General features: G+C 48.1%; 53 protein-coding genes (1 of these 53 only partly in view). 37 read left to right on the top strand and 16 right to left on the bottom strand.

Annotated elements, in window-relative coordinates:
• The 7 genes from gyrB to dnaA form a co-directional block, all read right to left on the bottom strand.
• Positions 1-1,874: the 5' portion of a DNA topoisomerase (ATP-hydrolyzing) subunit B gene (gyrB, locus tag Q7Q81_RS04975; RefSeq protein ID WP_304274084.1), read on the bottom strand. 67 nt of this gene lie to the left of the window's left edge; the window shows 1,874 of its 1,941 coding nt (coding positions 1-1,874); its start codon is at positions 1,872-1,874; the stop codon falls past the left edge of the window.
• Positions 1,875-1,876: 2 nt separating this feature from the next.
• A complete protein-coding gene (remB, locus tag Q7Q81_RS04970) occupies positions 1,877-2,137 on the bottom strand; it encodes an extracellular matrix regulator RemB (RefSeq protein WP_293391107.1) in 261 nt (86 codons plus the stop codon).
• The gene (locus Q7Q81_RS04965) at positions 2,121-2,900 is read right to left on the bottom strand and encodes a DUF721 domain-containing protein (protein WP_304274082.1); all 780 of its coding nucleotides are present in this window, start codon (positions 2,898-2,900) and stop codon (positions 2,121-2,123) included. Before Q7Q81_RS04965 ends, remB begins: the two co-directional genes overlap by 17 nt.
• A 2-nt stretch (positions 2,901-2,902) precedes the next feature.
• The gene (gene recF, locus Q7Q81_RS04960) at positions 2,903-4,021 is read right to left on the bottom strand and encodes a DNA replication/repair protein RecF (RefSeq protein WP_304274079.1); all 1,119 of its coding nucleotides are present in this window, start codon (positions 4,019-4,021) and stop codon (positions 2,903-2,905) included.
• Entirely contained in the window at positions 4,021-4,245 is a 225-nt protein-coding gene (locus tag Q7Q81_RS04955) for an RNA-binding S4 domain-containing protein (protein WP_009145463.1), read from the bottom strand. Before Q7Q81_RS04955 ends, recF begins: the two co-directional genes overlap by 1 nt.
• A gap of 11 nt (positions 4,246-4,256) precedes the next feature.
• The gene (gene dnaN, locus Q7Q81_RS04950; RefSeq protein WP_304274077.1) at positions 4,257-5,366 is read right to left on the bottom strand and encodes a DNA polymerase III subunit beta; all 1,110 of its coding nucleotides are present in this window, start codon (positions 5,364-5,366) and stop codon (positions 4,257-4,259) included.
• A gap of 261 nt (positions 5,367-5,627) precedes the next feature.
• Positions 5,628-7,007, bottom strand: coding sequence for a chromosomal replication initiator protein DnaA (gene dnaA / locus Q7Q81_RS04945; RefSeq protein WP_009145465.1), 1,380 nt, complete (start codon positions 7,005-7,007; stop codon positions 5,628-5,630).
• A 355-nt stretch (positions 7,008-7,362) separates the two neighbouring features.
• Here dnaA and rpmH point away from each other — a divergent pair, with 355 nt between their 5' ends.
• The 9 genes from rpmH (at position 7,363) to Q7Q81_RS04900 (ending at position 15,565) form a co-directional block, all read left to right on the top strand.
• Positions 7,363-7,497 (top strand): 50S ribosomal protein L34, encoded by a 135-nt coding sequence (rpmH, locus tag Q7Q81_RS04940; RefSeq protein WP_021718820.1) that lies wholly within the window; start codon positions 7,363-7,365, stop codon positions 7,495-7,497.
• Positions 7,498-7,556: 59 nt separating this feature from the next.
• Positions 7,557-7,913 (top strand): ribonuclease P protein component, encoded by a 357-nt coding sequence (rnpA, locus tag Q7Q81_RS04935; protein ID WP_040565072.1) that lies wholly within the window; start codon positions 7,557-7,559, stop codon positions 7,911-7,913.
• A 15-nt stretch (positions 7,914-7,928) separates the two neighbouring features.
• Positions 7,929-8,138, top strand: a complete 210-nt coding sequence (gene yidD / locus Q7Q81_RS04930; protein ID WP_044484312.1) for a membrane protein insertion efficiency factor YidD — start codon at positions 7,929-7,931, stop codon at positions 8,136-8,138.
• 45 nt (positions 8,139-8,183) lie between these two features.
• Positions 8,184-8,828 carry a YidC/Oxa1 family membrane protein insertase gene (locus Q7Q81_RS04925; protein WP_009145469.1) on the top strand — a complete coding sequence of 215 codons (645 nt, stop codon included), beginning with the start codon at positions 8,184-8,186 and terminating at the stop codon, positions 8,826-8,828.
• 28 nt (positions 8,829-8,856) lie between these two features.
• The gene (gene jag / locus Q7Q81_RS04920) at positions 8,857-9,780 is read left to right on the top strand and encodes an RNA-binding cell elongation regulator Jag/EloR (protein WP_246869426.1); all 924 of its coding nucleotides are present in this window, start codon (positions 8,857-8,859) and stop codon (positions 9,778-9,780) included.
• Between the two features lie 107 nt (positions 9,781-9,887).
• Complete coding sequence (gene mnmE, locus Q7Q81_RS04915; protein WP_304274075.1) at positions 9,888-11,267, top strand: tRNA uridine-5-carboxymethylaminomethyl(34) synthesis GTPase MnmE; 1,380 nt, start codon at positions 9,888-9,890, stop codon at positions 11,265-11,267.
• Positions 11,268-12,075: 808 nt separating this feature from the next.
• Positions 12,076-13,959, top strand: coding sequence for a tRNA uridine-5-carboxymethylaminomethyl(34) synthesis enzyme MnmG (gene mnmG, locus Q7Q81_RS04910; RefSeq protein ID WP_304274074.1), 1,884 nt, complete (start codon positions 12,076-12,078; stop codon positions 13,957-13,959).
• Positions 13,956-14,675: a 16S rRNA (guanine(527)-N(7))-methyltransferase RsmG gene (gene rsmG, locus Q7Q81_RS04905; RefSeq protein ID WP_304274071.1), complete on the top strand. Its 720-nt coding sequence runs from the start codon at positions 13,956-13,958 to the stop codon at positions 14,673-14,675. Before mnmG ends, rsmG begins: the two co-directional genes overlap by 4 nt.
• Before the next feature lie 11 nt (positions 14,676-14,686).
• Positions 14,687-15,565 (top strand): ParB/RepB/Spo0J family partition protein, encoded by an 879-nt coding sequence (locus Q7Q81_RS04900; protein WP_304274068.1) that lies wholly within the window; start codon positions 14,687-14,689, stop codon positions 15,563-15,565.
• A 126-nt stretch (positions 15,566-15,691) separates the two neighbouring features.
• On the opposite strand, the gene Q7Q81_RS04895 is transcribed toward Q7Q81_RS04900, so the two are convergent.
• Together Q7Q81_RS04895 and Q7Q81_RS04890 are read right to left on the bottom strand one after the other, a co-directional pair.
• A complete protein-coding gene (locus Q7Q81_RS04895) occupies positions 15,692-16,945 on the bottom strand; it encodes a hypothetical protein (RefSeq protein ID WP_304274066.1) in 1,254 nt (417 codons plus the stop codon).
• Between the two features lie 253 nt (positions 16,946-17,198).
• Positions 17,199-19,829: an autotransporter outer membrane beta-barrel domain-containing protein gene (locus Q7Q81_RS04890; RefSeq protein WP_304274063.1), complete on the bottom strand. Its 2,631-nt coding sequence runs from the start codon at positions 19,827-19,829 to the stop codon at positions 17,199-17,201.
• 288 nt (positions 19,830-20,117) lie between these two features.
• Between Q7Q81_RS04890 and Q7Q81_RS04885 the strand changes: the two genes are divergently transcribed.
• The 6 genes from Q7Q81_RS04885 to Q7Q81_RS04860 all read left to right on the top strand — a co-directional run bounded on the left by Q7Q81_RS04885 (position 20,118) and on the right by Q7Q81_RS04860 (position 25,660).
• The gene (locus Q7Q81_RS04885; RefSeq protein ID WP_293823753.1) at positions 20,118-20,672 is read left to right on the top strand and encodes a hypothetical protein; all 555 of its coding nucleotides are present in this window, start codon (positions 20,118-20,120) and stop codon (positions 20,670-20,672) included.
• A gap of 24 nt (positions 20,673-20,696) precedes the next feature.
• A complete protein-coding gene (locus Q7Q81_RS04880) occupies positions 20,697-21,215 on the top strand; it encodes a hypothetical protein (protein WP_304274060.1) in 519 nt (172 codons plus the stop codon).
• 414 nt (positions 21,216-21,629) lie between these two features.
• Positions 21,630-21,917, top strand: coding sequence for an Asp-tRNA(Asn)/Glu-tRNA(Gln) amidotransferase subunit GatC (gene gatC / locus Q7Q81_RS04875; RefSeq protein WP_009145481.1), 288 nt, complete (start codon positions 21,630-21,632; stop codon positions 21,915-21,917).
• A 16-nt stretch (positions 21,918-21,933) separates the two neighbouring features.
• Positions 21,934-23,403, top strand: coding sequence for an Asp-tRNA(Asn)/Glu-tRNA(Gln) amidotransferase subunit GatA (gatA, locus tag Q7Q81_RS04870; RefSeq protein WP_293808582.1), 1,470 nt, complete (start codon positions 21,934-21,936; stop codon positions 23,401-23,403).
• Positions 23,403-24,845 carry an Asp-tRNA(Asn)/Glu-tRNA(Gln) amidotransferase subunit GatB gene (gene gatB / locus Q7Q81_RS04865; protein WP_009145483.1) on the top strand — a complete coding sequence of 481 codons (1,443 nt, stop codon included), beginning with the start codon at positions 23,403-23,405 and terminating at the stop codon, positions 24,843-24,845. Before gatA ends, gatB begins: the two co-directional genes overlap by 1 nt.
• 305 nt (positions 24,846-25,150) lie before the next feature.
• Entirely contained in the window at positions 25,151-25,660 is a 510-nt protein-coding gene (locus Q7Q81_RS04860; RefSeq protein WP_304274055.1) for a flavin reductase family protein, read from the top strand.
• A gap of 67 nt (positions 25,661-25,727) precedes the next feature.
• On the opposite strand, the gene Q7Q81_RS04855 is transcribed toward Q7Q81_RS04860, so the two are convergent.
• The 3 genes from Q7Q81_RS04855 to Q7Q81_RS04845 form a co-directional block, all read right to left on the bottom strand.
• Positions 25,728-26,399, bottom strand: a complete 672-nt coding sequence (locus Q7Q81_RS04855; protein ID WP_304274053.1) for a TetR/AcrR family transcriptional regulator — start codon at positions 26,397-26,399, stop codon at positions 25,728-25,730.
• Positions 26,400-26,931: 532 nt separating this feature from the next.
• Complete coding sequence (locus Q7Q81_RS04850) at positions 26,932-27,807, bottom strand: phosphoribosylaminoimidazolesuccinocarboxamide synthase (RefSeq protein WP_021721218.1); 876 nt, start codon at positions 27,805-27,807, stop codon at positions 26,932-26,934.
• A 154-nt stretch (positions 27,808-27,961) separates the two neighbouring features.
• Entirely contained in the window at positions 27,962-28,798 is an 837-nt protein-coding gene (locus Q7Q81_RS04845) for a PHP domain-containing protein (protein WP_304274051.1), read from the bottom strand.
• 339 nt (positions 28,799-29,137) lie between these two features.
• Between Q7Q81_RS04845 and sstT the strand changes: the two genes are divergently transcribed.
• Positions 29,138-30,394 carry a serine/threonine transporter SstT gene (gene sstT, locus Q7Q81_RS04840; protein ID WP_304274049.1) on the top strand — a complete coding sequence of 419 codons (1,257 nt, stop codon included), beginning with the start codon at positions 29,138-29,140 and terminating at the stop codon, positions 30,392-30,394.
• 84 nt (positions 30,395-30,478) lie between these two features.
• On the opposite strand, the gene Q7Q81_RS04835 is transcribed toward sstT, so the two are convergent.
• Positions 30,479-30,928, bottom strand: a complete 450-nt coding sequence (locus Q7Q81_RS04835; RefSeq protein ID WP_009145490.1) for an Hsp20/alpha crystallin family protein — start codon at positions 30,926-30,928, stop codon at positions 30,479-30,481.
• A 1,179-nt stretch (positions 30,929-32,107) separates the two neighbouring features.
• On the opposite strand from Q7Q81_RS04835, the gene Q7Q81_RS04830 reads away from it, so the two are divergent.
• From Q7Q81_RS04830 to Q7Q81_RS04780, 11 genes are all read left to right on the top strand, one after another.
• On the top strand, positions 32,108-33,499 hold the full coding sequence (locus Q7Q81_RS04830) for an S-layer homology domain-containing protein (protein ID WP_304274047.1): 1,392 nt from the start codon (positions 32,108-32,110) through the stop codon (positions 33,497-33,499).
• A gap of 452 nt (positions 33,500-33,951) precedes the next feature.
• Positions 33,952-35,085 (top strand): hypothetical protein, encoded by a 1,134-nt coding sequence (locus tag Q7Q81_RS04825; RefSeq protein ID WP_304274046.1) that lies wholly within the window; start codon positions 33,952-33,954, stop codon positions 35,083-35,085.
• Positions 35,086-35,150: 65 nt separating this feature from the next.
• Positions 35,151-36,257: a nucleoside hydrolase gene (locus Q7Q81_RS04820; RefSeq protein ID WP_293850828.1), complete on the top strand. Its 1,107-nt coding sequence runs from the start codon at positions 35,151-35,153 to the stop codon at positions 36,255-36,257.
• Positions 36,258-36,394: 137 nt separating this feature from the next.
• The gene (locus Q7Q81_RS04815) at positions 36,395-37,534 is read left to right on the top strand and encodes a hypothetical protein (protein WP_304274044.1); all 1,140 of its coding nucleotides are present in this window, start codon (positions 36,395-36,397) and stop codon (positions 37,532-37,534) included.
• Between the two features lie 63 nt (positions 37,535-37,597).
• Positions 37,598-38,071, top strand: coding sequence for a hypothetical protein (locus tag Q7Q81_RS04810; protein ID WP_304095075.1), 474 nt, complete (start codon positions 37,598-37,600; stop codon positions 38,069-38,071).
• Between the two features lie 11 nt (positions 38,072-38,082).
• On the top strand, positions 38,083-38,832 hold the full coding sequence (locus Q7Q81_RS04805) for a hypothetical protein (protein ID WP_304274042.1): 750 nt from the start codon (positions 38,083-38,085) through the stop codon (positions 38,830-38,832).
• Positions 38,833-38,974: 142 nt separating this feature from the next.
• On the top strand, positions 38,975-39,721 hold the full coding sequence (locus Q7Q81_RS04800) for a hypothetical protein (protein ID WP_304274040.1): 747 nt from the start codon (positions 38,975-38,977) through the stop codon (positions 39,719-39,721).
• Between the two features lie 355 nt (positions 39,722-40,076).
• A complete protein-coding gene (locus Q7Q81_RS04795) occupies positions 40,077-40,886 on the top strand; it encodes a hypothetical protein (protein ID WP_304274038.1) in 810 nt (269 codons plus the stop codon).
• Between the two features lie 252 nt (positions 40,887-41,138).
• Positions 41,139-41,786: a DUF6935 domain-containing protein gene (locus tag Q7Q81_RS04790; RefSeq protein WP_304274036.1), complete on the top strand. Its 648-nt coding sequence runs from the start codon at positions 41,139-41,141 to the stop codon at positions 41,784-41,786.
• Between the two features lie 220 nt (positions 41,787-42,006).
• Positions 42,007-43,623 (top strand): bifunctional metallophosphatase/5'-nucleotidase, encoded by a 1,617-nt coding sequence (locus Q7Q81_RS04785; protein WP_304274034.1) that lies wholly within the window; start codon positions 42,007-42,009, stop codon positions 43,621-43,623.
• A 34-nt stretch (positions 43,624-43,657) separates the two neighbouring features.
• Entirely contained in the window at positions 43,658-44,719 is a 1,062-nt protein-coding gene (locus tag Q7Q81_RS04780) for a hypothetical protein (RefSeq protein ID WP_304274032.1), read from the top strand.
• Between the two features lie 243 nt (positions 44,720-44,962).
• Here the strand turns inward: Q7Q81_RS04780 and Q7Q81_RS04775 are convergent, their stop codons facing one another.
• Complete coding sequence (locus Q7Q81_RS04775; protein WP_304274030.1) at positions 44,963-46,780, bottom strand: response regulator transcription factor; 1,818 nt, start codon at positions 46,778-46,780, stop codon at positions 44,963-44,965.
• 29 nt (positions 46,781-46,809) lie between these two features.
• A complete protein-coding gene (locus tag Q7Q81_RS04770; RefSeq protein WP_304274028.1) occupies positions 46,810-48,189 on the bottom strand; it encodes an ABC transporter substrate-binding protein in 1,380 nt (459 codons plus the stop codon).
• Positions 48,190-48,555: 366 nt separating this feature from the next.
• On the opposite strand from Q7Q81_RS04770, the gene Q7Q81_RS04765 reads away from it, so the two are divergent.
• The 4 genes from Q7Q81_RS04765 (at position 48,556) to Q7Q81_RS04750 (ending at position 52,667) form a co-directional block, all read left to right on the top strand.
• Positions 48,556-50,070: an SPFH domain-containing protein gene (locus Q7Q81_RS04765; protein WP_299824726.1), complete on the top strand. Its 1,515-nt coding sequence runs from the start codon at positions 48,556-48,558 to the stop codon at positions 50,068-50,070.
• Between the two features lie 333 nt (positions 50,071-50,403).
• Positions 50,404-51,507 (top strand): hypothetical protein, encoded by a 1,104-nt coding sequence (locus Q7Q81_RS04760; RefSeq protein WP_304274026.1) that lies wholly within the window; start codon positions 50,404-50,406, stop codon positions 51,505-51,507.
• Positions 51,508-51,519: 12 nt separating this feature from the next.
• Complete coding sequence (locus Q7Q81_RS04755) at positions 51,520-52,299, top strand: TPM domain-containing protein (RefSeq protein ID WP_304274024.1); 780 nt, start codon at positions 51,520-51,522, stop codon at positions 52,297-52,299.
• Positions 52,300-52,370: 71 nt separating this feature from the next.
• Positions 52,371-52,667, top strand: a complete 297-nt coding sequence (locus Q7Q81_RS04750; RefSeq protein ID WP_304274022.1) for a hypothetical protein — start codon at positions 52,371-52,373, stop codon at positions 52,665-52,667.
• Positions 52,668-52,806: 139 nt separating this feature from the next.
• Here Q7Q81_RS04750 and Q7Q81_RS04745 read toward each other — a convergent pair whose 3' ends face one another.
• Positions 52,807-53,718 carry a metal ABC transporter substrate-binding protein gene (locus Q7Q81_RS04745; protein ID WP_304274020.1) on the bottom strand — a complete coding sequence of 304 codons (912 nt, stop codon included), beginning with the start codon at positions 53,716-53,718 and terminating at the stop codon, positions 52,807-52,809.
• Between the two features lie 191 nt (positions 53,719-53,909).
• Here Q7Q81_RS04745 and Q7Q81_RS04740 point away from each other — a divergent pair, with 191 nt between their 5' ends.
• From Q7Q81_RS04740 to rpsR, 6 genes are all read left to right on the top strand, one after another.
• A complete protein-coding gene (locus tag Q7Q81_RS04740) occupies positions 53,910-54,575 on the top strand; it encodes a metal ABC transporter ATP-binding protein (protein WP_304274017.1) in 666 nt (221 codons plus the stop codon).
• Positions 54,575-55,372, top strand: coding sequence for a metal ABC transporter permease (locus Q7Q81_RS04735; RefSeq protein WP_304274015.1), 798 nt, complete (start codon positions 54,575-54,577; stop codon positions 55,370-55,372). The genes Q7Q81_RS04740 and Q7Q81_RS04735 overlap by 1 nt, the downstream gene beginning before the upstream one ends.
• 15 nt (positions 55,373-55,387) lie before the next feature.
• Complete coding sequence (locus Q7Q81_RS04730; protein ID WP_304099628.1) at positions 55,388-55,828, top strand: Fur family transcriptional regulator; 441 nt, start codon at positions 55,388-55,390, stop codon at positions 55,826-55,828.
• A 132-nt stretch (positions 55,829-55,960) separates the two neighbouring features.
• Positions 55,961-56,245, top strand: coding sequence for a 30S ribosomal protein S6 (gene rpsF, locus Q7Q81_RS04725; protein ID WP_009145514.1), 285 nt, complete (start codon positions 55,961-55,963; stop codon positions 56,243-56,245).
• A 3-nt stretch (positions 56,246-56,248) separates the two neighbouring features.
• The gene (locus Q7Q81_RS04720; protein WP_009145515.1) at positions 56,249-56,677 is read left to right on the top strand and encodes a single-stranded DNA-binding protein; all 429 of its coding nucleotides are present in this window, start codon (positions 56,249-56,251) and stop codon (positions 56,675-56,677) included.
• Between the two features lie 18 nt (positions 56,678-56,695).
• Positions 56,696-56,926 (top strand): 30S ribosomal protein S18, encoded by a 231-nt coding sequence (rpsR, locus tag Q7Q81_RS04715; RefSeq protein ID WP_009145516.1) that lies wholly within the window; start codon positions 56,696-56,698, stop codon positions 56,924-56,926.
• Positions 56,927-57,054 lie beyond the last annotated feature (128 nt).

Here is a 57,054-nt window from a genome sequence, read left to right as displayed (position 1 = left end):
TCGCCCATCAGAATGGAGAAAATGCGGTCTGCTTCCGCAGCATCCTCTAGATGAACCTGCAGAATAGTACGTGCAGCAGGATCCATAGTTGTTTCCCACAGCTGGCCGGGGTTCATCTCGCCTAAGCCTTTGTAACGCTGTACATACGGGTTAGTATCGCGGCCAACCTCGTCGAGGATTTGCTGCAATTCTTCATCGCTGTAAGCGTAGTAATGCTGCTTCTGGTTTTTACGGATTAAATACAGCGGCGGCTGTGCAATAAACACATGGCCTTCCTTAATCAAGGGCTGCATATAACGGTAGAAGAAGGTCAACAGCAGCGTACGGATATGCGCACCGTCGACGTCGGCATCTGTCATAATAATAATCTTGCCATAACGTGCCTTGTCCAAATTGAAGTCATCGCCGATACCGCAGCCAAAGGCAGTAATCATATTGCGGATTTCTTCACTGCTCAGCACCTTATCAAGACGTGCCTTTTCAACATTAAGGATTTTACCGCGCAACGGCAAAATAGCCTGGAAATCACTGTTACGTCCCTGTTTGGCACTGCCGCCTGCGGAGTTACCTTCGACCAGATAAATCTCGGTATCCTCAACGTTACGGCTCTTGCAGTCAGCCAGCTTGCCGGGAAGTCCGCCAAGATCCATAGCGTTCTTACGGCGTGTCAGCTCACGTGCCTTGCGTGCTGCCAGACGGGCGCGTGCAGCAATAATAGCCTTTTCCACCAGCTTTTTGGCAACCTGCGGATTTTCCTCCATAAACTCGGCCAAAGTATCACCGACCAAGTTATCAACGATAGGCATAACCTCGCTGTTGCCCAGCTTAATCTTCGTCTGGCTTTCAAACTGCGGGTTCTGCACCTTCAGGCTCAGAACTGCAGTTAAACCCTCACGTACATCATCACCGCTCAACGCATCCTCGTTTTCTTTGAGCATATTGGTTTTACGCGCATAAGCATTAATTGTGCGGGTCAACGCCTTACGGAAGCCGCTGAGATGAGTACCGCCTTCCTCGGTGTTGATGTTGTTGACATAGGTAAAAATATTCTCGCTGTAGGTATCGCAATATTGCATTGCAACCTCAACGATAACAGCGTTCTTTTCACCCTCCAGATAAATCGGCTTCGGATTAATTTTATCCTTATCCTTATCCATAAATTCAACGTATTCGATAATACCGCCGGCGAAATGGAAGGTTTCACTCTTATCCTCCGCACGCTCATCGGTCAGGGAAATAGTAATGCCCTTATTCAAAAAGGCCAGCTCTCGAATACGCAGACGCAGAGTATCATAGCTGTATTCCGTTTCCGTAAAAATGGTAGCATCCGGTTTGAAATGTACTGTGGTACCGGTAGTTTCACAATCGCCCTTTTCATAGAGCTTTTTCGAGGTTTTGCCCTTAGCAAACTCAATGCCGTAGCATTTGCCGCCGCGGCGCACCTCAACCTCCATGTGCTCACTCAAAGCGTTAACGCAGGTAACACCGACACCATGCAGACCGCCGGAAACCTTATAGCCGCCGTCACCGAACTTACCGCCTGCATGCAATACTGTCATGATAACCTCAACAGCAGGCTTCTTTTCCTTTTTCATCATATCCACGGGAATGCCACGGCCGTTATCGATAACCGTAATGCTGTTATCCTTATGGATAATTACCTTGATATCACTGCAGTAGCCGGCCAAAGCCTCGTCAATACTGTTGTCCACAACCTCATACACCAGATGGTGCAGACCGCGGGATGACGTACTGCCGATATACATAGCAGGTCTTTTGCGTACAGCCTCCAGGCCCTCTAAAACGTGAATCTGTTCCGCGTTATAGTTACCCTTGACCGCTGTAGCTTCTTCAATATCAATATCCTGGGTCATATTTACCTCCGTTTTAAAATTTCTAAATTAGTATAGGCAGCGCCGTCCAGAAAACCTGTTTCAGCGCGTTTTTTCAAAGTCACCGAAGAAATCGAGGACAAATACATCGTATCATTGGTCAGAACGCAGCTGTAATAGCCTTCGCCGCCGGAAGCATCGACAACCTTATAGCGGGAGCCGTACTTCTTGACGAAATCGTCATAAACCACTGACTGAGGGTGATTCAAATTAAAAATAGCGATTATTTCACTGTTTTTTACCATGTAATCTACTCCCAAATGCAGATACACCCTGATCCCTCCTTAAATAAGTCAAAGCATTTTCATACAGTGCAAGGGTAATATCCTCAGGCTGCTTTTCCAGCAGAAACATTACCGCCAGCAAACTTTCCTTCTTATCGGCAAAGCCGCAGCGCACCAGTTCAAAATAGTAGCTTTGTAAGTTTTCCTTTACAGCCGTAAATAATATTTTATCACATTTATAGTAGGCCAGACAATCTTCATACTTCAGCCAGGGCTGAATCCGCAGCAGCTCCGCCAGCTTGCTGCGCAGCTCCTCGCGCTGCTCGCGCTCGCAGACGCTGCACATATCCAGGCCCTTGCGCATTTGGGCACCGCATACGGGGCATTTGGTATATTCCGCAGGCGGGGCAGGCGGCTCGGCCTGCTTTTCCTTTTGCTGCTGCTTTCTGAAAAAGCTGCCGGTATGAAAATAAACCTTTTTGATCAGCACGCGTCCCAGCAAAAAGGAGTTGATTTTTTGCAGAAACAGCTGCTGCATCATATACAGCTCGTTGGCCAGCATGCTGTTGGCCGTGCGCACATAAAGCTCGCTGCCGCTGATTTTTTCGATAGCACAGCTGCGCGCCAGATTTTCGCCAACAATCTCCGTCCATCTGCTTTCCAGATAATGCTGCAGATAGGCCAGCTTGATTTCCGGCGAAATATAAGCCTTTTTATAGGTACGGCGCGGATCAAACAAACGACGGATAACCTCCTCCGCAGCCTCTAAATTCTCAGCATACATAATCAGGCCTCGCTTATACTGCCACCGGAAATTTTAAAGTAAGCATTGCCGGCGAGCTCCGGTATCAGCTCGCGGTCATTTACTGTAATAAAGGTCTGCACTCTGCCGTCAATAAACAGCAGCAGCTGAGCGCGGCGGCTGTTATCAAGCTCACTCATGACATCATCCAAAAGCAGGACGGGGAATTCGCCCAACTCATTTTTGACATACTGCAGCTGCGACAGCTTCAGTGCCAGAGCACCGCTGCGCTGCTGCCCCTGTGAGCCGAAAGCCCGCAAGGAAAGACCGTTGAGCAATAGCTGCAAATCATCGCGGTGGGGCCCGATACCCGTATTGCCGCGCAGGATATCAAGGCGCTGACGCTCCGACAGCTGCTCACGGTAAAAATCCTCCGCGGCAGACTGCGGATAGAGCAAAGTACTGTTGTTGGCCTTCTGCTCGTAACGCACCTGCAGCATTTCGCTGCCCTTAGTAATGGATGAATAAATCTCTCCGGCAATAGCCTGCAGCTTGCCCAACGCTGCCAAACGTCTGCGTACAATAGCTGCCGCCAGACGGATGAACTCCTCGTTCCAGGGCTGCAATACCTCAGGACTGCCGCCGTTATCGCGCAGCTCCTTCAAAAGGCGGTTGCGCTGCTGCAGAACACGGTTATACTTCAGCAGCAAATCGTAGTAGACAGGATCAGTCTGGGCAATCTGCATATCAAAGAAGCGGCGCCGCAATGCAGGCTCGCCCTTGACCAGCTGCAGGTCCTCCGGCGAAAACATCACCGCATTCAGGGCACCGTAATGCTCCTTGGGACGCACGCGCGCACCGTCGAGCAATATTTCCTTCTGCCAGCGCTCATGCTGACGGTACTTTTTGATTTTTACCTCATGGCTGCCGCTGAAGCTGGCGTATTCCACGCCTACGGCCATAGCGTCGGCACCCATTTTCAGCATTTCCTCTTCGGCGGAGGTACGGTGCGACATACCGAAGGCACTGTAAAAAATAGCCTCCAGCAGATTAGTTTTTCCTTGGGCGTTCTGCCCGTAAAAAACATTAATCATAGATGAAAGCTGCAGGCTGCAGCTTTCATAGTTGCGGAAATTAACCGCATAAAGACTGTTGATCTTCATTAAGCTTCTTTGGCAACGGTCAGCTCTATCTGGTCATCAATATTTACTACATCGCCGGGATGTACTTTTTTACGTTTTTCCGTTACCAGCTGGCCGTTCAGGCGGACAACGCCATCTTCAACCATCAGAAATGCCTGGCCTCCGGTATCTGCAACACCGGAAAACTTCAGCAGCTTATCCATAGTAATAAATTCTGTTGTGATTTCTACAGTTTCTTTTTGCATAATGCCGCTCCTTAGAAAACAACACGTACCGGTGTCACGATGTAGGTGTAATCCGGTTCATCGGCACAGGTAACGCATACCGGGCTGAGAGAGGTATTCATGGACAAAACAGCTTCCTCTGCTTCCAGGTTCTTCAGGATATCCAGAATATATTTTGCGTTAAAGGCAACATTCAGCGGGTCACCGACAGTCTGGCAGGAAACAACCTCCAGGCCGGTACCGACATCCGGGCTGCTGCTGGTAATAGTAATTTCATCGGCAGCTACGCTCATTTTGATGATACTGTAATCACCGTCTGTAGAAAAGAGAGCTACACGCTCAACAGCGCCGGCAAGCTCTTTGATGTTTACCTTGCTGGTCAGAGCGAATTTCGGCGGAATAACACGGCGATAATCAGGGAATTGACCTTCAATCAGACGGGAAACAATAACTATATTATCGATAACAACCATAATCTGATTATTGAGCAGGGAAATAAGTACCTGCTGCTGTACTTCACCTGTAAGGTTACGGGAAATTTCGCCCAGAACCTTGGACGGAATAATCATGCTGAGCTCTTCATTTCCCTCATAGGGCAGAGATTTGATAGCCAGACGATGGGTATTGGTGCCGACGAAGGTAATTTTGCCGTCTTTAGCTTCTACCAGAATACCGGTGAACAGAGGTCTTGCTTCATCGGTAGAGCAGGAGAAGATAGTCTTTTTAATCAGCTCTTTAATCATGCTGTCATCAAGAGCAATGGTTCTGTCTGCATCAAAGGTGGGAAATTTAGGATAATCATCTTCATTCATTAAGAAGAGCTGATATTCGGATTTTCCGGAGCTTACCTTGATAGAGTGCTTTTCTTCATTTTTGCTGATGGTCAGGCTTTCAGCAGGTAATTTACGGATAAGGTCGGCAAAATGCTTTGCAGAAACAACTATTTCCCCCGGTTCGCTAATTTCTGCATCAATGGTGCAGGAAATAGCCATGTTTAAATCCATAGCCTGTATTTCCAGCTTATTATCTGTTGCAATAACATGGATACCGGAAAAGATAGGTGTGCTTGGCTTGGAAATAATTGCTCTTTGAACTGTCTGAATTGCTTTATTTAAGCTGTTGGTATTACAGGAAATTATCATTTGTTCACAGTCCTCCTTGGTTTTTTAATACTGTTATAATATATAAAAAGTAGTCGACGTAGTAGTAGGGCCTGTTAGTTGTGGGGAAAAGTGCTTTGAGCTTAGCTGTGATGTATTATTTCCCATGTATATAAGGTTGTTGATAACCGGGAAATAATATACACACAATCTACAGGCTGAAATTTTATCAACTTATGCCTAAAAGTTATACACAGCTTGAGGGTGAGTTATCAACAGTTTTTGTGGATAACTTTTTAACTGTTATTGCCGCAGGATTTCGATGATTTCCTGCAGCTCGTTTTGGAAGGCGAGGTTACTGTTTTTGAAGTTACTTATTTTTTCGTAAGCATGGATAACGGTCGTGTGGTCACGTCCTCCGAAGAGCTCGCCGATACGCGGATAGGATAAATCTGCCAGCTCACGGCAAAGATACATAGCTACCTGACGCGGGAAGGCAATGTTCTGGGTACGCTTTTTGTTGAACAGCTCGTCCTGCTTAACATTGTAGTGATCGGCGACAACCTTGATGATGCCTTCGTATGTGATGGTTCTTGTTTTGATATCGTTGCCCATGTCGGAAAGAACCTTTTGTGCGGTTTCTACGGTAATGGGCATGTGCATGAGGGAGGTGTATGCTACTATTTTATTGTAGGCGCCCTCAATTTCACGGATGTTGGTGGCGATGTTGGTGGCCAGCAGGGTGATGACCTCGGTCGGCAGGACTATATTGTCCGATGCGGCCTTGGTACGCAGGATAGCCATACGTGTTTCCAGGTCCGGAGTTTGGATATCTGCTGTGAGGCCCTGATCAAAACGGGAACGCAGGCGGTCCTCTAAGGTTTCGATTTCGCGCGGAGGACGGTCACTGGAGATGATGATCTGTTTATCGGCATCCTTCAGTGCATTAAATGTATGGAAGAATTCTACCTGCGTCTGCTCCTTGCCCTTCAGAAACTGGATATCGTCGATAATCAGGCAGTCAATATTGCGGTATTTCTGGCGGAAGGCCTCAGTAGTTTTGTTCTGGATGGAATTGATGATTTCATTGGTGAATTTTTCACTGGAGGTGTAGAGTACCTTCATGCTGGGGTTGTTTTGCTTAATGCGGTTGCCGATAGCGTGCATTAAGTGTGTTTTGCCCAGACCAACGCCGCCGTACAGGAAAAGCGGGTTGTAGGCGTGTGCCGGGTCATTGGCTACTGCCTGCGCTGCCGCATGGGCGAAGCGGTTGGAGTTGCCGATAACGAAGGTTTCAAAAACGTATTTGGGGTTCAGGTTGCTTTCATCGGGCTGCTGCACAGAGGTGTTTTCATTAAACAGCTGCTGTTGTTCGCGCTTGGCAGGTACAGCCGGCATTTCTTCAGCTGCTTCCGATCCGCTGCTGCCGTTGTCCATGGTTTCGATGATGAGCTTAATATTTTTGCTCATAATGCCGGCCAGGACACCCTCGATAACCTGAGCGTAGTTTTCCTCCAGCATTGTTTTAAAGAAGTCGTTTTTGACAGCTACTTTATAGTAGGTATCTGTCACCTCTAACGGCATAATCGGCTTAATCCAGACATTAAAGACTTTTTCATTAAAGGATTCCTTTAATTTGTCCTTACATCTGACCCAGATTTCCGCTAAATCATAGGAATTCATATAGATACATCCTTTCTCGCTGATTTTAGAAAAATAAAAACGACAGCCTGCATTGCCCGCGGAAGGGCGGTGTAAGCGCCGGTTTAAGTGAAGCTAGATATACACATATATTTTATCAGACTGTGGATAACTTCGCAAATTTTCAAGAAAAATTTCTGAGATGGCAGAAAAATGGCTGTTTTTACTTGACGAAGTTTTTATTTTCCCATATAATAAGTTAGTAATACCTTGCGTGGTGCAGTACGTGCTGATGAAGGCGCATTGTTACTGCGTTGGTAGAGCAAATAACAGCTATCAATATTCACATAAATTAGAAATTGATAAAATTTTGCGGTGGATAAGGAGGGAATACTGAATGAAGCGTACTTTTCAACCTAACAATCTCAGAAGAAAAAGAACTCATGGTTTCAGAGAAAGAATGAAAACTTTGGGCGGTCGTCAAGTTCTCAAAAGAAGACGTGCTAGAGGCAGAAAGAAATTGTCTGCATAACATTATAAAATAGGCCGCGCAAGTGGCCTATTTTTTCCATGCGGGCAGGTGTGCATTTGATGCAAAAGAAAAAGTTTACTTTAAAAAAATTAAATCGACTTAAATCGAAGAAAAGCTTTCAGATTGTCTATGTAAAGGGACGCACTGTTGTCGATGCTATGTCGGTTTTTTATATTCTCCCGGATCAGGGCGAAGATATAAAAATCGGTCTGGCGGTAGGCAAGAAATTGGGCTGTGCTGTGGTGCGCAACCGTGTCAAGCGTCTGATGCGTGAAGTATTCCGCATGCATAAGGCAGAACTCAAAAAGGGTTACCATATAGTCTGGGTAGCTCGAAAGAAGCTGACAAAGGCTGATTACAAGACTTTTGAGCGTGTATTTTTAAGACTGGCAAAAAGAGCAGCTCTGCTGCAGTAATAAGGATAGAAGGCTATGAGCAGGTTACTGATTTTGTGTATAAGATTCTACCAGATTTTTATATCACCGCTGAAACCGCCGACCTGCAGGTTTTATCCTACATGTTCAGCGTATGCTATTGAAGCGATTCAGAAGAAGGGTCCTGTGAAGGGAACGTGGCTGGCGATTAAGCGTATCGCAAAATGTCATCCTTTTCATCCGGGCGGTTATGACCCTGTGCCATAAGCATACTATTAAGCTATAACACTTTGTTTTTTAAGGAGTGATATCTTGGATTTTCTCGCTAATATCGTACAACAGGTGTTAACTGTGCTCTACAATTTTACTGAGAGCGTCGGTATACCGAACCTTGGCCTGGCTATTGTGTTAATGACCATTATTATTAAGCTGATTATGTATCCGCTGACTCAAAAGCAGATTCAGTCAACTAAGGCTATGATGGAAATTCAGCCGAAAATGAAGGCTTTACAGGAAAAATATAAGGATGATAAACAGCGCCTGAATATGGAGCTGGCTAATTTATATAAGAGCGAAGGCGTTAATCCGCTGGCAGGCTGTCTGCCGCTGCTCATCCAGATGCCGATTATGATTGGTATTTTCTACGGTATCCGTGACTACAACTATGCAGCACATCCGGAAATCGTTACCAGCTTTTTGTGGCTGGCTGATATTTCCAAGGCAGACCCGACCTATGTTCTGCCGGTGCTTTCCGCATTAACTACTTTTATTCAGACCAAGCAGACTATGCCGGCAAACGGCGGCGGTGCACAGAACAAGATGATGATGTACTTCATGCCTCTGTTCATCGGTTATATCAGCTTGACCTTCCCGGCAGGTCTGGTACTGTACTGGGTTGTTATGAATATTATGCAGATTGCACAGCAGTCTATTATGAACAGAGCTGCTGCTAAATAAGCGTGTAAGCGTATAGGAGTTGGTAAAGATGGCTTTTGTTGAGAAGACCGGTAAGAGCGTGGACGAAGCTGTTGCAGCAGCTTTGGCAGAACTGAATGTTACTGCCGACCAGGCTGTTGTTGAAGTATTAGAGGAAGCAAAAAAGGGCTTTTTAGGCTTTGGCCGTAAGGATGCCCGTGTACGCGTAAGCGTTAAACCTGCAGAAGCAGAGGCAGAAAAAACTGCCGAAGCTGCACCCGCTGCTGAAAAAACCGTCAGCGAGGCTGCTGCCGACGCTGTAGCTGCAGTAAAGGTGGCTGCAACCGTAGCTGCCGGTGCTTTGGCCAAAAAGGCTGATGCTGTGAAGGCCGATGCAGCTGTAGCTGCCGAGGATTTCAAGAAGAAGGCTGCAGATGCTAAGGATGATGCAGTTGATGATGCTATCGCAGCGCTGAATGCTTTAAAGAGCGAGCGTCGCGAACGTCAGAACCGCGAACCGCGTAAATACAATGTAAGTGATGAGGCAGTTGCTGCTGCTAAGGAATTTTTGCAGAAAATCTTTAATGCTATGCATATTGAGGTTGCTATGGAAAAATTCATCAACAAAAATGACGGCAGCGTTACCTTCCGCCTGCATGGTGATGATATGGGTATTTTAATCGGCAAGCATGGACAGACCTTAGACAGCTTGCAATACCTGACCAATCTTGTTGCTAACAAGAATAGCAACGAGCGTGTGCGTGTAATCATTGACGTTGAGGATTACCGCGACCGCCGTATCGAAACTCTTAACCGTCTGGCAGCACGTCTGGCAGATAAGGTTAAACGTACTGGTGAGCGCGTAGCCCTGGAGCCTATGAATCCGCACGAACGCAAGATTATCCATATGGCATTACAGGGTGACCGTCGTGTTACTACCCTGAGCGAGGGCGATGAGCCTTATCGTCATGTGGTTATTGAGCTGAAAAAATAAAATAAAAAGCAAGGCTGTCGCGTTAAGTTAATCAGAGGCTTATTTGCGGCAGCCTTTTTTCCGTACTGAGCTTTTTTATGCAGTACAGATAAAAGAAGGAGGGTCATATGGCTGAGGATACGATTAGTGCTGTTACTACGGCTCTTGGAGAAGGTGCTGTAGGTATTGTGCGTATTAGCGGACCAAAGGCGTTGGCGGTGGGTGAGACCTTGTTTAAGGCGGCCTCCGGCAAGGCGCTTGGTGCATATCCTGTGAATACGCTTGCTTATGGCCATGTTTATGATACGGACGGCAGCCTTGTAGATGAGGTGCTGGCGGTGTATATGCGTGCTCCCCGTTCCTATACGGCGGAGGATGTGGTGGAAATCCAGTGCCACGGCGGTGTACAGCCGCTGAAGAAGATTTTGCAGCTGACTTTTGTAGCCGGTGCGCGTCCGGCGGAGGCCGGCGAGTTTACGAAGCGTGCGTTTTTAAACGGCAGGATTGATCTGACGCAGGCTGAGGCGGTTATGGATATTATCCGTTCGCGCAGTGAGGCGAGCCTGAAGCTGGCTGCGCGTCAGCAGCAGGGACAGCTGGCAGGTGAGCTGCGCACTTTGCGTAAGCAGCTTGTGGATATTGTTGTTAATCTGGAGGCTGTGATTGATTATCCGGAGGAGGATATCGAGGATGTTACCTATGGCAGGGTGCAGGAGAGTTTGAGCACTGTCTGCAGCGGGATTGAGCATTTGCTGGCGCATGCATATACGGGCAAGATTTTGCGCGAGGGCCTGCGTACAGCTATTGTTGGCCGTCCGAACGTGGGCAAGTCGAGCTTGCTGAACGCTTTGCTGCGGGAGGAGCGTGCTATTGTTTCGCAGTATGCCGGTACGACGCGTGACGTTATTGAGGAGCAGCTGCTGCTTGACGGTGTGCCGTTGGTGCTGGCTGATACGGCGGGTATTCGTGCTACCGATGATTTTGTGGAGAAAATCGGTGTGGAGAAGAGCCGTCAGCTGTTGGCGGATTCGGAGCTGGTTATCTGTGTGATTGACGGCAGCGAGGGTCTGACGGATGAGGATGAGGCGATTTTAGAGGCTGCGGCCGGCAAGCCCTGTGTGGTGATTGTGAATAAGAGCGATTTGCCGCAGCAGGTTGATTTGGCGCAGCTGCGAGAGCGCTTTGGCGCTGATAAGGTGATGACGCTTTCTGCCAAGACTCTGGTTGGTATTGAGGCGTTTACTGCTTGGCTGAAGAGCTATGTTTACGGCAGCAAGGGTACGCTGGAGGATGGTGCTTATATTCAGAATGCGCGTCAGGAGCGTTTGCTGCGTGAGGCGCTGGCTGGTCTGCAGGATGCAGAGGCTGCGGCGCAGGATTATTTGCCGTATGATTGTATTGTGATTGATGTGCGCTCGGCGATTGACCTGTTAGGGGAGATTACGGGTGATACGGTGCAGGATGAGATTATCAATGAGATTTTTGAGCGGTTCTGTATCGGTAAGTAGGGGGAAGCGACGCAACCCTTCCGTCTGCTCGCTGAAGCTCGCAGCCACCTTCCCTTTCAGGGAAGATATAATATTATTGCGAAGTTTTAACTTTGGTTATTACTATGAACTTTTATATGCTCCCTGCGTCGCAAAGCGACATTAGCACGACTAGCAGTTTCTCGCGGCGCATAGCTTGCGACAAACTGAGTCTTAGCGTCAAGGGAGCTGGCATCGCCGTAGGCGATGACTGAGGGTTGTGTAAGCGATATATTAATTGCTTGTTAGAGCTTTAAGCTAATTGTGTTCTGCTAACCCTCTTGCCTGCCCCTCGGGGAAGGTGCCGAGCGTAGCGAGGCGGAAGGGGGTTGTGCGCCGCAATTAAATATCGTTCCAGTCAGCAGCAATTTTCCCGTGCCATAGGGCACAACGCAAATTTCGTGTGGAACCAGGACGAAGTGCCGCAAAACTTGCGCTATGCAAAGAATTTATGCTAAAGTAGTTGGCTTAGCGCTCAAACAGTTGCGACACTTCTATGGTACCAGACACTCATTTGCTAAAATTGCTATTCCTTACACGATATATTAATTGCTTGTTAGAGCTTTAAGCTAATTGTGTTCTATGAACTCTCTTGCCTGCCCCTTGCACTCTTCGAGTATAACACGACCAGCATTTTTCATTACATGAAAAATGGGTCTTAGTATAGCGAAGGTGCCGAGTGAAGCGAGGCGGAAGGGGGGCGTATGGCGACGCAATTAACGTATCGCTCTGCAATGAAAAATTTTGTTGTGCGTTCACTAATACATATATTTTTAAGAGGTCTATTAAGATGAGTTATATTACAGATACATTTGATGTAATTGTCGTTGGCGCCGGCCACGCAGGTGTGGAGGCGGCGCTGGCTGCTGCCCGCCTGGGCGGCAAGACGCTGCTGGCGACGCTGTCGCTGGATAATGTGGCGCTGATGCCGTGCAATCCGTCTATCGGCGGTCCAGCAAAAGGCCATCTTGTGCGTGAGCTTGATGCTTTGGGCGGTCAGATGGGTATAAGTGCGGATTTGGCATGTATCCAGATGCGTCTTTTGAATACCGGTAAGGGCTATGCCGTACATGCTCTGCGCGGTCAGGAGGATAAGCCTTTTTATCACACGCTGATGAAAAAGATTGTTGAGGATCAGGAGAACCTGGAGCTGAAGCAGCTGATGATTGATAAGCTGCTGGTGGAAAACGGTGCGGTTGTTGGCGTAGAGGCTGAAACCGGCGAGATTTTCGAGGCGAAGTGCGTTATCCTGGCTACCGGTACTTATCTGCGCGGCCGTATTGTTTACGGTCAGGTTAATTATGAATGCGGTCCTAACGGTCTGCGCAGTGCGCAGAAGCTGTCTGCTTCGCTGCTGGAGAACGGCGTGGAGCTGATGCGCTTCAAGACCGGTACCCCGGCGCGCATTGATGCCCGCAGCTTGGATTACAGCAAGATGGAGCCGCAGTACGGTGATGAGGAGGTGCGCAACTTTTCCTTTATCAGCGATATCAAAACACGTGAGCAGGTTCCCTGCTATCTGACTTATACGAATGAGGCTACGCATAAAATTATCCGCGATAATCTGCATTTATCCGGTATGTATAACGGCATGATCGAGGGTGTCGGCCCGCGCTACTGCCCGTCTATCGAATCTAAGATTGTGCGCTTTGCCAATAAGGAGCGTCATCAGCTGTTTATCGAGCCTGAGGGACGCAGTACCAATGAAATGTATGTACAGGGCATGAGCTCTTCACTGCCGGCGCACATTCAGCTGCAATTTATGCAGACTATTCCCGGACTGGAGCACTGCAAGATGATGCGTGCGGGCTATGCCATAGATTACGATTGCCTTGATCCGCTGCAGCTGCGTCCGTCGCTGGAGCATAAGGCTATCAGCGGCTTGTTCAGTGCCGGTCAGTCCAACGGTACTAGCGGCTACGAGGAGGCTGCTGCCCAAGGTCTGATGGCAGGTATTAACGCAATGATGAAGATTAACGGACGCGAGCCGCTGGTGCTGCGCCGTGATGAGGCTTATATCGGTGTGCTGATTGATGACCTTGTGACCAAGGGTACCTCCGAGCCTTACAGAATGATGACCTCGCGTGCGGAATATCGCTTGCTGCTGCGTCAGGATAATGCGGATTTGCGCCTGACGGAAAAGGGCAGAGCTATCGGTCTGGTTGATGATAAGCGCTACGGCATTTTCACCGAAAAGCGCAGTGCGCTGGAGCGCACCGTGAGCGAGCTTGGCAAGCAGAATATTTCTCCCAATGCGGAAAACAATGCCAAGCTAGAGGCTATGGGGACGGCGCCGCTGCGCAGCGGCAGCAGTCTTTTGGATTTGCTGCGCCGCAAGGAGGTTACCTACAGCAAGCTGCAGCAGGCATTTGACTTGCCGGAGCTGGCACCGCAGGTGGCGGAGCAGGCCGAGATTTTCGCCAAGTATGAGGGCTATATTACGAAACAGCGTCAGGAGGTTGAGCGCTTTATGAAGCTGGAAAACAAGCGCCTGCCTGATGATATAGATTATCGTGCGATTAAGGAGCTTTCCAGCGAGGCCGCTGAAAAGCTGGACAAGGTACGTCCGGCGAATATCGGTCAGGCATCGCGTATCAGCGGTGTATCACCGGCTGATATCAGCGTGCTGATGATTGCGTTGGAGCTGAAGCGCCGAAAGGAGCAGGAAGAATGACCTTTGCAGAAATTTTAGCCGAAAAGGGTGTGGAGGCCGGTTTGAGCTTTACGCCGCTGCAGCTGGAGCAGTTCAGCCGTTATTACGAGCTGCTGGTGGAAACCAATAAAGTGATGAACCTTACCGCTATTACCGAGCCTGAGGAGGTTGCCGTAAAGCATATGGTAGACAGCCTGCTGGCCTACGAGGCGGAGATGGGCGGCAAAACTTTGGCAGACGTGGGCACGGGCGCCGGCTTTCCCGGTGTGCCGCTGAAAATCTATTGCCCCGAGCTGAAGGTAACTCTGATTGATTCCCTGGGCAAGCGCCTGCGCTTTTTGCAGCAGGTGATTGAGGAGCTGGGGCTGAAGGGCATCCGCTGCGAGCACTTGCGTGCAGAGGATGCGGGCCGTGATAAAAAGCACCGCGAAAAATATGACTATGTAACGGCGCGCGCTGTGGCACGTTTGAGCGTGCTGAGCGAATATTGCTTGCCGCTGGCTAAGAAGGGCGGTCAGTTTATCGCTCTGAAGGGCAGCAAGTTTGCAGAGGAAATTACCGAGGGCGAGGCTGCGGTAAAAATTCTCGGCGGCAAAATTCTCAGTGCGGAGCCTGTAAAATTACCCGGTCTGGATGATGGACGTGCTATAATAAAGATAGCTAAAATCAAAAGCACACCGGCGCAATATCCGCGTAAGGCAGGTACGCCGGAAAAACAGCCCTTAGGCGCTAAATAGGGGGAAAGCATATGTTAGTAGATGATGGATTTTCGGTATTGGATACAGATTGCGGTATTATCGGCGAGCGTAAGGCCGTTAATGAGGTGAAGGTAGTCAAGGTTCCCATCGGGCAGATTTTCCCCAACCCTTATCAGCCGCGCAAAAGCTTTGACGAAGCAGCCTTAGAGGAGCTGTCTGCTTCCATCGCCCAATACGGCGTGCTGCAGCCTCTTTTGGTATCGCCGGCGGAGGACGGCCGTTATCTGCTGATTGCCGGCGAGCGCCGTCTGCGTGCTTCCCGTATGGCGAAGCTGACGGAGGTACCGGTTATTATCAGCGATTATACTACGCAGCAGATTGCGGAAATTGCGCTGATTGAAAACCTGCAGCGTGAGGACCTGCATTTTCTGGAGGAGGCTGAAGGCTACGAACAGCTGATGGAGCAGTTCCATCTGACGCAGGAGGCTATGGCTGCGCGCGTAGGCAAGAAGCAGTCTACTATCGCCAACAAGCTGCGTTTGCTGCGCCTGTCGCCTGCTGTACGCAAGGTGCTGGTGGATGCCGGTCTGAGCGAGCGTCATGCGCGCGCACTGCTGAAGCTGGAGGATGATGCCAAACGTCTGGAGGTGCTGGAGGTTGTTGTTGCCAAGAATTACAGCGTGCGCCAGACCGAGGAATATATCAACAAGCTGCTGGAGGACAACCAGCAGGAAAAACGCCGCCGTATGGTGATTGTCAACGATGTCCGCATTTACCTGAACAGTATTAAGCAGGTTGTCAACGCTATTAAGGACGTCGGCATTCCGGTTAATATGGAGCAGACGGTGGAAGGCGATGAGGTTATCGTCAGTGTCCGCATCAAAAACCAGAAGAAGCCGAAGGGCGGCAATAGCAAGCCCCTGTTCTAAAAGTAATAAAGCAGGAAGCATCCTGCAGCAACGATAAAAGCAGAGAGCTGTGTTTCACGTGAAACACAGCTCTCTGCTTTTTTGTACAAGGAGATGGCTTATTATGCTCCGGCTATAGCCGGATTTTTACCAGAATTTAAGCATCTGGAAAAGACTCTTTTTGAAGCCCTTTTCCGGCGGAATTACCTCATGCAGGAATTTGGGCTTAACATAGCGCACAATCATCGGCGGCGTGCGCAGCGTTGTTTCGGCAAAGCGCGGCAGCTTGCTGTTGGCGGGCAGCTGCAGGCTGCGTACCTTGTCCTTGCTGTTGACGAAGCGGGCGCTGGCAGCGCCGGTCTGGCCGTTAACTACGATAACGAAGCGCTCGCCGGCGCTGTTGTCGGTATAGTCAACATAATAAATCGGCAGCATGATGTCAGCCGAATGCTTGCGGATATTGCGTGACCATTTTTCAATCTTAACATTCTTTAAGCCGTAATTTTCGCAGAGCCTGTTGCAAAGCTGCTCGTTGATCATGCGGTCAAGATATTTTTCTACCGGGAAAAGATTGCTGCGGGTGGTGATATGCACGTCACCCTCCAGAAATACGGGGTCAAATGGGGCGAATTCATCAAAGTTCCAGGGAGCAACCATATCGACGGCGTTTTCGTCAAAGACATAGGTTTGCGGATATACCCAGTTCAAAACCTCCTGATAAATTTCGCAGTCGCCCTTATTACTGGAGATTTGTGCCTTGACGCGCAGGTCTGCCAGCGTATAGGGCGTATAGAAAGCCGTAAATTTTTCTTTAATAGCTTTTTCCGCACCTTTAAAGGACATCGGCTCGCGCTTCATCAGCAGTTGCGCTCTGCCGAAGGCCTGCTCCTTAGTGAGCTTGAAGGGCAGGGCGATGGAGGGGTAGCTGCGGGAGCCTGCGCCGATGAGCTGGTCCTTGTTGTAACCGCCGGCCTTCAGCTCCTCCTGCGTCAGACGGTGACCGCAGTATTCGCAGGTAAAAATAGTCTGCGTGGATTCACCGGTAACATCGGCACCGCAGAGCGGGCAGGGTAGCTTGATGGTGTGGCTTTCTTCGTAAACCTTGGTGCTGAGGGCGCTGAAAACGCCCAGCTTATCTTCGATGCTTTGGGTGTTGTTTTTGAGCATCTCCGGCAAGGGCTCCATAAAGTATACGTGGCCCAGCTTCACCAGACCATTGACAACTTCTACAGGCTTATGGCGGTATTTGATTTCGCTATCAAGGATTTTTTCGCTGTTCGGCCAAGGCTCCTTGTTGCCGCAGAAGGAGCAGATGAAGCTGGTGCTGGCAGCGTCGGAATACATGGTGCCGCCACATTTTTCGCATTGTATAGCACAACATTCGTCGTTTTCTTTAAACATAGGAACATCTCCCTTCCTTATCTTGCCTTCATTATAGCGCAAAAAGAGTGTCAGCGCCCCACCCGAAAGGGGAATTTTGGGTAGGTTGGGGTTGGTTTTATTTTAAAAGATGATAAAATATCGTAGCAATAGCAAAATTCAGCTGAATTTTAGAGATAAACACAAAAATTGCGCGGCTTTTTACGACCGCACAATTTTTTGTCTGCTTATTTACAGCATAGGATAAGATTGTAAGTTGAAGAAATTTAACCTATCAGAAGGTCCAGCGCATACCTACGTTCCATTGCCAAGGTGTCTTGTAGTCGCCGCCGAAGGCTTTGGAAACATCTGCATACAGATAACTGTTATCATTGGTTTTGAGGTTGAAGCCGATGCCTGCCTCGTACCAGGTGTCGCCCAAATCGTTGCTGTAGGTGGTGGATACACCGTTGTAGCTCAGGCGGGTGTCAGCACTGCCGCCGAAGTCATGCAGTACAGAAGCTTTGGCGTATACATTACCGTTGTCGCCAAGTCTGCTGCCAAGCTCGAAGCCTAAGCGGCCGATGGTGCTGCTTTGGCTGTCCTGACTGATAGCAATGCCGTTGGCGGTAGTGTAATCCTTACCGGCAATACGCAGCCAGGAAAGCTGTGCCTGCGGAGTGAAGTAGGCCTTGTCACCCATAGCGATTTCTCTGCCGTATTCCGCACTGATGCTGCTGCCCCAGGTTTTGTACTGACCGTGAGTGAAGCCAATCGGTGCAGAGATATCGTAATCATTGCTCAGGCGGCCTTCCTTCAGCACGATGTCTGCATAATGGCCTTTGTCGCCCAGCCAGGTGCCGTACAGAGTAAGTGCCAAGCTACGGTTTTTCGCTGTTGCATCGCCGTAGGTGGTTTTACCGCTGTTGCGGCTGATAGCAGCGCCGTAATGCCAATCGCCGCCAGCCTTATCATAACCCATCTGGAAGAAATTATTCTGGTTTTTGGTATTGGCATGTTTAAATTCACCGCGGTTCAAGCGTACCCAGAAGCCTTGGTCACCATCGCCCTGACGCAAATCGGCTAAACGCTTGCTGAGAGTAGCGTCCTCCTGTCTCCAGGACAGTGCTGCAGCGTTTTGCATATGGCTGATAGCATCCACAGTAGTGCTTTGTGCGATCTTGACATTGGCGATTGCGTTGCCGTCAATATGGTTGATGGTATCTGCCTGCATTTGGCCGATGAGCAGACCTTCGTTTACCTGAACGTCAAATTTTGCCGCACTGTCATCGTGAATCTTCAGGCTGTTTCTAACAAGGCCTTCTAAGCCAGCTGCGTCCTTCACGTTATCAGCATTGATGCCTGCATAGGAGGTATGTACTGCGGCAGCGTCGGTGTCAGCGTTGTTTACGCGGAAGAAGCCTGTATTGAGGTTTGCGTCAGCCTCCAGTGTCAGCTCACCGCCGGTGCCCTGCAGGTGCATAACGTCAATGTTCTGCGCCTCTTCATTGGTCATAGTGATGCTGCCGTCATTCAGGGTGAGCTTTTCCAGATAGCTGTAGCCGTTGCCGAATTGGCCCATGGCATGCCATGTAGCTTTGTTGGCGAGGATGAGGTTAATGCTACCGGCAGAATCCTCTTTGTCTACATAAGGACCGCTTTGGTCGAGATTGCCGGTGATGCTGGAAGCGTCAGTGTTCAGGTTAAGGTTAACGATGGCGGTGTTGGCTGCACGTACGTCACCAACGATTACAACATCGTTAGTTGTACCTTGGTTGATGTTGACAATAGTGTCGGTATGCCAAGTCGGATCCGGATCCTCGCCGTAAGCGTTGATAGCGTTGAACAAGCCATTGTTAGCGTTGTTGGCGCCGGTTATGCTGCCGCCGGCCATGTTAAGAACGGAGCCATCTTCGACAAATAGTACATCAACAGTACCTTCGGCACTATTGTTTTCAGCTCTGATATTCGTAATGCCCAGGTTGACTTCGGAATGGTACCCTGCACGAACACCAACGGTCATAACCGCACCATCGCCGCTGCTTTCAGCGTGAATAGTGCTGTTGTCACCGAGAGTAATGGTGGAGCTGTGGATAGCATTAAGACCATAGCTGTAGCTTGATTCATTAGGATTCGGAGAAATGCCTTTTACGTTAATATGCGTTTCTCCGGCGTTGATTTCGGAGTTGCCTGCTGCAAAGATGCCGTTAGTACGAGCTAAATCCTCAGCTATAGCTTCGGTAGCGATTGTCAGCTTGCCAAAGTTCATCTTGGCCTGGTCTAGGGCTTCAATGCCTGCTGCCCAGGCATAATAGCCATTTTTAGAAACAGCCTTGATATTTGTAGCGCCGGTTACGGTCAGAGTATGCTCACTGTCTTCATCCTCAGGATCGCGGCCCATGAAAATACCATCAACAATACTTTCCGGCTTGCCGTCGGCAGTAATGTCGATATTGAGGTTTTCTATCTTGATATCGGCAGCATAAGTTTCAATGCCGGAAATATAGATTCTGTTTATATCATAATTAGAGCCTGTAGACTGACCTGTGATATTCACATCTCGGGCAGTGAGCCTGGCGGGAGTATCGTAGTTAGAGGTTGTTGCATAAATACCGCTGGTAGCACCATCTTTAATATCAAGCTGCAGATTTAGCGGCGTAGTAAATTTTAAATGTGTTCCTTCGTCCCAAACCTCAACAGCAGGGTAGGCGTTAGTCCATTTTACTACGTCACCCTCAGCGAAGGTATAAGTTGATTCCATACCGACAGTAGTGCGGATGCCATGAGCTGCATAAGCGTCATTAGCACCGGTGATTTGGTCAGTATATTCCTGTGCAGAAGTTATGGATGGTTGTGCCACCCCGATGTACAGCGCAAGCATTACAGCTGTTGTCAGGGTTTTGGAGATTAATTTTTTGCGTTGCATAAACAAGACCACCTTTCTTTAAATCGGCCAATATAAAGAAAACTTTAAGAATATTACAATAATTAATCAGCCGATTCTTTTCTACATCTGCATTATATATCAGAAAGCAGGAAAAAGCCCCACTCCAAATGGCAAATTCGGGTAGGATGAAGTGAAAAATTTGCTGATTTTGTGAAAAAATTTGAAGTCAGCTTCTCTTCCTACCCGAAATCAGCCTTTCGGGTAGGGACAAAGCTGCGCTGATACGCTATGCTATCATCAGAAGAATAGCAAAAGGCGGTGAGCAGCATGCGCAAACAAAAAAGCAACAAGCTGAGAATTATTCATCTGCTGTTATTGGCAGCGCTTCTGCTGCTGACAGCAAAGCTGATTTATGCCCAGGTGCGGGGAGGCGATAGCATGGGACGTATAGAATGGACGGGTATGCAATTATACAGAAACGGCTCGAATTATGATTATAGCTATAATTATGCGCTGCGTTTGGATGCTAAAAGCGGGCAGATGCTTTATGACTGCAGCTTTAAGGCTCCGGCAAATCTAAATGACGAAATCTGGCGCTGTGAGCTGGAGAGCGTGCCCGTGACGCGCGAGGAGCTTGCGCCTCTTGATGCGCTTATCCAAGGACTGCCGCTGGCACCGCCCAAGGAACCTGAGCCGGTAGATGATGATTTGCTTGTCTGTGATGAAACCATGGAGATTTTTGATGTGTGTATCGCCAACTATAAAGATAGAAGCGTCAAGAAGCTGACGGCGCCTTTGAGCGGGGAGCAAAGAGAGGAGCTGCAAAAGCAGTTTCTGCAGCTTTACCTGAAGGCTAAGGACAGAGCTCCGCTTCGCAATTAAGGTTTAACAAAGGCGGTGAACGGTATGCACAGTAAATTATGGAAAATCACCAAAATGCTGCTGGCGATGCTTGTACTGCTGACAGTTAATATAGGTTGTGCGCCGGTACAAGGAGAAGATAAGATGAGACACGTAGAATGGTCTGCCTTTTATATGAACCGGAACCATCAGTTCCGCACCCTGTGCTACAGGTTTGAGGTTAATTATGATCCCTTTAAGGAAGGGCAGGGTACCTTCAGCTGCTTTTTTGTCGATAAAAAGGGCGGGAATTGCCTGCTGTCGTCGGCAGAGGTGACAAGTGAGGATTTGGCAGAGCTAGATGCTTTTATCCAAAAACTGCCGCTTACGGAGCAGAAGCAAAAGCAGGCTGAGAAGCTGTTTGCGCATGATGCGACGACAACAGAGTTTTATATTGCTCTTGGCAGCTATAAAAATAAAAACAGACGCAAGGTAAAGCCGCAGCTAAGCAGTATGCAGCAGGATGAGGCAATGGATATTTTAAAAAGGCTGTATACTAAGGTTAGCAAGCGAGAAGGGAAATAGCGCCAGATGTTTTGAGTTTAGAGAACCGCCGTGAGGCGGTTCTTTTTATGTTTGTGTGTATGGATGCTATACGAAGAGAAAGGCTCTCCTTGGGGGAGAGCTGTCGCCAGTAGGGCGACTGAGAGGGGTTGTGCTTATGCATATATTTTATTTTGTTGAACCCCTCTCCGTCATCGCTGCGCGATGCCACCCGCCCCAGGGCGCCTTCTCTTGCCCTACGGGCAATTCACCTTGTCTCCCCGAGGAGAGGCTTTATTGTTTTGCTGTCTAATATTTTAAAAGCCGCTTTTTCCTAAAAATATCCCCGCAATCGCTGACGAAGCGCCTTACTCAGTGTACTTTGCTCAGTAAATGTGTTATAATAAAACAGGTTATTTGTAAAAATAAAACGAGTTTTTATAGGATGGTGAAAAAATGAAAGTTTCTGCTGAAGACGTAAAGCATATCGCACAGCTTTCCCGTTTGACTGTTCCTGCTTCTGAAATGGAAGTATTCACCGAACAGTTCAACCAGATTCTTAACTATGCCGACATTCTTGAAAAAATTGATACCGCTGGTATCGAACCTACCCCGTATGTACTGCCGGTAAGCAATGTACTGCGTGAGGACGTTGTCAAAGAAGGCGTATCCCACGAGGAAGCATTGAAGAACGCTCCTGCTGTTCACAATGACGGCTTTAAGGTACCGCGCGTAATCGAATAAGAAGGAGGCAAACGCTGTGGATTTGTATAAACTTACTGCGCACGAGCTGCATGAAAAGCTCGTCAACAAAGAAGTAAGCTCCGTCGAATTAACTAACGCTGTTATTGCGCGTGTCGACGCAGTTGAAGACCAGGTTAACGCTTACGTAACCCTGGATAAAGAAAACGCTCTGGCACAGGCTGCCAAGGTTGATGCCAAGATTGCCGCAGGCGAGAAAATCGCTCCGCTGGCAGGTATCCCTGGCGCAATCAAAGATAATATTTCTACCAAAGGCCTGCGCACTACCTGTTCCTCCAAAATGCTGGAGAACTTCATTCCCGTATATGACGCACATGTTATCAAAAACCTGCGCGCTGACGAAACCATTTTCTTGGGCAAAACCAACCTGGATGAATTTGCTATGGGCTCCACCACCAAGACCTCTCATTTTGGTGTAACCCACAACCCCTGGAACCTGGACCGTGTTCCCGGCGGCTCCTCCGGCGGCAGCGCTGCTGCTATCGCTGCAGGCGAAGCTATCTGGACTCTGGGCTCCGATACCGGCGGATCTATCCGTCAGCCGGCATCCTTCAACGGCTGCGTTGGTATTAAGCCGACCTACGGCCGTGTATCCCGTTACGGCTGCGTAGCATTCGCATCCTCTCTGGACCAGATCGGACCTATCACTAAAGACGTAACCGACGCTGCTCTGGTACTCAACACTATCTGCGGTAAGGACGAGATGGACTCCACCTCTCTTGACGTAGAGGTTCCCGACTTCACCAAAGCACTGGTAAATGACGTTAAAGGCCTGCGCATCGGTCTGCCGAAGGAATACTTCGGTGAAGGCGTTGATGCTAAGGTTAAGGCTGAGATCATGAAGGCCGTTGAAAAATATAAAGAGCTGGGCGCTGAAATCGTTGAGGTTTCCCTGCCGCATACCGAATATGCTGTAATCACCTATTACATCATTGCTCCTGCTGAGGCTTCCGCTAACCTGGCACGCTTCGACGGCGTTCGCTACGGTTATCGCAATGTAGATGCAACCTCCGCACCGGAAATGACCACTATGAGCCGCACCGAAGGCTTCGGCCAGGAAGTACGCCGCCGTATTATGCTGGGCACCTACGTACTGAGCAGCGGTTACTATGACGCATACTACAACAAGGCTATGCAGGTTCGTACCCTCATCCGCCGCGACTTTGAAGCTGCGTTTGAAAAATGCGACGTGCTGCTGACTCCGACCTCTCCGGTTCCTGCTTACGGCATCAACGATAAGATGGATCCGCTGACCATGTACATGCTGGACGTAACCACTATTCCGGTAAATATGGCTGGTCTGCCGGGTATTTCCATTCCTTGCGGCTTTGCTGATGACGGCATGCCTATCGGTATGCAGCTGATCGGCAAGGTTCTGGACGAAGCAACCATTCTGCGTGCTGCTTATACCTTTGAACAGGCAACCGAATATCATAAAGTATTCGCACCGCTGGGAGGTAACAAATAATGACTAAATATATTACCGTTATCGGCCTGGAAGTTCATGCCGAGCTGAAAACCAAAACTAAAGCATTCTGCAGCTGCTCCACTGCCTTCGGCAGCCTGCCCAACACCCATGTATGCCCGGTTTGCCTGGGTATGCCCGGTGCACTGCCTGTACTGAACAAGCAGGTTGTTGATTTCGCTATCAAAGCTGGCCTGGCGCTGAACTGCGATATCCAGAAATACAACAAATTCGACCGTAAAAACTACTTCTATCCTGACCTGTCCAAGAACTATCAGATTTCCCAATTTGATAAGCCTATCTGCTTGGGCGGTCATATCGACATCGTTGTAGATGGCGAGCATAAACGTATCGGCGTTACCCGTATCCACATGGAAGAGGATGCAGGCAAGCTGAACCACAGCGGCGCAACCATCAGCACATCCGATTCCTCCGCAGTTGACTACAACCGTGCAGGTGTACCGCTGATTGAGATTGTATCCGAGCCGGATATGCGCAGTGCTGCTGAAGCTCGTGCTTACATGGAAAACCTGAAAGCAATTCTGGAATATACCGATGTCTGCGACTGCAAAATGCAGGAAGGCAGCCTGCGCTGCGACGCTAACATCTCCATCATGCCCGAAGGCGCTAAGGAATTCGGTACCCGTGCCGAAATTAAAAACCTGAACTCCTTCCGTGCTCTGGAGCGCGCTATCAACTATGAAGTTGAACGCCAAAAAGAGGTTCTGGAAGATGGCGGCCACGTTGTTCAGGAAACCCGTACCTGGGATGAAGCTAACGGCGTAACCCTGTCCATGCGTTCTAAGGAAGAAGCACATGACTACCGTTACTTCCCTGAGCCTGACCTCGTTCCGGTACAGCTGGACGATGCCTGGATTGAGCGTATCCGTGAAACTCTGCCGGAGCTGCCGGCTCAACGTCAGGCACGCCTGATGAGCGAGCATGGTCTGCCTGAATATGATGCTTCCCAGATCGTTTCCACCAAGGCTATGGCTGAATACTTTGATGAAGCAGTTAAGACCGCTAAGGACAGCAAAGCAGTTTCCAACTGGCTGCTGGGCGATGTATCTGCTTACATGAACAACGAAGGCATTACCATTGCCGATTTCAAGGTAACCCCTGCACACTTAGCAGAGCTGGTTAACCTGATTAAAGACGGCGTGCTGTCCAGCAAGCTGGCTAAAAAGGTATTTGCCGAAATGCTCAAAGAGGACGAAGCTCCGAAGGCTCTCGTTAAGAAGCTCGGTCTGGAGCAGGTTAGTGATGAAGGCGCTATCCTTAAGCTGGTTGAAGAAACCATTGCTGAGAACCCGCAATCCGTTGCTGACTACAAGGCCGGTAAGGATAAAGCTATCGGCTTCCTCGTTGGCCAGATCATGAAAAAATCTCGCGGCAAGGCTAACCCGGGCATGGTTACTAAAATGCTCAAAGAAAAAATGCAATAAGGCAACTGTCCATAAAGCACCATCTGCTTCGTTGAGTGCGAATCGGATGTGTGCAACGGCATGAGCTGTATGCGTAATTTTAAGGCTCCCCGTCTGAACGGCAACGTTCAGGAGGGGAGCCTTTTTGAGTGCTGTCGAATAACTTTTTCAAGGGACTTTTGCAAAGCGCATCGGATAGGCGAGGGGAGCGCACATGTTTAGCGCTATCGTTTTGCCTGCTTGCGCACGAGTTCCTCAAAAATTTACACATAGCTTGCGCAAACGCTGTATAATATTCTTGTAAAGCAAATGAGGAGGTTTTTGTTATGACTATGAAAAAAATTAACGCCTTTGAGCAGGGCGAAGCAATTTTAAAGACTCTGTCCAAGGGTGCGTTTTTGAACACTGCTGCCGAAGGCAAGCAGAACACCATGACAATCGGCTGGGGCAGCCTGGGCTTTAAGTGGGGACAGCCGACCTTCACCGTTATGGTGCGCCAAAGCCGTTATACCAAGGAGCTGATTGACGCTAACCCGGAATTTACCGTGAGCTTCCCGGTAAAAGAGGGCTTTGCTCAGGCACTCGGTCTTTGCGGCAGCAAGTCCGGGCGTGATCTGGACAAGTTTGCTGCTGCAGGCTTGACTACGGAAGCAGGCGAGACTGTCAGCGTTCCTGTTATCAAGGGCTGTGGCCTGCACTTGGAATGCAAAATTGTAGAACACTACACCATGGCGGAGGATAAGTTCGACAAGGAGCTGGGCGAAAAATGGTATGCCAACAAGGATTGGCACACCTGCTACACCGGTGTCATTACTGCAGCTTACGTAGAAGAATAACAGGCGAAGAACTGTAACAAACGCAAAAGCAGCTGTCGCAATGCGGCAGCTGCTTTTAATATGCGCGTCAACGTGCGTTGCCACGCAAAAAGTGGTCGGTAATTATTCTTGCTGCTTCCTTGTCTGTCATATCAGCAGCAATATCGTCGCTTTGGTTAAAGATGCTCATGGCTACACCGAAGAAAACAAACTTAGTGGTAATCTCCGGTACCGTGTCTTCTTTAAGCAAATTGTCCTGCATTGCCTGCTCGATAAGCTTGGCTAAAATATCATATTCATCATGCAGGATTTTGTGATAACGCAGGATGCGTTCAATCGTTTCCTCACTCAATTTTATAGAATTATAGCGGGGAACAACCTTAAAGCCGTCACCGTCAGGCTTAACTCTGCAGCCATTGGTGCCGCCGAGCATTTCAAAGCAGATAATTTGCCACAGAGTACTGTTGGCAACGTAAAAATGCACCATTACTTCAAAATATTTTTTGAGCTTCTCCTCAAAGCTGTCGACGCTGTTGACAGCCTGATGCAGTTCCTCCAAAAAAGGTGCATTTTTATCGGCAACCGACTTGTAGAAAAGGTGCTCCTTATTGCCGAAGTATTTATAGACAGTTCCCTTGCCTACGTCAGCCAGGGCTATTATTTCATCGAGCGTGGCTTTTTCATAGCCATGCTGCGAAAAAACTTCTTCCGCTGCCTGCAAAATTCTTATATCCTTAGGTAATGACGTGTCTATTGCCACTATGAAACCTCCAACTATCCTAAATAGGAAATTTTTTCGTACATTTATTACATTAATTATACCTTTTTATGCGGATAATTGCTAGTGAAGTTTACATGTTTTATTAGCCGGAATTTTACGTTTCGTGACAAAATAAAAAACCCGCTCGCCGCGGGCATTTTTATTTCGCGTAACTGCTGTCCGGCCCCTCAGCCGTCAGTGCTTTGTGCTTTTAGCATTTCCAAAAGTCCCCTCAATTGGCCGCTTCCACGAACCACCTTCTCTGTTTTTACGGTGGCGATACGTTACGCGATTAAGCACTATTTTATTTACGGATTCTCTTACACTAATGTATTATATCTGTAGTGATCGGAGAAACAAAAAACAACAACGGAAACAGACAGCTTGCGCTGTTCCAACTCCGTTGTTGTTTATGGTGAAATTATACAACCAATGTCCATGGTTGTAAACAATTTTTTTGTAAAGAGCGTTAAAATTTTCCTGAGCCTGTTGCTACTGCAACAAAAGTTACAGTTTTAAAGCATTTTCAGAATTAAAAGTCAAACTTTTGACCTGTCAGCAGTTCATATGCTTCGATGTATTTGCCGATGGTTTTGTCGATAACATCCTGCGGCAGCTCGTAGCCTGCATCCGGGTTAGCGCTCAGCCAGTCGCGGACAAATTGCTTATCATAGGAGGGCTGGCCTTGGCCAACCTTGTAGCCTTCCAACGGCCAGAAGCGGGAGCAGTCCGGGGTAATCATTTCGTCACCCAGTACAACCTCGCCGTTTTCATCCAGACCAAATTCAAATTTGGTATCGGCAATGATGATGCCACGCTCCAGAGCATAGGCAGCACATTTTTTGTAGATAGCAATAGTGTAGTCACGCAGCTTCAGAGCATATTCTTTGCCACGGCCCGGATACAGTTTTTCCAGGATTTCGATGCTTTGCTCTACGCTGATGTTTTCGTCATGGTCACCGATTTCAGCCTTGGTGCTGGGGGTGAAGATGGGCTCAGCCAGCTTTTGGGATTCCTGCAGGCCTTCGGGAAGCTTAATGCCGCAGATTTCGCCGGTTTTCTTGTAGCTTTCCCAACCGCTGCCGGTGATGTAGCCGCGAACGATGCATTCGATAGGCAGCATGTTCAGCTTTTTGCATTTCATGCTGTTGCCAGTGAATTCGGGTTTCTGGAAGAATTCGGGCATATCCTTGGTATCAACGGAAATCATATGGTTAGGAACGATGTCTTTAGTTAGATCAAACCAGAATTTGGAAATCTGAGTCAGCACAGTGCCTTTTTTCACAATCATGTTTTTCAGAATATGGTCAAATGCGGAAATACGGTCAGTGGCAACCATAATAATGCTGTCACCAACATCATACATCTCACGAACCTTGCCGGATTTAAACGGTTTGTACTCTTGCATTTTAATGCCTCCTAAAAATTTCTCAACAAGTAAATGCAGGCTCAGTGCCGGAATTTCTTGTCAGTGTTAACTTTGTTATATTTTATGGTAATATCATAGCACAGTCAGAGGAAAAAGTCGAACGTTTTTCATGTTTTAACAAATATTTTTCGGATTATTTTACATCTTGCGGCAAAAGGCCGTCCAAGCGCAGCATATCGGCAGTGACCAAAGGCTGTCCCAAACGTCTCCCCGGCACAAATGTACCATGGCAGTCGCTGCCGCCGCTGATAAGCAGACCGTGCTTTTGACAATGCTGCAGCAGGCGCTGCGTTCCTTCTTCCGAATGGTTGGAGTGGTAGCACTCAAAGCCGTCGAATTTCTCCGTCCGCAGGATGTCGAGCACACGCTCCAGTCCGGGGCCGTGAAAGCCGCTGGCGGCATGCGCGCACAGTGCTGCGCCGCCGGCAGCGTGAATTGCTGTGATTACCTCGCTGATGGCAGGAAACTCTGGAAAGCCCAAGTCATGCTCCGGCGTAAAGATGCGCTGAAAGAAATCGCTCACGCCCGTGCAAAGTCCCTTGTCAATCAAATAGGCGAGGGCACGCCAGCCGCCGCGACGTCTGTCGTAGGTATAACGGGCAAACTCCGCTTCATCGACAGGCCAGCCGTCGCGCGCCAGCAGGTGAATGCTGTCCACATCCTTCTGCTCCAGCAGTGCTTCGTTATGCTGCATTAATTCCAGCAGCTGTTTATTATGGATATCAATGCCATAGCCCAGAATATGAAACGACAAATCCTCCTTGGTGGAGCAGATTTCCGCCGCCGGCAGCAGCGTAATGCCTGCTGCCGCTGCCAACGTCATCGCTTCCGCAACGTTGGCTACGCTGTCATGGTCCGTTACGGCAATCAGTCCCAGCTGCTGCTTTTGCGCTTCGGCAATCAGCTCCGCCGGTGTCCAGGTGCCGTCTGAGGCCGTTGTATGTATATGTAAATCAGCTCTTACCGACAATATAAGCAGCTCCCTTCTATAGTATTACTGCTTTTTTGTGCAGTAATGATGTATTTTGTATACTTATAGAATAGTTTATCTTGCACAGCATGTCAACTGTCGGTAAAGATATTCTCTCATTGCACAATAGTACGCCAGATTTTTTTACAGTCTGTGCAATTTTGTAACAAGCGTAACACTTATTTGCATTTTAAGGGTATCAGTCCCTTTTATGAGTACGGATAATTTTCGTGTCTACTCTACAAATACATTACTCATTGTAGGCTTGACATCGTTTAACTTATGATATATACTATGAACATCGTTGTATACGGGAGTATAAATTAGGGGGAATTCATTATGTTTAGAAAATTTGCTGCGATTATCAATGAAGTCGCACTCATCAAGCAAATTGCCGTTGGTCTTGTCATCGGCATTCTGCTAGCACTTTATGTACCGCAAGCGGTACCTGTTGTTACTATCTTCGGTGACCTGTTTGTAAGAGCATTAAAGGGCGTTGCTCCGGTGCTGGTTTTCTTCTTGGTTATGAACGCTATGGCCAAAAAGAAAAGCGGCGGCGAAGCAAATATGAAGCCTATTATCGGTTTATATGTTGTAGGCACCTTCTTTGCATCCTTAGTTGGTGTAAGCCTGTCCTTCCTAGCACCTACCACTCTGCACCTGCAGGTTGCGGATGCTAAGCTCAACCCGCCCAGCGGTATCGTTGAGGTTCTGCATAACCTGATTCTGAGTGTTGTAGACAACCCGATTGCTGCTTTACTGCATGCCAACTACATCGGTATTCTGGCATGGGCTGTAGTCTTTGGACTGGCTATGAATCTGGCTGCCAACGAGCACACCAAAAACGCTTTGGACGATGTTGCTAAAGCTATCACCCTGGTTGTTAAATGGGTTATCCATTTCGCTCCTCTGGGCATCATGGGCCTGGTGGCAACCTCTATCAGCGACAGCGGTCTGTCCGCAATTTCCAGCTATGTACACCTGCTGGCAGTGCTCATCAGCTCCTACTTCCTGGTAGCGCTGGTTATGAACCCGTTGATCGTTTACTTCAACATCCGCCGCAATCCGTATCCGCTGGTTTGGGCAACCATCCGCGAATCCGGCGTATACGCTTTCTTTACCCGCAGCTCCGCTGCTAACATCCCTGTAAACATGGCTCTGTGCAAACGTCTGGGCCTGAATCCTGATACCTACGCAATTTCCATTCCGTTAGGCGCAACCATCAACATGGCCGGTGCTTCCATCACCATTTCCGTACTGGCGCTTGCTGCTGCCCATACTCTGGGCATTCATGTTGATATGCCGACAGCTCTCTTGCTGTGCATCGTTTCTACCGTTGGTGCCTGCGGTGCTTCCGGTGTTGCCGGCGGCTCCCTGCTGCTGATTCCGGTTGCCTGCGCTTCCTTTGGTATCAGCAATGATATTGCTATGCAGGTTGTTGGCGTTGGCTTCATCATCTCTGTACTGGAGGATGCTTGCGAAACTGCGCTCAACAGCTCCAGTGACGTTCTCTTTACCGCTACTGCAGAATTTGCAGAACGCGCTAAGGAAGGTACTTTGAAGGGCGAAGACCTGGTTCCGAGAGACAACATTTAATTTAACATAACAAATAAAACGGCCGCCGAAGCAAATGCTCCGGCGGCCGTTTTATTTTGAAAGGATGATGTTGGTTTTTATGTATTAGCCTTCAATGGCAATATATTTTTTGTCTTCAACTTTTTTAGGCTCAACCTTAGGAATAGTAACCTTCAGGATACCGTCTTCGAATTTAGCCTTGATATCTTCTTGGGTAACTGCTTCGCCGACATAGAAAGTTCTTGCACATTGACCGCTGTAACGTTCACGGCGGATGTAAACGCCTTTATCGTTCTTTTCGTCCTTGTCGAGGCCTTTGGCAGCGGTAATGGTCAGATAACCGTTTTCCAGTTTGGCGCTGACGTCCTCTTTTTTGAAGCCCGGCAGGTCGATATCCATTTCATAAGCGGTATCCGATTCCTTGATATCGGTTTTCATAACGTTCTGGGCATGTTTACCGTACAACGGATTGCGATGACCGAAGAACTCTTTTTCAAACGGAAAATCCATTAAATCATCAAATAAGCTTTCACCAAATACACTAGGCATCATCATAAGTCATTCCTCCAATTTTATTGCGCTTGTTGTAGTCATTTTAATGTTGATGCAGCAAGTATTGTTTTGATTGCCAACGCGGGATTTGTGCTTTGCGGGTGCTGCCCTTGCAGCTCCTGTAGCTCATTTCCTTTGTTGATTATGTTATACCACTATTTGTTAGCACTGTCAAGCGTTGAGTGCTAATTTCTGACGATTTCACAGAAATTACAAAAAGTGGGGGAGAGCCTCCTTCCGCCTCACTACGTTCGGCACCTTACAGATGGAAAGCAGTACTAAAGAGCCTCTCCTTGGGGAGAGGTGCCGAGCTTGTCGAGGCGGAGAGGGGATATGCTGAAAATAATGCTATTCGTAAGCATAACGATTGCAAGCAAATAATATTTGTGTACGAAATTTCTTCAATCTAAATTCAAATGTAAGCCTATAAACTGCAGTCCCCTCTCAGTCGCCCTGGCGGGCGCCAGCTCTCCCCAAGGAGAGCCTCATCTTTCTTTATTAAAGTCTCATCTGCTTGCGGCCCCCTTTCGCCTCACTACGTTCGGCACCTTACAAATGGAAAAGCAGTACTAAAGAGCCTCTCCTTGGGGAGAGGTGCCGAGCTTGTCGAGGCGGAGAGGGGATATGCTGAAAATAATGCTATTCGTAAGCATAACGATTGCAAGCAAATAATATTTGTGTACGAAATTTCTTCAATCTAAATTCAAATGTAAGCCTATAAACTGCAGTCCCCTCTCAGTCGCCCTAGCGGGCGCCAGCTCTCCCCGAGGAGAGCCTCATCTTTCTTTATTAAAGTCTCATCTGCTTGCGGCCCCCTTCCGCCTCACTACGTTCGGCACCTTCCCCAAGGGGCAGGCAAGACTAATAGCGTAGGTTTTTGAACAATATCTTGATTACTGGTGTTAAAATTTTCTCTCAAACCACCACGAAAATCAAAAAATTCCTAAAAATTTCCCCTCATCCTACCCGAATTTGCCATTTCGGGTAGGGACAAGTTACTAAAAATTCGATATACTACAGCCAAAAGCAAAGGAAAAACAACTAATCCTTCTTGCTTTTCCTACTTTACCGAACGGAGCGAGCAATGTAAAAACCAAAATGAAACAAGGCAAATTTTGGCAACAGGCAGCGCAAGCCTCCGCAAGGTAAAAGAATACTTTACTTAAAGAGGAGGAATTTATCATGAAAAAATCTTTAGTACTCGCAATGGCAATGGCTCTTGGTGTAACCGCTTCTGCTTACGCTGCTAACCCGTTCAGCGACGTTCCTGCCGGACACTGGGCATATGACAGCATCAACAAGCTGGCAGCTGCAGGCGTAATCGATGGCTATGGCGACGGCACCTTCGGCGGCGACAAGCTGATGACTCGCTATGAAATGGCACAAATCGTTGCTAAAGCAATGGCTAAAGGCGCTAACGTTGACAAGCTGGCAGCAGAATTTGCTGACGAGCTGGACAATTTGGGCGTGCGCGTAGCTAACCTGGAGAAAAAAGCTGACAATGTAAAGATTACTGGTGAACTGCGCTTCCGTTATGTTGATCAAGACGGCGCAATGTTTAAGGCTAGCGATCGCGAAAATCATCTAGTTATAGGTAATGCTTCCAACCATGTAGCAGATCTCCGTTCCCGTATTTGGATTAACGGCATGATTAATGATGACTGGACCTACACTGGCATGCTGCAGAATACTCAGAATCTGAGCGATAATGTAGGCAATGAAGATACTAAATTCCAACGTGCTTATGTAGACGGCAAGCTGGGCGGCATGGCAGTACGTGCAGGCCGTTACAATTTGGTAATTGCTGATGGCAATATCTATGATACCCGTGCTGATGGCTTGGAGCTGTCTTATGGCAACAAGCTTAAATTAAAAGGCTTTGCAGGCAAAGCAACTGATGATATCACCGTTTTACCATATATGATGATTGAAGATGATGCTGTTTATGCTGGTGATATTACTAATGGCGGTAAGTATTGGGGTCTAGCTCTTGAAAGCGAGCTGGCTAAGGGATTGATGGCTACTGCCGGCTATACTCAATTCAAAGATATGGGTACCGGTTTTGTTGAAGCTACTAATCCTGGTGAGACATTAGGTAAAACCGATATTGACAACGGCATCTGGCATGCAGGCTTGAGCTATGATATGGGGCATTTCAATCTGTCCGCTATGTATCTGAAGGGCGATTTGTCTGCTGACAAACTTAATGATATGCAAGACGGCAAAATTAATAAAGCTATTGATCAATATCTTGATGATGACGGCTTTGTTATCGGCCTGTCCTATAAGGGTGCTAAGGCTGAGGATGCAGGCAGCTGGGGAGCATGGGCTAAATACTATGACCAAGGCGCACAAACCTATGTTGCACACACTACTGATGCTAACACCTTTGGTATGACCGGTTTCAAAGGCTTTGGCGTTGGCGCTAACTACACCCTCGCTAAAAACATCGTAGCTAACGTTGCATACTACAACACCGAATCCAAGCTGGCTAAAGAGATTCCTGGCGCTTCTGATGTTCTGGATCGCTCTAAAGACCATCGCTTCTGGACTGACGTAACCTTCACTTTCTGATAAACCTTCATACAAAAACTTCCTAAAATTGGCAGCGTCAGCGCTGTCGGCAGAGAACCGCCGTAAGGCGGTTCTTTTGCGTTTTGTGGCCCCCTTCCACCTCACTACGTTCGGCACCTTACCTGAGGGGCAGGCAAGACTAATAGCTAAATTTTTTGTATAATCTTTTATTCATTGTGTCTAGACTTTTTGGGTTAGTATACTAAAAAATAGCTTTAAGACTTGGTTTCCCCCTTGGGGAAACTGTCGCGTTAGCGACTAAAGGGGGAAAGGTGCGAGCAAATGAGAAGTTGGCTAGAAATATAACCTAAAAACCCAAAAATATCCCAAAAATCCCTCCTCCTCCTACCCGAAATCACCCTTTCGGGTGGGGCGCTTTTGCTCTTTTTAGGCTACACTATAGGTGTAAACAATCAGCTGCAAAGCAGGCAGCAGGAAGCGGAGGGATTGATATGCTGAAAGAAAGCTGGAAAAACATTTTGCTGGGAGCATTACTGCTTACCGGGTTGGCAATGCTCCTGGGCAGTGACAGCTCCGACAAAAAAGCAGACCAGCTGCTCGCCATGCCTAAGGCAGAAGCTGCCGCTATGCCTGCCTACGAGCAGGAATATATGAAAATCGTGGCTGGTGTCTGCGATTATTTGACCACGGGTAATACTGCCGGACTGCCGGCGCAGGGACTGACAGGCTTTGAGGAGCTGGAGGGCCATAATGATCCCGGTCAGGGTGTAAGCAGTGTCGGCTATACGCTGCAGGATATCAATAATGATAAGGTGCCGGAGCTGATTTTTGGCCAGATTGATTATCCTGAGGGCAAGGGCTATTATGGACGGGATATCTATGCTATCTATACCTTTGTGGATGGTAAGATAAAATTTGTTGATGAGGGCTGGTCGCGCAGCCGACTGCGTCTGCTTCCTCAAGATATGCTGAGCAAGCGCACCTGTATCGACGATAACGATATGGAATGGATGCTGGAAATGAAGGATTTGCTGCGGGACGGCAGTTTGCGTCAGGGAGAAACCTTCTATACAAAGGTTGAGGATGGCAGATGTAATGTTTACCGAAAATATTTAGATGTAAATGATACCTACGTTACCCAAAAAACTTCCATGCACTTTGACGATATGATGAATATTGACCTTGGTGCCCAAAAGCTCGAACTTTTACCGCTTGCGGAATACAGCAGCCGTGGCTTTAAGGGACTGGTAATGCAGCATCTTAACTGTATGGGCTTGCATGAGCTGCAGGATAATAGGGTAGATCTTTCCGCATATGAGCATGTTTATGTGGATAATCCCTCTCAGGGAGCAGAAGTGTTGTTTAGCAGCAATACTTCTCTGGCGAGCTTTGAAGTGCTGGATTTGCAGGGTGATAGCAGCAGGGTTATCTACAGCAAAGGACTACTGAAACCGGAAGAAAAGCTGGTACTGCATCTGGAAAGCTTTGAAACTGATCCTGAGCTTGACTATGAAACTGTTATCAAGAACGGTATCTGCTTCAGGGACGACACCGGCAGCCTGCGCAAGTTTGCGATTCGGGCGAAGGTTATGGACGGCAGTGTTTATCTGGAGGAGATTGATTAAGGTAAAATCTGCATTTTGTGCGGAATTTTATAAAATAAGGTTGGGAAATTAAGGAGGTAATAAAGATGAAAATGAAAAAATTAACCAGCTTATGTGGTTGCCTGTTGCTTTCCATGTGCATGGGCGTTGGTGCTATGACTGCTCCGTTGTCTGCTGAGGCTGCAGCACGCGAAAAGGTTATTCTGGACGCAGATATGGTGGATTTGTTTGATGACGGCATCGCTATGATGATGCTTGCCGAATCTCCCAAGATGGATTTGAAGGGTGTTACCATCGTAATCGGCAATACCTGGGTTGAAACCGGTACTGCTTCCGCTATCCGTCAGCTGGAGGGCATCGGCCGCACCGATATCCCTGTATATATGGGTGTTAATGAAACCGTTCGCAAGGACCGTTTCGCTAACATGAAGGAAGAAAAACGCATTTACGGCCGTGGCCATGACTCCCATCTGGGCGCTGCAGGCTATCCTCAGCCAGCATCCTGGCAGGCTGAATACCGCAAGAATTATAATGATGAGCCTGTTATGAACCCGCAAAAGGAACATGCTGCTGATTTCATCATTGATACTATCAAAAAGCATCCGGGCGAAGTAACCATCGTTGCTATCGGCAGCGGTGCTAACCTGGCAGCTGCTTTAGACAAGGCTCCGGAAATTGCTCCGCTGGCTAAACGCGTTGTTTATATGGCAGGCGCTTTCTTCTGCGAAGGCAACGTAATGCCGACCTCCGAGTTCAACGTTTGGATTGATCCGGAAACCGCTAAAAAGGCTTACCGCGCTCCCTGGAAGGAGCAAATCTTCCTGCCGCTGGATGTTTGCAGCAAGGAACTGATGAGCCACGATGATTTTAAGGATTTGGAAAGCCGCATTAAGAGCGACCGCTTTAAGGCTATGTGGGAAAGCCATTATGCTACCCCGATGTTCCGCAAGGATCCGTCCTTCAAGAACTACATTTGGGACGTTCTGGCAGCAGCAGTAGCAATTGATCCGTCCGTAATTCTGGAATCCGAAACTCTGCCGGTTGATGTTGATGACCAATACGGCTACGGTTACGGTCAGACTATGGGCTTCCGCGGCGCTGCTCCTGAGGGTGCTCAGAATGCGAAGATTGTTTACGCTGTAGACCGCGCTAAGGTTTGGAAGATGGTTGAGGATGTATTCAACAAGCTGTAAGCAATAATTTTGTGGTTTAAAGATTGCGCCCTACCCGAATTTGCTGTTTCGGGTAGGGCGCTTTAGTTTTTTATAGGGTAAAATATAGGTATAAAAGATTAGCTGCAAAGCAGGCAGCAGGAAGCGGAGGGATTGATATGCTGAAGAAAAGCTGGAAAAATGTCCTGGTGGGAGCAATGCTGCTGACTGCCTTGGCAATGCTGCTGAATGGCTGCGGTTCGGATAAGCAGGCTGCTGCAACGCAGCCTAAGACCACGAAGGTGGAGGAAGCTGCAGCGACTGTGGCGAAGGTGCCTGCCTATGAGCGCGAATACGGCAAGTTGGTGGAGGGTATCTATAATTTTGTGAATGATGGCGATATGGGTAAAGTGCCGCAGCAGGGCATGACCGGTATCTATGAGCTGCGTGACCGTATGGGTTACGTTGATACGTTGAACATGCTTGGTTATACGCTGCAGGATATCAATAATGACAAGGTGCCGGAGCTGATTTTTGCTATTTTGGATAACGAAAAGCAGGGCAAGGGCTATTATGGCAAGGATATCTATGCTGTCTATACCTTTGTGGACGGCAAAATCAAATTTGTTGATGAGGGATGGGCTCGCAGCAATATTAAGCTGTTGGCGAACAATATGCTGCTGACGCGCGGCAATTGCAGTAATGCGGAATATGTGCTGGCGCTGGAGGATTTGCTGCCGAATGGTAATAAAAGATGCGTTGATATGTACTTTACCCGTTCGAAGAGCAATAATGAACCAGGTCTTGATGTTTACCGCAACGATGTGGGCAGAGCTGATGTTGCTGTTTCGCAAAAGACTAATATGACTGCGGATGATTTTTTTGATATGGGCGAAGAGATGGCCGGTGACAGCGTGAAGCTTGAGCTGCTGCCGTTGAAGGAATATAAGCAACGAGGCTTTAAGGGACTGGCGATGCAGTATCTGGAATGCATGGGAGTACATGAGCTGCAGGATGCAAAGTTTGATCTTTCCAAGTACGAGCAGGTTTCCGTGCCTAATCCCTTTAAGGGTGCGGATGTAATTTTCCGCAGTACGAAAAATCTGGAAGACTTCCGCCTTCTGGAGCTTGCTTCCGGAAAGAGCGTTTATAGAAAAGATTTGCTGATGGCTGATGAAAAGCTGGTGCTGCATCTGGAGAGCCTGGAAACTATTCCCAAGAACGGTATCAGCTTTAAGGATGATGCAGGCAGGGAGCGCAGGTTTGCGATTCTGCAAAGCGGTAAGGACGGCAGTATTTATCTGCAGGAGATTGAGTAAGGTGTAACGCCTGAAGAGGGCTTAAATTAAGAAATGATGTAAAAAACTTTGGAGGTGTTTTTTATGCGTAAAAGATTTTTAGGTGCAATGTTATTGGCGCTTGGTATTGGTTTGTTTGGCGGTTGGGGCAGTGCTCAGGCGAACAGTGTGGCGGAGCCTACGCAAAGCATGCTGCATGTGTGCTGGCTGAAGGATGCTCATGTTAATCCTGCGGCCTGCGAGGTTGTGCGGATGCCGGATGCTTTTGAGCCGGCGAAGGCTGTTGTGACGAGCTCGGTGGATTTCCCTGATTTTCAGGTTGTAGCGCTGGATTTGCGTGAAGTGAGTGCTGAGGGCTATCCTGTGTTTAACGTGCAGTCTATTTATTATAAGGATTTCCTGCGTGCAACGGAGCCGATTATTATTGTGATGCGTGATTCCGAGTCCTTCCCGCGCAACGGTATTGCGGTGCGCGATTCTTTGGGCAGGGAGCGTATTTTCGGTATTGCTATCAGCGGTGAGGACGGAAGCCTGCTGCTGAGTGAGGTTGATAGATAGAGGTGCGGGCGATGAAGAAATTATTTAGCTTGCTGATGTTCAGCCTGCTGCTGCTTGTCAGCGCAACAGCGATGGCAGCGTCTTATGGTGCATATCCGTATATGCGTTATGGTGCTGATGGCAGGGATAATGCTTCTTTGCATCTGATTTATACGCAGTCCGGCGTTTTTGCTTCTGTTGTTACTTATGATCTGCAGGACGGTAATGCGCCGATGTTTAAGGGCGTGGGTATGCTGGAGAACGGTTCGCTGGTGTTGGAGGATTATTCTTTTGATGTGGGCCGTCATGGTGAGGATACACGTTATTTTGGTTATGGCTCTCAGCCGCTTGTTTGCGAGGCCAGAGTGCAAGAGGGTAAGCAGGTTGTGCTGCTGCCGACGATTGATGCACGCGAGATGGGTATTGCTAAGGTGAGTGAGCCTGATATCGGCGGTACTTATAGGTATGAGGGAATGCAGGCGGAAGAGGATTATACTATGGCGCTGTATTTTCTGCGTAAGCTGAATGTGAAGAATACTGGTTTGGATTTGAGCAGTAAGGATTATTGGTTTGGCTATGGCAGTCGTTTTGCCGAGGATCCGAACAGCGTTTTTAATTCGTATCTGCCGCAGGATGCCGGCGATTATTTTGGGGTTTATGTTTATAATAAGAACGATGAGCTGGTTATGACTTATTATGTGCATCCGAATTTGTGGGATGCTTATAGTGTGACAGTTGATGGTGAGATTAAAATGCTGTGCAGCAATGATGCTGTTGGTTGAGGCAGTGAGTTGAGTTTTTTCCGCGCAATGGTATTGCAGCGCTTGCTTCCTTGGGCTAGGAGCGTATTTTCGGTATTGCTTTCAGCGGTATAGAAACAAGCCTGCTGCTGCGCGGATTTGAAAGAAATTAGAGGTGTGGGCGATGAAAAGATTATTTAGCCTGTTGATGTTTTGCCTGCTGCTGCTTGTGAGTGCTGCTGCGCTGGCAGCACCGTATGGTGTGTATCCGTATGTGCGTGCGGATAATAAAGGCAACGCTAATGCTTCTCTGTTTTTGTTTTATACGCAGTCGGGCGTTTTTGCTTCTGTTGCTACTTATGATGCAGAGGATGGCAATGCGCCGATTTTCAAGGGCGTTGGTGTGTTGGAGAACGGTACTTTAGTACTGGAGGATTATTTGTTCGATGTAGACGTTAATAGTGAGGAAAGACGTCATTTTGCTTATCCTTCGCAGCCGCTTCCCTGTGAGGCCAGAGTAAATGAGGGTAAGCAGATTGTGCTGCTGCCGACGGTTGATTTACGCGAGATGGGCACTACTAAGATAAGCGAGCCGGATATCAGCGGTACTTATAAGTATGGGTCTAGTGAGTGTGCGAGTGCTGATTATCGTCTGGCACTGTATTTCCTGAAAAAGCTCCATGTTGAAAACACCGGCCTGGATTTGTGCAGTAATGATTATCGCTTTGATTATGATATTAGTGGTGCTTGGAAACATAACAACGTTTTGAATTCTTATATGCTGCCGGGCGACTATTATGTTATTTATGTGTACAATAAGAATGATGAGCTGGTTATGATTTATTATGTGCATTCGAAGCTGTGGAATGCGCTTCGTGTGAATGCTGCTGGTGAGGTAAAGATTTTGTGCAGCAATGATGCTGTAGGCTGATGTTGTGATTTAAGTTTGAGGTCCTTGCGACGTAAGTTAATATTGCGGAGCAGGGGCCTTTTTGATGTTGAAAAAGGAGATGCTTGTGTGTCGCAATTGACATGTCGCAACCCTTCCGTCTGCTCGCTGAAGCTCGCAGCCACCTTCCCTTTCAGGGAAGATATAATAGTATGTACAGTTCTAACTATCGCTGTTGTTGCGAACTTTTATATGCTCCCTAACAGGGAGCTGGCATCGCCGTAGGCGATGACTGAGGGTTGTCTGCAATATATTAATTGATTTTGTTGACTGTTACTTGAACCTTTTTGCCTGCCAATTGGGGAAGCAATGACTATGATTTTCTGGAGGTGAGCTTATGAAGAAGCTTTTGAGTGCGTTGGCGTGCGGTGCGCTGCTGTTGTGCGGCGGGATGTCGGTTGCGCGGGCGGACTATTATGAGATGTACAATCCTGCTACCCATGTTGAGGGTGGTGCTATGGTGTATGAAACTACGCGCGGTACCCTGATGAGCCTGAAGGTGCACAGCGGTGAATGGCAGGAAGACCATTACCGCTATGAGACAGAGGCGAGTGGTGTGGTGCATTTTGCGCATGACGGTGAGCGTTTTATCGGTTATCTTCATGTGCCGGGTCTTATGAGCCTGGAAAATGGTATGGGTTATCCTTCTATGTACAGATATAGTATGCCGCTTTATGAAAAGTATGCTTTGAGTAATCCGCAGGGCTATCAGGCGCAGAGTAAGCTGTACGGTGCCTGGATTTTGGGTGAGCCTGAGGGTAATAATCGGGTGCTGCCGTCCCTGACCGGTACCTATGAAAGAAGCAACAAAAGAGGTACTCGCTTTGTGCAGGGTGAAACGGAAATGCCCTGGAGGGTAGCTGCGCTGTTTTTACAGCTGGTGCTGGAGCCGAATGTTAATTTACTGGACAGAAACAACTGTCATTTCAGCTTCTGGGATTATCAGTGGGAACAAGAAAAGGCTTTGTATCCTGATGTTGACAAGCGTTACAGCTATCATACTATGACTAAGGCGGGAGATCCGGATGCTCCTAATCCAGTGCAATTTAAGGATGCGCGCTATCTGGTAGAGAAAAGCGGCAGACTGATTTATAATGTTGCCGATGATGGTACGGTAAGGAAGATTTACGATTTGGCCAATGAGTAGGCAGCAGATGCTTGCGCACTATTTTTGGCAATGGTGTGGCGCTGATGCGGTTACTGAGATTGCTGTGTATGACAATGCCGGGGCTGCTGCTTTGGGCAGAAATTTCCTTGAAAAACAGAAAAATTTTGCTCATCCTACCCGAAATCGACAGTTTGGGTGGGGTGCTTTAGCACATTCCGTTGTACAATGAGCTTGTAAGGAAACATGCCTGCGCCTGTAATAGCGCAGGATAATTCTGAGGAGGTGCAACAAATGAAAAAAGGTATTGTATTAGCTTGCTGCGCAATGTTTTTGGCGGGACAATTGCAATCAGCAGAAGCTCTTGACTGGAACAGAAGAATTGGCGTAGACAGAATGATCGACAGAACCATTGATAATACTATTAACAGGGCGGTGAATAAAGTGGAGAAGCAAGAAAAAACCAGACGTGTCATTTTCCAGAATCTGCCGCAATCGGCAGCTGAAATCGGACCGGAAACCGATGCTCAGCAGGTTGCAGCTTATACCGTAGCAGCACTGGCTCGCTACGAAACAAACCCGGCAGAGGCAATTGCTATGCTCAACAAGCTGTTGGGACCAAGACCGGTACCCAAAAGAGATGAACAGTTCCTCGCAGACCGTTTCCGCGGCAGACAGTATCTGATGCGCTCCTACTTTATGGGCGCAACTCCGGCGAATAACTATCAGCCGGATATGCCGTATACCGTAGAGATTAAAACCAATGCCTATACTTATCAGGAGGAAGGCTATGCACGCTTCCTGATTACCTGTGGCGGTGCCGACAGCCCTCGCCCGATGACCGTACGCCAAAAGGCTTCTACCGGCGAATGGTTCCTGTGGGATTATAAGGGACTGCTGAGCGGCATCCAGACTCCGGCAGCAGATGATCCGTGGGCCTGAGAATAATTCAGCTTAAAAAACAATAGCATTATAAAACAAGCAGCCTTCCGGTGCTTCCGGTAGGCTGCGTTTTTGTATGCTAAGGCCGAAATAATCGGAAAATACGCTGAAAAGCCTGTTTTTTTTGCCTTACCCTACCCGAAATCGGCCTTTGGGGTGGGGCGCTTTTGCTGCTTCTTGCTTATAATATAATTACAAAAGCTGGAAGGAAGTGGTGTATATGAAAAAATTCCTGAAAAAAACATCGCTGTTTTTGGTGACTGCAGCGATGACTGTTTCTGCTCCGCTGATGGCGTGGGCGCTGGAGCACGACATTGTTATTCTGCATACTAATGATATCCATTGCGGTATTAATGATAATATCGGCTTTGCCGGTCTGGCGCAGATTAAAAAGGATGCCCTGGCAAGAACGCCGAACGTGGCGCTGGTGGATGCAGGTGATGCTATTCAAGGTGCACCTATCGGCAAGCTGTCCCGTGGCTTGGCAGTTGTCGATATTATGAATTATCTGGGTTATGACTTCTGCATTCCCGGTAACCATGAATTTGACTACGGCATGGACCGCTTCATGGAGCTGGTACCGCTGCAGCGTGCAGGCTATTACTGTGCAAATTTTGTTTATGCAGGCAACAACAAGCAGGTTCTGCCGGGCTACAAAATTATGCAGTATGAGGATACCAAGGTAGCCTTTGTGGGTGCGAGCACACCGGAAAGCCTGACAACCTCTACGCCTACCTTCTTCCAAAATGAGAAGGGACAGTATATTTACAGCTTCTGCGAGGATAAGAGCGGCAGCAAGCTGTACAAACAGCTGCAGAAGAATGTTGATAAGGCGCGCAAAGAAGGCGCGGACTATGTATTTATCGTTGGCCATTTGGGCATGGACGGCACTACCCCGCAGTGGAGCAGCGAAAGCGTTGCTAAAAACACTCAGGGCGTAGACGCTGTTATCGACGGACACTCTCACGAGCGTTTCACCCGTATGGTTAAAAATAAAGTAGGCAAGGATGTGTTGTTGGCGCAGACCGGTACTAAGCTGAAAACTGTAGGCGAGCTGGTAATTACTCCCGACGGCAAGCTGAAGAGTCAGCTGATTACCGAATCCAACGGCAAGGATGCCAATATCGCAAGAGTTATTGCCCAGGAAATAAAAACCTATGAGCCTTTGCTGAAGCAGCCTGTGGGCGAAGCCTTGGTACAGCTGCGCAGCAATGATCCTGCAACCGGTGAGCGCATCGTGCGCAACCGTGAATGCAGCTTGGGCGACTTTGTTGCCGATGCTTATCGAGCAGTGCTTGATTGCGATGTAGTGCTGGCGAACGGCGGCAGTATCCGCAACGAAATCAAAACCGGCGTAATCAGCTACAACGATTTGCTGGAGGCCTTCCCCTTCGGTAATATGTGCGTAGTATTAGAGGCCAGCGGCCAACAGATTCTGGATGCTCTGGAGATGGGCGCTATCAGCTATCCTGAAGAAAGCGGCGGCTTTATGCAGGTATCTGGCCTGAGCTACACGCTCGACAGCTCCGTTGCTTCCAGCGTTGAGCTGGATGCCAAGGGCAATTTCGTGCGTGTTGCCGGTGCCCGTCGCGTAAGCGATGTTAAAATTGACGGCAAACCGTTAGACGTTAAGAAAAAATATACTGTTGGCGGCACTTCCTATATGCTGAAATTCGGTGGTGACGGCATGACGATGTTCAAGGGCGCACGTCTGGTACAGGACGAAATGATGAGTGACGCAGATACGATTATGGAATATCTGCAGAATCATCTGAACGGCAAGGTTGGCGAGCAATATGCTAATCCTTACGGCGATGGCCGTATCGTTATCAAATAAAGAGCGTTCTATATAAAACAAGGAGATGATTGTTATGTTGAAGAAACGTATTGCGATGGGAATTTTGGCCGGACTTCTGGCCTGCAGCTTTATTGCCGGCTGCGGCGGGGGTGACAAAGGCACCAGCGAGCCTCCTAAACCGAAACCTATTGCTGCTGATTTGAAGGATTTGCCGAATAAGGATGTTAAGGTCGGCATTAATACATTTAAGCTCTTTACTCTGAAAAATAATCCTAATCTGCATTTGCAAAATACTTATAGCAAGGGTATGAGAGTGGCTGTTGTCGGCAGAGATATGATTTATGCCAACGTTAAGGACAGACTTGTGCAGATGCAGTGGGATAAAGATGGTCTGCGCATGTTGGACAATAATGTTGATGCTTTGTCCGGTAATGCTAAGATTTCTTCCGACGGCACCAGAGGCATTTTCTATACCAATAAGAGAATGAGACTCAACTATTTCGATAGCGAAACCAAACGTATTGAAGAGGCACAAGGACGCTTCAATAACCTTGTTGTAATTCCTAAGGGCAATGCGGACAAGGCTTTGATTTGGATGAACCAGGGCGAAATGAGAAAGGTTGATCTTCGCAACGGCTACAGAGTAGGCAAGGATTTAGGCACAGTACGTAAGGAATCCAGAAGCCGTGATGCTGCCGACAAGGATAAAATCAATATTCCGCAGAGCGTTGTTGCAGACAGAAACGGTGATTTCTATGTTGGCGGCAATGCGCGTATCGGCACCCAGGATGTAGGCCTGGTAAGCGTTTATGACTTCAATGGCAAGCAAAAACGCGTCATCGGCAAGGAAAAACGTGAAGATAGCAAGGCCATCAATTCCTTAACCGATATAGCTTTGACTGATGAATATCTGGTAGTCAGCGATTCCTCTGTAGACAAGCAGCAGCTACAGATTTACAGAAAGAACACCGGCACTCTGGTTGGTACCGTAAGTTATAAGGATTTGACCGATAATAAGGAAACCAGCATCGGTGCATGTGTAAACCTGGCAAATATGCCTGATAACAGAGTTTTGGTTGCCCTCAGCAATGACAGAAAAAATATTAAAGATGAATTCTTCATCCTGCAGCTGTAATGTAGGGTAGAAGGCATGACAGAAGCTGTAAAATTTAAGAAATAAAGATTTGAACACCCCCGAAAGATATATTTTGGGGGGTGTTTGAATTATAGCTTAAATTGGATATTTGGTTTTAGCAGTGTGTATGGCTATATATATAATAAAAATGAGCGATAAAGTTAATATTGCAATAGTAACCCCTAAATAACGAAAGCCTCCGACGAGTAAACTCGCCGGAGGCTTTTTGCTTGCTTTGGTGCGTCAATGCTCTGCGTTACGCATCAGTTCGATATACTGCAGCAGCTCCTTACGGGTTTTTACACCCAGCTTGCTGTAGATATTTTTATTATGATATTTTAAGGTGTTTTCGGTAATACCAAGCTGGCTGATAATATCTTTGGTAGAGCAGCCTTGTACATAAAGGTTAAAGATGTCCTCCTCCTTAGGTGTCAGCGTAGCAAGATTATCGATAAACATCTGATAACTGTCGGGATCGACGGATTCCAGCTTCTTTTCAATGGCTTTTTCCAAAGCAGCTTGGGCAAAGTTGAACTGCTGCTGAGCCTGCTCGCGTTCCTGCTGAGCCTGCAGCTTTTCTTGCTGCGTCTGCTCCATTTGCAGGCGTACCTGTTGAATTTCATTCTGCAGGGCGGCAAGCTGTTCCTCCAGCTGAAAGTATTGGTTGGCCGTCTGCTTTTGCTTTTCCTGTGCCTCCTGCAGACGTACGGCGGCAAGGCCGTACTGTTTTTGTACCTGATTGTTTTCGCTTTGCAGCTGACGCATTTTTTCGGCCTGCTGCTCGGAATGGCTCTGCAGAAATTCAAAGAACTGGTTAAGCTCCAGCACATTGGATTGCGGAGGAGCGTCGGGGTTTTGCTGCAGCTGCTGCAAATCCGCTACCAGCGGGTCTACATATCTTTTGCTGAAATAACCGGCAGACAGCAATGAAAGCAGGAGAATAATACCCAGCATTATCAGCAGACGCATTTTAGCCTGCTTCTGCAGATGATAATAGCTGTCGGCAGGCAGCATGACTGCTACCTTGTGCTCAGAGGCACCGACTTTCAGGGGTGCGGTGTAGCCGATGAATCTTTCCTGACCTGCGGTAAAGAATTCGTGCTCTCCGTCGGAGCTCATTTTTATAGTAGCATTGACGAAGGAGGCCGGATTGGAAAGCTGTCCCTGGTATTCGTTGTCCGCCTTTTTATCGAGAATAGCGGTAATCAGCGGATACCCCTTGTAATTGGCCTGCTTGGTGCGCTGTTGGAAGTAAACGCTGCTGATTTCAAAGCCGCAGATACCGATAATCCTGCCGTTATTACTGTTAATAGGCATCAGGAAAAGACGGGACTGCTCCCAGCTTTCTTTGAGGTGGGCAACGTCTGTCAGGATATATTGTTGGGAAATATTATTTTCCTTGGCATGCAGCAGCTTATCGGCCTGCGGATAGGCGTGGACGTTAAGCTCCAGTTGCCAGGTGCTGTAAAGGCTGATGTTGTTATTGCGGGCAACCTGAGGGTTGCCGCGGAACATACATGTTTCATTGAAAAGGGTGTTTTCGGAATAGATATTGGTAAATTTGAGAAAAAGACCGTTATAGGTTGGTTCCAACAGATTCGTGTTGACGCTGGCGTTGAGCAGATACAGGGCGCCGCTGGCTGGAGCCTGCTGCATCTTGGCAGCAAGAGTCTGGTAGGTTGCTTGCTGAATCGCTGTCAAAGCCTCGGGATTGTTGTTCAAGGCATCATAATTATTGTAAATGCCCTGCTCCAGCATAACGCGGTCGATATCATTCTGCAGCTGTTGCGACAAATCGATATTGTGCGCAGCCAGCGCGTTCATCTGGCGTTTGATATCGTTGGTACGGGTGTTAAGCTCATATTCAAGAAAGCGGTCGATATCATGGCTTGGTGGCTGTACTATGCCGATAACGTTTAACAGGATCAGCATAGCAGAACCTGCCAGCAGCACCAGTGACAGCAGGTAAATAATAAAACGGCTGCGCATGGAGCGTTTGTTATGCCATATTTCTTTGCCTATAAGCAGCAGTCTTTTTATTTTGGTGAGCTTATTGAGCATTAAGAGCCTCCTTGGTAGGATTTTTTGGCTTATTGCTTGTAATTCAGCAGCTTCTGATAACTTTCTTCTACTAACTTATCAAGCGTTTGCTGAGGATTTGCGCCATCGGCCACTGCCTGCAGATATTGCCGGTGGGCAGCGCGCAGAATGTTTTTGCTGCCATATTCCAGATTTTGCTGGATGTCGGCGGCGTTGTGAGGCAGATGCAGCCAGGTGCCTTTTTTGTATACCTGCTGCATGCAGGTATACAGCTTGCGATATTTTAAGTTATGCACATCTTGCGGATTATTCAGCAGTTTTGGCAGTGCTTCCTTATTGGTTGGCAGGTAGCCTGCCTGCATAGCAAAATTCAAATTGCTGTTTTCCTGCGCCAGCCATTTTGCAAAAACAACGGCACCAAGATTTTTGCGTTCGTCTGTGCTTTTGATGGCAAATAATCCTACACCGCGCTGCAGCAGTGTTACCTTACCACCGCTGAAAACAGGGCAGGGATAATAGTTGGTAACGATAGTTTCACGCGTGTTGTCGGGATTAGTGACGTAATCGCGCATATAAAGAATGGCGGCGGTAGAGCCGACGTTGCTGATTAAATCGGCTGTTTTCCAGGCATCGGCCGCATAACCCTTTTCAATGCCCAGACCACCGGCGATAGCAGGCTCGGCTGCGGCACGGAAGATGCGCTTGAAGTTGGAACTGGCAAGGTCCGGCTTGCCGTCCTTGATTAACGGGTCGCCCAAGGAAGCCATGCTCGTCAGGTAATAGTTATAGAAATCATCCAGCTGGCACATGTTTTTGCCGCCGGTCCAGGTATAATACTTGCGGCAGAGCGCAAAAAGCTTGTCATAATCGGCGAAATCATCGGTGCTGGCACCTGTTGCCGCAGCAAAGCGGTCAAAATATGTCTGGTTTACAAAAAGCAGCTCGGTGGATTTTGCTACCGGCAGCATCAGCAACTCCTTATCCTGATAGCCTTCGGATAAAAATTCCGGCTGGTAAACAGCTAAATCTTCTTTATTAAGGTATTTGTCCCAATGCAGCAGCTTATCGTGCATTGCGGGGATTACACGCGGATAGGCGGTAAAAAGGTCGGGCAGCGGCACAGCGCCAGGCTCCTGCTTGGCAGAGGCGAATAAAGCTTTGTCGATAACATTAGAGCTGCTTACGGAAGCAACCTTGACAATGACGCCTTTGGCCTTACCCTCAGAGGCATTGAATTTTTCTATTGTATCATTAAATGGGGAATTGGTCTGGTTGCCGTAAACGTGCCAGATGGTGAGAGTTACCGGCTTGGCCGGGTCGAGTGATGCCTTATTGCCGCAGCCACTGCTGAAAGCGGTAACAAGACAGAGCAGTAACAGCACCAACATACTGTATAAGGAATCAGAAATTTTTTTTGATACAACAGACATGAAAAAACCTCCTGAAAGAGTATTTTTAGAGAAAAAAGGTAAAAAATAAGGAAAATTTACCCTTATCCTACCCGAAATCGCCATTTGGTGTAGTGACGAAATGCAATTTTTATATTAAACTTAAGGCAAGGAAGCGGAAAACAGCTTACCTGCACAGATAATTTGCAAAGATTGTCTAACAATTAGTTTATCACAAATCAAAGTATTAGTGAATAGTTTTTTACTACAGATAAGGATAAGATAAATATTTTACAATTTCTTGGCTGATAAGTGTACAGCTGTTTTATTCAAAGTCCTGTTAATATTAAGCGGGATTTGATAAAATATAATTGTTAATTTTTTAGTGATACAAAAGGAGGTTGTATTATGGGTTTAATTAAAGCGGCAATGGGCGCTGTAGGCGGCGTACTGGGCGACCAATGGAAAGAGTTTTTCTATTGCGAAAGCATGCCTCCCGAGGTTCTGGTAACCAAGGGTATGAAGCGTACGTCCAGCCAAGGACGCAGCTCTAACACTTCTGCAGAAGACAACATCATCAGTAATGGCAGCGTTGTTGCTGTCAACGAAGGTCAGTGCATGATTATCGTTGAGCAGGGCAAGGTTGTAGATATGTGCAACGAGCCCGGCGAATATGTATACGATACTTCTACTGAACCGTCTATCTTTACCGGCGATCTGAAGGATAATGTAAAGGCGATTTTCGGTCAGATCGGTAAACGTTTTACCTTCGGCGGTGATCCCGGCAAGGATCAGCGCGTATATTACTTCAATATGAAGGAAATTTACGGCAACAAGTTTGGTACCGCTCAGCCGATTCCTGTACGCCTGATTGACAACAACTTAGGCATTGATTGGGAAGTTGGTATCCGTTGCTTCGGTGAATACAGCTATAAGATCACTAATCCGCTGCTGTTCTACACCAATGTATGCTCCAACATCACTGACGAATATCGTCGTGACCAGATTGACAGCCAGATGAAGAGCGAGCTCATGATGAGCCTGGGCGTTGCCCTCGGTACGCTCACTGAAAACGGTATGCGTTACAGCGCACTGCCGCGTCATGGCAAAGAAATCGCTAACGCTTTGAACGAAGATTTGAGCGACCAATGGCGTGACCGCCGTGGTGTAGAGGTTTATTCCTTCGCACTGGCAAGCGTAACCATGTCTGAGGAAGATGCTCAACGTCTGAAAGATATCCAGATGCTCAGCAATCCGAACCGTGCAGCAGCAGCTATGGCTGGTGCTACTGCAGACGCTATGCGTATTGCAGCTGGCAATGAAGGCGGCATGGGTGCAATGGGCGGTTTTGTTGGCATGAATATGGCCGGAATGGCCGGTGGCGCAAATGTGGCTGGCTTGTTTGCCCAAGGACAACAGCAGCAGATGTATGCTCAGCAGAATCCTTACGGCCAACAGCCTCCTTACGGACAACCGCCTTATCCGCAACAGCCGCAACCTCCTACTCCGCCGCCGGCCGCCCCTGCCGCCCCTGCGGCAGCAGCACCGGCAGCAGATGCCTGGACCTGCAGCTGTGGCACTACTAATACCGGCAAGTTCTGCGCTAACTGCGGCGGCAAGAAGCCTGAGCCGAAACCGGCAGAGGGCAGCTGGACCTGCAGCTGCGGCACTACCAATACTGGTAAGTTCTGTGCTAACTGCGGCAGCAAGAAGCCGGAAGACAAACCGGCAGAGGATGGCTGGACCTGCAGCTGCGGCGCTGTAAACAAAGGCAAGTTCTGCGCTGAATGCGGCAGCAAGAAGCCTGAGGGAGCACCGCTGTTCAAGTGCGATAAGTGTGGCTGGGAGCCGCCAGATCCGCACCATCCGCCTAAGTTCTGCCCTGAATGCGGCGATATCTTCGACGATAACGACAAACAATAACTTAAATATTCGGGATTTCTTTCCCATTGTATTTTAGTAGCGTCGCAATTAAATATCGTTTCAGTCAAAGCAATTTTCCCATGTCCGCAGGACATGACGCAAATTTCGTGTGGAACCAGGACGAAGTGCCGCAAAACTCGCGCTATGTAAAGAGATTTTGCTATAGCAGCAAGCTTATCGCTCAGACAGTTGCGACACTTCTATGGTTCCATACACTCATTTGCTAAAATTGCTATTCGTTCCACGATATATTAATTGCTTACGTTAGTTGAATGAAAGGATTTGGGATTACTTTCCGGAATCTACGAAACTATATTTTAACGAGGTGATATTATGGCTGAAACCTCTGTAGGCTATAAGTGCCCTAACTGCAGCGCGCCGCTGACGTTTTTGCCCGGTCATGATAAGGTGACCTGCGAATACTGCGGTACCGAGCTGGAAGTTAAGACTATAGAAGAAATGTATGCCGCCAAGGAAGCCGCTGCTGCCAAGGCGCAGGCTGCCAAGGAGGCAAAGTGGGATACCTCTGCTGCCGGCAGCGAATGGGAAGCTGACGAAGCAGAGCAGATGAAGGCGTTTACCTGCTCCAGCTGCGGTGCGCAGATTGTGAGCGATGGCAACACCATGGCGACAGAATGCTGCTACTGCGGCAGCCCGACCATGCTGCCGAGCCGCTTCGAAGGTATGCTGAAGCCGGACTTCATCATTCCCTTCAAGAAAACCAAAGAGCAAGCTGTTGCTGCCCTCAAGGAATTCTATAAGGGAAGAACCCTGCTGCCTAACTCCTTTACGGCCAACAATCGTGTGGAGGATATCCAGGCGATGTATGTGCCGTTCTGGCTGTTTGACTCCAAGGTTAGTGCCAGCGGCAGCTATCAGGGTGCCAGCGACAGTGTTTATGAAACCGATGACGAGATTATTACTACTACCGTTGTATATAACTGCGAACGTGAAGGCACCATGTCCTTTGACCGCATCCCTGTAGATGGCAGCGAGAAGATGGACGATACCTTTATGGAGAGCATCGAGCCATTTGACTACAGCGAAATGGTTCCCTTCAGCACTGCTTATCTGACAGGCTTTTTGGCAGATAAATATGATGTGGATGCCGAGGCTGCTGTAGTCCGTGCTGATGAGCGTGTTGTCAAAAGTGCCGAGGGCTGTCTGGCAGACACCGTTACAGGCTATACCCGTGTAACCAGCAATGATGACTGTGCAGTTATTAAGGAGGAAAATGCCGTGCATTATGCAATGGTGCCGGTATGGATTCTGTCCACACGCTTTGAGGGCAAGCCCTATACCTTTATGATGAATGGTCAGACCGGTAAGGTTGTCGGCAGTCTGCCGATTGACTATGGCAAGCTGCGTAATTACACTGCCCTGACCTTTATTATTGTAACAATTATCAGCTACTTCATTGTGAAGTTCATTTTATAAGGAGGTGCCGGAATGAGAAAGTTATTTGCAATCTTAACCATGCTGGCAGCCCTTATGTTAGCCAGTGTAACAGCCTTTGCTGCGCCCAGCCTAGTGGATAACGCCAAGGTTCTTACGCCGCAGCAGCGTCAGGAGGTTCTGGCAGAGCTGCACAAGCAGGAGCAGGCGCATAATGTGCGTATTGCTGTTGTAACCATGAAGACAATCGGCGGTGCCGTTCCCGGCGAATATGCCAATAAGCTGCTCGATGACGTTTACAATGATGGCCAAAAGGGCAATATGGTATTGCTGCAGGTTACCAACACCAGTAAATGGTACATTGCTACCGATAAACAGCTGAAGCAGGTTATTGTTGGCAATGAAGGCATTGAGTATATGAGCAAGCCGATGGTTGCTCAGTTCAAGAAAAATGATTATGCTCAGGGCTACATCACCTATGCTCAAAAAGCAGGCGAGCTCCTTGAATATTACGAAAAGGAAGGCGAGCCGTGGGATCCTGATGCAGGCTTCAGCTGGTTTGCTTTGATTATTGCTGCCGGTATCGGCGGTGCTGCAGCCTATGGCTGGCGTTCTCTGCTGATTAGCGGTATGAGCAACGTGCGTGAGGCTGTTGAAGCAAATGCCTACTTGGATAAGCAAACCTTTGCGCTGACGCACAGCAATGATACTTATCTTTACACCAACGTTTCTGCTGTTCCGAAGTCTAAGTCCAACGGCGGCAGCAGTGACGATGGTTCTGTAAGCGAAAGCTCTTCTGATGATAATCATGGCGGCGGTGGTGGCAGCTATTGATATTATAATGAGCTGATACTTTTTGCGGCTGCGAGCATTTATCGCGGCCGCTTTTTTAAAGGGAGGTTATTATGCGCAGAACGACTATAAATTCAGGCTTTTTTATCTGCTTTATTGCCAACCTGATAGTGAACTGGGAATGGGGGTTTATTGCGGTGCTGCTCTGGGGCTTTAGCTACTGGTTCAATCTTTCGTGGTACCCTGCGGCGGCTATGGCTGCCTTGTGGCTCCTGATGGGCTTTTCTCTGACTTGGATGATTATTTGGGGCTCGTCGGCGCGCGATAATTACCGTCCTAATCAGCAGCTGAAGAATATCAATTCTTATTCGTCCAAGAATGAGGATGTACTGCCAAAAAACAAAAAGTGAATCAGCTTTGCTGGCGCGGCCGACGGAGCGATGTGTACGTAAAAACGCCGTGGCTGCGGCAGGCTATCAACCTGCTGCGTAAGCCGCGGCGTTTTGCTGTGCGTATATAATTTTGTTTGCTGCCAAGATGGCAGCCTTTTTATTTTTTCAGGCTTTTATAAATAGCGTCCAGGTTTTCTTCCATGCGGGTAAGATAGGTTTTCTCACCGTTGCTGCATTCGATAGTATATATCTCCTGCGTAGTGGCACCAACCTCGCGTGCCAGTGTTTCCGATGTTTTGGGGCTTACCGCTTCTTCAACAAAGATAGTTTTTACATTGTGCTCCTTGCAGTAGGCTGTCAGCTTGGCTAGGTTTTGCGCGCTTGGTTCGCCGCTGGCAAAAACATCCTCGATGCTTTGCTGGTGCAGGCCGAAGTCACGGCACAGATAAGCAAAGGCAGCATGACCGGTGATAAAGTCCTTTTGCTCCAGCTTGCTGAATTTCTTCTGATAGGCAACAAGCAGTGATTGCAGCTTTTGATTGTATTCTGCGGCATTCTTGCGGTAGAAATCGGCATTGGTTTTGTCTGCGGCGGCCAGTGCTTCGGCAATATTTTTTACCTCTGTCTGCGCGCAGCTCAGGCTCAGCCAGGTGTGGGGGTCATACTGGCCATGCGCTCTGATTTCATCGGCTTCTGTAAGGCTGATGCGGTCGGTGCCCTTGGCTGCTTCTACAATGACGAGCTTGGGATTGGCGGCGGCCTGTGTTGCCTGCTCCACCCAACGCTCCATGCCGGTGCTGTTGTAAATTAAGATGTCTGCTTTGCTCAGCGCCTGCATAGTTTTAGTAGTAGGCTGAAAATCATGCGGCTCTGTGCCGTCGGGAATTAGGGAAGTTATATGAATTTTATCCTGACCTACGGCCTGAGTAAATTCTTTCATAGCATTAAAGGTTACTACAACCCGCAGCTTATGGTCTGCAGCAGGTGCAGGCTCCTTGCTGCCACAGCCTGCCAGCAGATTGCTTAGCAGCAGTGTGCAAATACAAAAAATAATACTGAGCTTTTTCATGGGCTCTCCTCCTCATTTAAGCACAAACAAACGCAAATGATTTGCATATTATAACAAATTTTATCATAACACTCGTGAACTTTCTTGTCAAGCTAAATGCAAATGACTTGCATATTTGCCGAGCGAAGTCTATAATATTTACTGCAACAAAAAGGCAGCGCAGGCTGCCGTGAGTAAATGAAGGAGCCAATATGATAGAACTGAAGCATATAGAATTTGCCTATGAATCCGGCAGCGGGCTGCTGCGCGATATCAATATGCAGGTAAATGACGGCGAATATATTGCCATTGTCGGCGAAAACGGCAGCGGCAAAAGTACGCTGGTTAAGCTGCTCTTGGGATTGCTGGAGCCGTCAAAAGGTGAATTGAAGAATACTTTTAGCAGCATCGGCTACGTGCCGCAGCGCTTTGAAACTCTCAACAGCCAGTTTCCGATAACTGTTTATGAGGTAATGGAATATTACCGCAGGATATTAAAAGTAGCGGATAAGCAGGCTGTACGTCGCTGTCTGGAACAGATGCATGTTTATGACCTGCGTGACCGTTTAATCGGTACGCTGAGCGGCGGCCAGTGCCAGAAGGTGCTGATTGCCAGAGCTCTGCTGGGCAGTCCGCAGCTGTTGGTTTTTGATGAGCCCTCTACCGGCATTGATGTCAAGAGCCAGCAGGAGCTGTACAAATTTATGCAGGAGCTGCATGAGCAGGGTATTACCATTATCACGGTAGAGCATAACCTGAAATTTGCGGCACGTAATGCCGATAAAATGTATCATGTCATGAACGGTCATGGTCATTTCTGCAATCCGCAGGAATATGTTCATGAATATATGCAGGATAATGTAGGAGGTGCGGAATAATGCTGGAATACGCTTTTATGCAAAATGCTTTGCTGGTTTCTGTACTGATTTCTTTAATGTGTCCTATGATTGGCATGTTTTTGGTGCTGCGCCGCTATTCCATGATTGGCGATACGCTGGCGCATGCATCGCTGGCCGGTGTGGCGGTAGGCCTGCTGGTTAAGGTGAACCCGATTATCAGCGCCTTTGCCGTAACCTCTGTCTTTGCTGTGCTGATTGAGGTTTTGCGTCAACGCTTCCGCCGCTATGCGGAGCTTATACTGGTTATCATTCTATCGCTGTCTGTCGGTATTGCGATTACGATTATCAGCAGCGGTATGGTACATACTAATGTAGAAGCATTTTTGTTCGGCAGCATTCTGACCGTAACGCCTGACGATGTGCTGGCGGTAGCAGTGCTGTGCGTAGTGTCGCTGGCTGCCGTTTACCTTTTGTACCCGCAGCTGGTTATGCTGGCCTTTGATGAGGATGGAGCTAAAATTGCCAGGGTAAAAACACGTCTGATTAATTATATCTTTGCTTTGCTGGTGGCGGCTATGGTTGCAGTTTCTATCCGTGTGGTGGGTATTCTGGTTATCAGCTCGCTGATTGCGTTGCCGGTGGCGGCGGCCCTGCAGCTGGGCAAGGGCTTTAAGGTGACGATGCTGGCAGCTATGGTGCTGAGCTTTATCGCAATTATCACCGGCCTTGTGGCCTCCTACTGGCTGGGGGCGGCGCCGGGTGGTGTAACTGCTTTGGTTTCGGTGGCTTTGCTGCTGATGATTATCATTTATAAAGAAATACGTGCTGTCTTATAAAGAAGGGGTAGAAAGATGACTGATACAAGTTCTGCGGCAGATTATCGCGATTATCTGCATCGCTACGGATTAAAAAATACCCGTCACAGACAGCTTATTCTGCAGCTGCTGCTGGCGAGCGAGGGCGTGCTGACGGCTGAGGACATTTATCAGCAGCTGTGTGAGCAGGGCGCAGAGATAAATTTCTCTACGGTTTATCGCATTCTGGAAAATTTTACGCAAAAGGGACTGACGGAAAAGAGCTTTCTGGCGGATGCGCGCAAGTACGGCTTTGTGCTGCACGCCTTGGGGCACCGTCACCGCCTTATCTGCCTGCGCTGTCACCGGATTGTGGAGGTAGACCATTGCCCGATTGCTGATTTCGAGGAACAGCTGGCGGATAAAACAGAGTTTGCCATTGTAGGACATAATCTGGAATGGTATGGCTATTGTCCGGAATGCCGCAAGCAGAAATAGCAGGAAAATTTTTCAAAAAAGCTTGCAAAGCAGCGTAAGCAATGATATAATTATTAAGCTTGTATATAACTATATATACTTCTTCTGCTCCCGGAGAGACGGGGGCCAAAGTCCAAAGGAGGAGGTGATTTCGTGAACGCATACGAAGTCATGTACATCGTTAAACCTGTTGAGGATGAGGCTTGTGAAGCAGTTGTTGCTAAATTCGAGAAACTCATCACTGCAAACGGTGGTAATGTAGAAAAAACCGATCGTTGGGGCAAAAGACGCCTTGCTTATGAGATCCAGGACCTGAATGAAGGTATCTATGTTCTCGTAACCTTCCAGGCTGACGCCGCTGCTGTTAAGGAACTTGATCGTGTTATGAAAATTACCGATGAAGTACTGCGCCATATGATTATCAGAAAGGGTGAATAATCAATGAACAAGATTATTCTGTTGGGCAGACTTACTAGAGATCCGGAAGTGCGTTATACGCCGACCGGTAAAGTTGTTTGTCAGTTTACTCTTGCAGTAGACAGACCTTTTGCCAATCAGGAAGGCCAAAGAGAAGCTGATTTTATTCCGGTAGTAATCTGGGGTAAACAAGCTGAGACATGCGGTAACAGTCTCACCAAAGGGCAGCGCGCGCTTGTTGAAGGCCGCCTGCAAATCCGTAGCTATGATGGCAAGGATGGCAATAAACGCTGGATAACCGAAGTAATCGCTGATCGCTTCGAGTTCATTGAGCGCAAAGCTGATGCCGCTGCTGCTCATAGCAATCCGACTCGCTCTGCTGCGCCGGCTCAAGACGGCGGTATGGGTGGTTTCGGACAACAGGTTCCCTTTGATGAGGAAATTCCATTCTAATTTAAGGGAGGTTATGCAATGAAACGCGAAAGAGGCAGAAGACCTAGAAGAAAAGTTTGCAGCTTCTGTGTTGATAAAGTTGAAGAAATCGATTACAAGGATGCAAATAAGCTGAAACGCTATATCACCGAACGTGGTAAGATTTTACCGCGCCGTATTTCCGGTACCTGCGCTAAGCACCAACGCCAATTGACCGTAGCAATCAAACGCGCTCGCTGCGTTGCTTTGCTGCCGTTCACCTGCGAATAATTCGCACGGCGGTTTAAACGAAACTTATACCCCGTAGCCGTTAGGCTGCGGGGTTTTCGTTTATGTAAAAATCAGGTTCTTTGTCAAGTTTTGGGGTATTCAAGACTTTAACATCATAGACCTAGACA

Source organism: Phascolarctobacterium succinatutens, assembly GCF_958453765.1.
In the GTDB taxonomy this organism is placed as follows: domain Bacteria; phylum Bacillota; class Negativicutes; order Acidaminococcales; family Acidaminococcaceae; genus Phascolarctobacterium_A; species Phascolarctobacterium_A succinatutens_B.
The sequence above is the reverse complement of the archived record's forward strand: the minus strand, read 5'-3'. Positions and strand labels throughout refer to the sequence as shown.

What these genes read in the sequence shown, in the direction of transcription:
- remB (WP_293391107.1), bottom strand. Translation starts at nt 2,137, where the DNA reads ATGGTAAAAAACAGTGAAATAATCGCTATTTTTAATTTGAATCACCCT.
- Q7Q81_RS04965 (WP_304274082.1), bottom strand. Translation starts at nt 2,900, where the DNA reads ATGTATGCTGAGAATTTAGAGGCTGCGGAGGAGGTTATCCGTCGTTTG.
- recF (WP_304274079.1), bottom strand. Translation starts at nt 4,021, where the DNA reads ATGAAGATCAACAGTCTTTATGCGGTTAATTTCCGCAACTATGAAAGC.
- Q7Q81_RS04955 (WP_009145463.1), bottom strand. Translation starts at nt 4,245, where the DNA reads ATGCAAAAAGAAACTGTAGAAATCACAACAGAATTTATTACTATGGAT.
- dnaN (WP_304274077.1), bottom strand. Translation starts at nt 5,366, where the DNA reads ATGATAATTTCCTGTAATACCAACAGCTTAAATAAAGCAATTCAGACA.
- dnaA (WP_009145465.1), bottom strand. Translation starts at nt 7,007, where the DNA reads ATGAATTCCTATGATTTAGCGGAAATCTGGGTCAGATGTAAGGACAAA.
- rpmH (WP_021718820.1), top strand. Translation starts at nt 7,363, where the DNA reads ATGAAGCGTACTTTTCAACCTAACAATCTCAGAAGAAAAAGAACTCAT.
- rnpA (WP_040565072.1), top strand. Translation starts at nt 7,557, where the DNA reads ATGCAAAAGAAAAAGTTTACTTTAAAAAAATTAAATCGACTTAAATCG.
- yidD (WP_044484312.1), top strand. Translation starts at nt 7,929, where the DNA reads ATGAGCAGGTTACTGATTTTGTGTATAAGATTCTACCAGATTTTTATA.
- jag (WP_246869426.1), top strand. Translation starts at nt 8,857, where the DNA reads ATGGCTTTTGTTGAGAAGACCGGTAAGAGCGTGGACGAAGCTGTTGCA.
- mnmE (WP_304274075.1), top strand. Translation starts at nt 9,888, where the DNA reads ATGGCTGAGGATACGATTAGTGCTGTTACTACGGCTCTTGGAGAAGGT.
- mnmG (WP_304274074.1), top strand. Translation starts at nt 12,076, where the DNA reads ATGAGTTATATTACAGATACATTTGATGTAATTGTCGTTGGCGCCGGC.
- rsmG (WP_304274071.1), top strand. Translation starts at nt 13,956, where the DNA reads ATGACCTTTGCAGAAATTTTAGCCGAAAAGGGTGTGGAGGCCGGTTTG.
- Q7Q81_RS04900 (WP_304274068.1), top strand. Translation starts at nt 14,687, where the DNA reads ATGTTAGTAGATGATGGATTTTCGGTATTGGATACAGATTGCGGTATT.
- Q7Q81_RS04895 (WP_304274066.1), bottom strand. Translation starts at nt 16,945, where the DNA reads ATGTTTAAAGAAAACGACGAATGTTGTGCTATACAATGCGAAAAATGT.
- Q7Q81_RS04890 (WP_304274063.1), bottom strand. Translation starts at nt 19,829, where the DNA reads ATGCAACGCAAAAAATTAATCTCCAAAACCCTGACAACAGCTGTAATG.
- Q7Q81_RS04885 (WP_293823753.1), top strand. Translation starts at nt 20,118, where the DNA reads ATGCGCAAACAAAAAAGCAACAAGCTGAGAATTATTCATCTGCTGTTA.
- Q7Q81_RS04880 (WP_304274060.1), top strand. Translation starts at nt 20,697, where the DNA reads ATGCACAGTAAATTATGGAAAATCACCAAAATGCTGCTGGCGATGCTT.
- gatC (WP_009145481.1), top strand. Translation starts at nt 21,630, where the DNA reads ATGAAAGTTTCTGCTGAAGACGTAAAGCATATCGCACAGCTTTCCCGT.
- gatB (WP_009145483.1), top strand. Translation starts at nt 23,403, where the DNA reads ATGACTAAATATATTACCGTTATCGGCCTGGAAGTTCATGCCGAGCTG.
- Q7Q81_RS04860 (WP_304274055.1), top strand. Translation starts at nt 25,151, where the DNA reads ATGACTATGAAAAAAATTAACGCCTTTGAGCAGGGCGAAGCAATTTTA.
- Q7Q81_RS04850 (WP_021721218.1), bottom strand. Translation starts at nt 27,807, where the DNA reads ATGCAAGAGTACAAACCGTTTAAATCCGGCAAGGTTCGTGAGATGTAT.
- sstT (WP_304274049.1), top strand. Translation starts at nt 29,138, where the DNA reads ATGTTTAGAAAATTTGCTGCGATTATCAATGAAGTCGCACTCATCAAG.
- Q7Q81_RS04835 (WP_009145490.1), bottom strand. Translation starts at nt 30,928, where the DNA reads ATGATGATGCCTAGTGTATTTGGTGAAAGCTTATTTGATGATTTAATG.
- Q7Q81_RS04830 (WP_304274047.1), top strand. Translation starts at nt 32,108, where the DNA reads ATGAAAAAATCTTTAGTACTCGCAATGGCAATGGCTCTTGGTGTAACC.
- Q7Q81_RS04825 (WP_304274046.1), top strand. Translation starts at nt 33,952, where the DNA reads ATGCTGAAAGAAAGCTGGAAAAACATTTTGCTGGGAGCATTACTGCTT.
- Q7Q81_RS04820 (WP_293850828.1), top strand. Translation starts at nt 35,151, where the DNA reads ATGAAAATGAAAAAATTAACCAGCTTATGTGGTTGCCTGTTGCTTTCC.
- Q7Q81_RS04815 (WP_304274044.1), top strand. Translation starts at nt 36,395, where the DNA reads ATGCTGAAGAAAAGCTGGAAAAATGTCCTGGTGGGAGCAATGCTGCTG.
- Q7Q81_RS04810 (WP_304095075.1), top strand. Translation starts at nt 37,598, where the DNA reads ATGCGTAAAAGATTTTTAGGTGCAATGTTATTGGCGCTTGGTATTGGT.
- Q7Q81_RS04805 (WP_304274042.1), top strand. Translation starts at nt 38,083, where the DNA reads ATGAAGAAATTATTTAGCTTGCTGATGTTCAGCCTGCTGCTGCTTGTC.
- Q7Q81_RS04800 (WP_304274040.1), top strand. Translation starts at nt 38,975, where the DNA reads ATGAAAAGATTATTTAGCCTGTTGATGTTTTGCCTGCTGCTGCTTGTG.
- Q7Q81_RS04795 (WP_304274038.1), top strand. Translation starts at nt 40,077, where the DNA reads ATGAAGAAGCTTTTGAGTGCGTTGGCGTGCGGTGCGCTGCTGTTGTGC.
- Q7Q81_RS04790 (WP_304274036.1), top strand. Translation starts at nt 41,139, where the DNA reads ATGAAAAAAGGTATTGTATTAGCTTGCTGCGCAATGTTTTTGGCGGGA.
- Q7Q81_RS04785 (WP_304274034.1), top strand. Translation starts at nt 42,007, where the DNA reads ATGAAAAAATTCCTGAAAAAAACATCGCTGTTTTTGGTGACTGCAGCG.
- Q7Q81_RS04780 (WP_304274032.1), top strand. Translation starts at nt 43,658, where the DNA reads ATGTTGAAGAAACGTATTGCGATGGGAATTTTGGCCGGACTTCTGGCC.
- Q7Q81_RS04775 (WP_304274030.1), bottom strand. Translation starts at nt 46,780, where the DNA reads ATGCTCAATAAGCTCACCAAAATAAAAAGACTGCTGCTTATAGGCAAA.
- Q7Q81_RS04770 (WP_304274028.1), bottom strand. Translation starts at nt 48,189, where the DNA reads ATGTCTGTTGTATCAAAAAAAATTTCTGATTCCTTATACAGTATGTTG.
- Q7Q81_RS04765 (WP_299824726.1), top strand. Translation starts at nt 48,556, where the DNA reads ATGGGTTTAATTAAAGCGGCAATGGGCGCTGTAGGCGGCGTACTGGGC.
- Q7Q81_RS04760 (WP_304274026.1), top strand. Translation starts at nt 50,404, where the DNA reads ATGGCTGAAACCTCTGTAGGCTATAAGTGCCCTAACTGCAGCGCGCCG.
- Q7Q81_RS04755 (WP_304274024.1), top strand. Translation starts at nt 51,520, where the DNA reads ATGAGAAAGTTATTTGCAATCTTAACCATGCTGGCAGCCCTTATGTTA.
- Q7Q81_RS04750 (WP_304274022.1), top strand. Translation starts at nt 52,371, where the DNA reads ATGCGCAGAACGACTATAAATTCAGGCTTTTTTATCTGCTTTATTGCC.
- Q7Q81_RS04745 (WP_304274020.1), bottom strand. Translation starts at nt 53,718, where the DNA reads ATGAAAAAGCTCAGTATTATTTTTTGTATTTGCACACTGCTGCTAAGC.
- Q7Q81_RS04740 (WP_304274017.1), top strand. Translation starts at nt 53,910, where the DNA reads ATGATAGAACTGAAGCATATAGAATTTGCCTATGAATCCGGCAGCGGG.
- Q7Q81_RS04735 (WP_304274015.1), top strand. Translation starts at nt 54,575, where the DNA reads ATGCTGGAATACGCTTTTATGCAAAATGCTTTGCTGGTTTCTGTACTG.
- Q7Q81_RS04730 (WP_304099628.1), top strand. Translation starts at nt 55,388, where the DNA reads ATGACTGATACAAGTTCTGCGGCAGATTATCGCGATTATCTGCATCGC.
- Q7Q81_RS04720 (WP_009145515.1), top strand. Translation starts at nt 56,249, where the DNA reads ATGAACAAGATTATTCTGTTGGGCAGACTTACTAGAGATCCGGAAGTG.
- rpsR (WP_009145516.1), top strand. Translation starts at nt 56,696, where the DNA reads ATGAAACGCGAAAGAGGCAGAAGACCTAGAAGAAAAGTTTGCAGCTTC.